The 57,671-nt window shown below is 65.9% G+C and carries 46 protein-coding genes (1 of these 46 running past the window's edge); 12 read left to right on the forward strand and 34 right to left on the reverse strand.

The genetic code is table 11. The annotated features are described in order from the left end of the window. The 7 genes from H3H39_RS16350 to H3H39_RS16380 form a co-directional block, all read right to left on the reverse strand. Positions 1-517, reverse strand: a 517-nt coding sequence (locus tag H3H39_RS16350; RefSeq protein WP_182154470.1) for an efflux RND transporter permease subunit, incomplete at its 3' end; no start/stop codon positions are given. Beyond that, positions 507-1,673, reverse strand: coding sequence for an efflux RND transporter periplasmic adaptor subunit (locus H3H39_RS16355; RefSeq protein WP_182154471.1), 1,167 nt, complete (start codon positions 1,671-1,673; stop codon positions 507-509). The genes H3H39_RS16355 and H3H39_RS16350, both read right to left, overlap by 11 nt. Position 1,674: 1 nt before the next feature. Continuing rightward, a complete protein-coding gene (locus H3H39_RS16360; protein WP_182154472.1) occupies positions 1,675-3,009 on the reverse strand; it encodes a TolC family protein in 1,335 nt (444 codons plus the stop codon). A gap of 68 nt (positions 3,010-3,077) precedes the next feature. Next, positions 3,078-3,452, reverse strand: a complete 375-nt coding sequence (locus H3H39_RS16365) for a hypothetical protein (RefSeq protein WP_182154473.1) — start codon at positions 3,450-3,452, stop codon at positions 3,078-3,080. A gap of 230 nt (positions 3,453-3,682) precedes the next feature. Further along, entirely contained in the window at positions 3,683-5,035 is a 1,353-nt protein-coding gene (locus tag H3H39_RS16370; protein WP_182154474.1) for a sensor histidine kinase, read from the reverse strand. Continuing rightward, positions 5,028-5,726: a response regulator transcription factor gene (locus tag H3H39_RS16375; RefSeq protein WP_220461574.1), complete on the reverse strand. Its 699-nt coding sequence runs from the start codon at positions 5,724-5,726 to the stop codon at positions 5,028-5,030. Before H3H39_RS16375 ends, H3H39_RS16370 begins: the two co-directional genes overlap by 8 nt. Positions 5,727-5,861: 135 nt before the next feature. Beyond that, a complete protein-coding gene (locus H3H39_RS16380; protein WP_182154476.1) occupies positions 5,862-6,662 on the reverse strand; it encodes a ferritin-like domain-containing protein in 801 nt (266 codons plus the stop codon). A gap of 192 nt (positions 6,663-6,854) precedes the next feature. Here H3H39_RS16380 and H3H39_RS16385 point away from each other — a divergent pair, with 192 nt between their 5' ends. Together H3H39_RS16385 and H3H39_RS16390 are read left to right on the forward strand one after the other, a co-directional pair. Then, on the forward strand, positions 6,855-7,310 hold the full coding sequence (locus H3H39_RS16385; protein ID WP_182154477.1) for a hypothetical protein: 456 nt from the start codon (positions 6,855-6,857) through the stop codon (positions 7,308-7,310). Further along, a complete protein-coding gene (locus H3H39_RS16390) occupies positions 7,307-8,257 on the forward strand; it encodes a DUF2145 domain-containing protein (RefSeq protein WP_182155015.1) in 951 nt (316 codons plus the stop codon). Before H3H39_RS16385 ends, H3H39_RS16390 begins: the two co-directional genes overlap by 4 nt. Positions 8,258-8,351: 94 nt before the next feature. On the opposite strand, the gene H3H39_RS16395 is transcribed toward H3H39_RS16390, so the two are convergent. After that, positions 8,352-9,272 carry a LysR substrate-binding domain-containing protein gene (locus tag H3H39_RS16395; RefSeq protein WP_182154478.1) on the reverse strand — a complete coding sequence of 307 codons (921 nt, stop codon included), beginning with the start codon at positions 9,270-9,272 and terminating at the stop codon, positions 8,352-8,354. 181 nt (positions 9,273-9,453) lie between these two features. Here H3H39_RS16395 and H3H39_RS16400 point away from each other — a divergent pair, with 181 nt between their 5' ends. Both H3H39_RS16400 and H3H39_RS16405 read left to right on the forward strand, forming a co-directional pair. Then, a complete protein-coding gene (locus H3H39_RS16400) occupies positions 9,454-10,632 on the forward strand; it encodes an acyl-CoA dehydrogenase (RefSeq protein ID WP_182154479.1) in 1,179 nt (392 codons plus the stop codon). Positions 10,633-10,636: 4 nt separating this feature from the next. Continuing rightward, positions 10,637-11,878 (forward strand): CaiB/BaiF CoA transferase family protein, encoded by a 1,242-nt coding sequence (locus tag H3H39_RS16405; RefSeq protein WP_182154480.1) that lies wholly within the window; start codon positions 10,637-10,639, stop codon positions 11,876-11,878. Between the two features lie 92 nt (positions 11,879-11,970). Here the strand turns inward: H3H39_RS16405 and H3H39_RS16410 are convergent, their stop codons facing one another. The 8 genes from H3H39_RS16410 to H3H39_RS16445 form a co-directional block, all read right to left on the reverse strand. After that, a complete protein-coding gene (locus H3H39_RS16410) occupies positions 11,971-12,546 on the reverse strand; it encodes an LNS2 domain-containing protein (protein ID WP_182154481.1) in 576 nt (191 codons plus the stop codon). 753 nt (positions 12,547-13,299) lie between these two features. Beyond that, complete coding sequence (locus tag H3H39_RS16415; protein ID WP_311196934.1) at positions 13,300-13,554, reverse strand: YajD family HNH nuclease; 255 nt, start codon at positions 13,552-13,554, stop codon at positions 13,300-13,302. A 73-nt stretch (positions 13,555-13,627) separates the two neighbouring features. Continuing rightward, on the reverse strand, positions 13,628-16,351 hold the full coding sequence (locus H3H39_RS16420; RefSeq protein WP_182154482.1) for a TolB-like translocation protein: 2,724 nt from the start codon (positions 16,349-16,351) through the stop codon (positions 13,628-13,630). 24 nt (positions 16,352-16,375) lie between these two features. Then, entirely contained in the window at positions 16,376-16,582 is a 207-nt protein-coding gene (locus H3H39_RS16425) for a hypothetical protein (protein WP_182154483.1), read from the reverse strand. Continuing rightward, positions 16,582-19,305, reverse strand: a complete 2,724-nt coding sequence (locus tag H3H39_RS27960) for an ATP-binding protein (protein ID WP_229218099.1) — start codon at positions 19,303-19,305, stop codon at positions 16,582-16,584. The genes H3H39_RS16425 and H3H39_RS27960 overlap by 1 nt, the downstream gene beginning before the upstream one ends. A gap of 1 nt (position 19,306) precedes the next feature. Next, the gene (locus H3H39_RS16435; protein WP_182154485.1) at positions 19,307-19,699 is read right to left on the reverse strand and encodes a response regulator transcription factor; all 393 of its coding nucleotides are present in this window, start codon (positions 19,697-19,699) and stop codon (positions 19,307-19,309) included. Positions 19,700-19,789: 90 nt separating this feature from the next. Then, on the reverse strand, positions 19,790-20,407 hold the full coding sequence (locus H3H39_RS16440; RefSeq protein WP_182154487.1) for a response regulator transcription factor: 618 nt from the start codon (positions 20,405-20,407) through the stop codon (positions 19,790-19,792). Continuing rightward, positions 20,404-21,684 (reverse strand): hybrid sensor histidine kinase/response regulator, encoded by a 1,281-nt coding sequence (locus H3H39_RS16445; RefSeq protein WP_182154489.1) that lies wholly within the window; start codon positions 21,682-21,684, stop codon positions 20,404-20,406. Before H3H39_RS16445 ends, H3H39_RS16440 begins: the two co-directional genes overlap by 4 nt. Positions 21,685-21,953: 269 nt before the next feature. On the opposite strand from H3H39_RS16445, the gene H3H39_RS16450 reads away from it, so the two are divergent. Continuing rightward, positions 21,954-22,478: a chemotaxis protein CheD gene (locus H3H39_RS16450; RefSeq protein WP_182154491.1), complete on the forward strand. Its 525-nt coding sequence runs from the start codon at positions 21,954-21,956 to the stop codon at positions 22,476-22,478. A gap of 40 nt (positions 22,479-22,518) precedes the next feature. Here H3H39_RS16450 and H3H39_RS16455 read toward each other — a convergent pair whose 3' ends face one another. Further along, a complete protein-coding gene (locus H3H39_RS16455; RefSeq protein WP_182154493.1) occupies positions 22,519-25,074 on the reverse strand; it encodes an EAL domain-containing protein in 2,556 nt (851 codons plus the stop codon). A gap of 244 nt (positions 25,075-25,318) precedes the next feature. On the opposite strand from H3H39_RS16455, the gene H3H39_RS16460 reads away from it, so the two are divergent. Beyond that, positions 25,319-27,496, forward strand: coding sequence for an O-linked N-acetylglucosamine transferase, SPINDLY family protein (locus tag H3H39_RS16460; RefSeq protein WP_182154495.1), 2,178 nt, complete (start codon positions 25,319-25,321; stop codon positions 27,494-27,496). 40 nt (positions 27,497-27,536) lie between these two features. Next, a complete protein-coding gene (locus tag H3H39_RS16465; RefSeq protein WP_182154497.1) occupies positions 27,537-28,790 on the forward strand; it encodes a DUF2252 domain-containing protein in 1,254 nt (417 codons plus the stop codon). A 43-nt stretch (positions 28,791-28,833) separates the two neighbouring features. Here the strand turns inward: H3H39_RS16465 and H3H39_RS16470 are convergent, their stop codons facing one another. The 5 genes from H3H39_RS16470 to H3H39_RS16490 all read right to left on the reverse strand — a co-directional run bounded on the left by H3H39_RS16470 (position 28,834) and on the right by H3H39_RS16490 (position 36,319). Further along, positions 28,834-29,310, reverse strand: a complete 477-nt coding sequence (locus H3H39_RS16470; protein WP_182154499.1) for a cache domain-containing protein — start codon at positions 29,308-29,310, stop codon at positions 28,834-28,836. Positions 29,311-29,351: 41 nt separating this feature from the next. Continuing rightward, complete coding sequence (locus tag H3H39_RS16475; protein ID WP_182154501.1) at positions 29,352-30,419, reverse strand: porin; 1,068 nt, start codon at positions 30,417-30,419, stop codon at positions 29,352-29,354. A gap of 103 nt (positions 30,420-30,522) precedes the next feature. Beyond that, positions 30,523-34,158: a hydantoinase B/oxoprolinase family protein gene (locus H3H39_RS16480; protein WP_182154503.1), complete on the reverse strand. Its 3,636-nt coding sequence runs from the start codon at positions 34,156-34,158 to the stop codon at positions 30,523-30,525. A 72-nt stretch (positions 34,159-34,230) separates the two neighbouring features. After that, entirely contained in the window at positions 34,231-35,505 is a 1,275-nt protein-coding gene (locus tag H3H39_RS16485) for an MFS transporter (protein ID WP_182154505.1), read from the reverse strand. 40 nt (positions 35,506-35,545) lie between these two features. After that, positions 35,546-36,319: a putative hydro-lyase gene (locus H3H39_RS16490; protein WP_182154507.1), complete on the reverse strand. Its 774-nt coding sequence runs from the start codon at positions 36,317-36,319 to the stop codon at positions 35,546-35,548. Positions 36,320-36,490: 171 nt separating this feature from the next. Between H3H39_RS16490 and H3H39_RS16495 the strand changes: the two genes are divergently transcribed. Next, positions 36,491-37,426 carry a LysR family transcriptional regulator gene (locus H3H39_RS16495; RefSeq protein WP_182154509.1) on the forward strand — a complete coding sequence of 312 codons (936 nt, stop codon included), beginning with the start codon at positions 36,491-36,493 and terminating at the stop codon, positions 37,424-37,426. A 75-nt stretch (positions 37,427-37,501) separates the two neighbouring features. On the opposite strand, the gene H3H39_RS16500 is transcribed toward H3H39_RS16495, so the two are convergent. The 4 genes from H3H39_RS16500 to H3H39_RS16515 form a co-directional block, all read right to left on the reverse strand. Continuing rightward, positions 37,502-39,121, reverse strand: a complete 1,620-nt coding sequence (locus H3H39_RS16500; RefSeq protein WP_182154511.1) for a methyl-accepting chemotaxis protein — start codon at positions 39,119-39,121, stop codon at positions 37,502-37,504. 376 nt (positions 39,122-39,497) lie between these two features. Then, positions 39,498-42,089 (reverse strand): bifunctional aconitate hydratase 2/2-methylisocitrate dehydratase, encoded by a 2,592-nt coding sequence (gene acnB, locus H3H39_RS16505; protein ID WP_182154513.1) that lies wholly within the window; start codon positions 42,087-42,089, stop codon positions 39,498-39,500. A 221-nt stretch (positions 42,090-42,310) separates the two neighbouring features. Beyond that, positions 42,311-43,645: an MFS transporter gene (locus tag H3H39_RS16510; RefSeq protein ID WP_182154515.1), complete on the reverse strand. Its 1,335-nt coding sequence runs from the start codon at positions 43,643-43,645 to the stop codon at positions 42,311-42,313. Between the two features lie 54 nt (positions 43,646-43,699). After that, complete coding sequence (locus tag H3H39_RS16515) at positions 43,700-44,494, reverse strand: substrate-binding domain-containing protein (RefSeq protein ID WP_182155019.1); 795 nt, start codon at positions 44,492-44,494, stop codon at positions 43,700-43,702. A gap of 149 nt (positions 44,495-44,643) precedes the next feature. Here H3H39_RS16515 and H3H39_RS16520 point away from each other — a divergent pair, with 149 nt between their 5' ends. Both H3H39_RS16520 and H3H39_RS16525 read left to right on the forward strand, forming a co-directional pair. Next, a complete protein-coding gene (locus H3H39_RS16520) occupies positions 44,644-45,558 on the forward strand; it encodes a LysR family transcriptional regulator (protein ID WP_182154517.1) in 915 nt (304 codons plus the stop codon). Positions 45,559-45,620: 62 nt separating this feature from the next. After that, positions 45,621-45,983 (forward strand): cupin domain-containing protein, encoded by a 363-nt coding sequence (locus H3H39_RS16525; protein ID WP_182154519.1) that lies wholly within the window; start codon positions 45,621-45,623, stop codon positions 45,981-45,983. A gap of 61 nt (positions 45,984-46,044) precedes the next feature. On the opposite strand, the gene H3H39_RS16530 is transcribed toward H3H39_RS16525, so the two are convergent. From H3H39_RS16530 to H3H39_RS16560, 7 genes are all read right to left on the reverse strand, one after another. Next, the gene (locus tag H3H39_RS16530; protein ID WP_229218100.1) at positions 46,045-46,998 is read right to left on the reverse strand and encodes a LysR substrate-binding domain-containing protein; all 954 of its coding nucleotides are present in this window, start codon (positions 46,996-46,998) and stop codon (positions 46,045-46,047) included. 45 nt (positions 46,999-47,043) lie between these two features. Then, positions 47,044-48,192, reverse strand: coding sequence for a galactonate dehydratase (dgoD, locus tag H3H39_RS16535; protein WP_182154521.1), 1,149 nt, complete (start codon positions 48,190-48,192; stop codon positions 47,044-47,046). Positions 48,193-48,314: 122 nt separating this feature from the next. After that, a complete protein-coding gene (locus H3H39_RS16540) occupies positions 48,315-48,794 on the reverse strand; it encodes a DinB family protein (RefSeq protein ID WP_229218101.1) in 480 nt (159 codons plus the stop codon). A 53-nt stretch (positions 48,795-48,847) separates the two neighbouring features. After that, positions 48,848-50,245, reverse strand: a complete 1,398-nt coding sequence (gene lpdA, locus H3H39_RS16545) for a dihydrolipoyl dehydrogenase (RefSeq protein WP_182154523.1) — start codon at positions 50,243-50,245, stop codon at positions 48,848-48,850. Positions 50,246-50,247: 2 nt separating this feature from the next. Then, entirely contained in the window at positions 50,248-51,603 is a 1,356-nt protein-coding gene (locus H3H39_RS16550) for a dihydrolipoamide acetyltransferase family protein (RefSeq protein ID WP_182154524.1), read from the reverse strand. 2 nt (positions 51,604-51,605) lie between these two features. Next, positions 51,606-52,610, reverse strand: coding sequence for an alpha-ketoacid dehydrogenase subunit beta (locus tag H3H39_RS16555; RefSeq protein ID WP_220461575.1), 1,005 nt, complete (start codon positions 52,608-52,610; stop codon positions 51,606-51,608). A 28-nt stretch (positions 52,611-52,638) separates the two neighbouring features. Continuing rightward, a complete protein-coding gene (locus H3H39_RS16560) occupies positions 52,639-53,871 on the reverse strand; it encodes a 3-methyl-2-oxobutanoate dehydrogenase (2-methylpropanoyl-transferring) subunit alpha (protein WP_182154528.1) in 1,233 nt (410 codons plus the stop codon). Positions 53,872-54,158: 287 nt separating this feature from the next. Between H3H39_RS16560 and H3H39_RS16565 the strand changes: the two genes are divergently transcribed. Beyond that, complete coding sequence (locus tag H3H39_RS16565; RefSeq protein WP_182154530.1) at positions 54,159-55,478, forward strand: protoporphyrinogen/coproporphyrinogen oxidase; 1,320 nt, start codon at positions 54,159-54,161, stop codon at positions 55,476-55,478. A 171-nt stretch (positions 55,479-55,649) separates the two neighbouring features. After that, the gene (locus tag H3H39_RS16570; RefSeq protein ID WP_182154532.1) at positions 55,650-56,795 is read left to right on the forward strand and encodes an SLC13 family permease; all 1,146 of its coding nucleotides are present in this window, start codon (positions 55,650-55,652) and stop codon (positions 56,793-56,795) included. Positions 56,796-56,933: 138 nt separating this feature from the next. Here the strand turns inward: H3H39_RS16570 and H3H39_RS16575 are convergent, their stop codons facing one another. Continuing rightward, a protein-coding gene (locus H3H39_RS16575; protein WP_220461576.1) for a tannase/feruloyl esterase family alpha/beta hydrolase crosses the window boundary here: on the reverse strand, positions 56,934-57,671 show its 3' portion. 1,047 nt of this gene lie beyond the right edge of the window; the window shows 738 of its 1,785 coding nt (coding positions 1,048-1,785); its start codon lies off the right edge, out of view; it ends in the stop codon at positions 56,934-56,936.

Raw genomic sequence — 57,671 nt, forward strand, 5'->3', positions numbered from 1 at the left:
CGGCCACGCCGGAGACGATGCGCAGCTGCGGGCGCACCACCCAGTCCTGCAGCGCGCGCACCTCGTTGGGGTCCATGCCGGGCGGCGCCTCGACGATGTAGCGGAACACTTCGCCCACGGCCGTCGTTAGCGGTGCCAGGCCCGGTTGCAGGCCAGTCGGCAGGGTCACGTTCTGCAGCTTTTCCAGCACTTGCTGGCGGGCGAAATAGTCGTCCGTACCGTCGGCGAAGGTCAGCGTCACCACGGACAGGCCGCTGATGGTGACGGAACGGAGCTGCGTCTGGTGCGGCACGCCGCTCATTTCCCGTTCGATCGGCAAGGTGACGGCCCGCTCCACCTCCTCCGGCGCCTGGCCCGGATATTGGGTCACAATCTGCACCTGCACGTCCTGCACGTCGGGGAAGGCTTCGATAGGCAGGTTGTTGAACGCGCGGATGCCGAAGGCGGCCAGCGCCGCCGTCAGGATCAGCACGAACACGCGCTGGGCCAGCACGAAGTCGATCAGCTTATTGAGCATGCGCCGCCACCTCGGCGTTCAGCAGGAACGCGCCTTCCGTCACCACCCGCTCGCCGCCCGTCAGGCCGGCGTCGGCGTAGCTGGTGTCGTGGCCGCGCAAGGCGATGCCGACGCGGCGCTTCTGGAACGTGCCCGGGTGAACCTCCACGTACACATATTCATAGCGCCCTTCCACGAACAGGCTGCTGTTGGGCAGTTGCACGGCCTTGTGGGCGCCATCGCGCGCCAGGAACGACACGCGGGCGAACATTTCCGGCTTCAGGCGCAGGTCGGCGTTATCCACCGCGCAGCGCACCTGGATGCGGTGGGTGATCGGGTCCAGCGTCTGCCCTACCCGCTCCACCCTGGCTGGAAATTGCACGCCCGGGTAGGCGTCCGTCTCCAGCGCCACGTCCTGACCGGCGGCGATCGCGCCGGCGCCCCGTTCGGGTACATCCACCACCAGCCACAGGTGGCGCAAGTCCGTCACCACGAACAGGGGGTTGGGCAGGTCGGGCCGCACTTCCTGACCCGGATTCAGTTGGCGCTCGGCCACCACGCCATCGATCGGCGCGCGCAGGCCGAAGTCGCCGTCGTCGCGGGGGCCGGCATTCAGGTTAGACAGGCGCTGGGCCGCGCGGCGCGTCTCGGCGCTGGCCTGGGCCAGGTCGGCCTGGGCCGACTCGTAATCCTTGCGCGCCAAGACTTCGCCGCCAAACAGGGCTTGGGCGCGCTCATAGGCCATGCGCTTGCGGCCCTCGTCGGCCTGGGCCTTGCGCCAGTCCGCCTGCGCCGTGGCCAGGTCGGGCGCGTCCAGCGATGCCAGCACGGCGCCACGGCGCACGCTGTCACCCGGTTCGGCCCGCAGCGCCGTCACGCGGCCGGCGATGGGCGAGCTGACGCGGGCCGTGCGGTTTTCATCGTAGGTGAGGCGGCCGTTGACCGGCTCGGCCACCGGCAAGGCGCCGGCCGCCAGCGCGCTGACCTTGAGCGAGGACCACTGGGGCGCATTGGCGTCGAAGCTGATGCTGTCGGGGACGGGCTTAGGGGCGGCCGACGGGGCGGATGTAACGGCGTGCGGCGCCTGCGAGGCATGCACAAAATGAATGCTGGCGCCCAGCGCGGCCAACACGGCCAGCGCGGCGGCGGCCCGCTTGAAAGATACTTGAGTACTCATGTTATTTTCCCTCCGAGACGGCCGCCTGCAAGGCCGCCACTGATTTTGCGTAGTCTGCGCGAGCGGCCAGCGCGTCCAGCTGGGCGCTGCGATAGGTGCGCCGCACATCCAGTAAATCCATGATGCCCAGCGCGCCACGCTGGAATGCGAATTCGGCCGCGTCAGCCGACTTGCCGGCCGCAGGCAGCAACTGCTCGTCGTCGAGGCGCAGCTTCTGGCCGGCCGTGCGTACCTGTTCCAGGCTCAGTTCCAGTTCGGCCCGGGCACGCTGGCGCACTTGCTGCAAGCGTTGTTGGGCGCTCTCGAGCGCGACGTCGGCGGCCCGCCACTCGCCCTGGTAGGCGTAGCGCACTTGCAGCGGGATTTGCAGGGCGATGCCGAAGCTGTTGCCGCTGCCCTGGGGATTGGCGGCGCTGGTCGGGTAATGTTCGGCCTGCACCCCGACTGTCACGTCGGCGTTGCGCGCGGCCAGCGCCAGCTTGCGGCCAACTTCGGCCGCCGCCACCCGCGCCTGCGCCGCCACCACGTCGGGCCGGCGGGCCAGTGCCGCTTGCAGCGCGTCCTCTTCGGCCGCCAGCAATTCGGACTCGGAGCGCACGGCCGGCCACGCGTCCGCCACTTGCAGGCGCGCCGCCTGTTCCGGCTGGCCGATCACCATGGCCAACGCTTGGCGCGCCGCGTAGCGCTCGGCCCCGGCCTGGGCCGCGTCATTGTGGGCGCGCAGCGCGTCCACCCGCACCCGCGCCACGTCGGCCGGCGCCAGGTCGCCGGCCTTGAGGCGCTTGCGGGCCGCTTCCACCGTCAGATCGAACAGGCGCGCGCTGTCGTCCATGATGACAAGCCGGTCTTCAGCCGCCAGCAAGTCGTAATAAGCCTGGCTCACTTGCAGCAGCACCTGGCGCCGCATGTCGCGCGCGTCCTGCACGCTGGCCGTGGCCAGGCTGGCCGCGTTGGCCACACGCAGCTGGCGCTTGCCGCCACGCTCGATCAACTGGTCGACCCGGATCGCGCTGTCGACGGTCTTGTCGCGCAGCGCGCCGGCGCCCACGCCCGCATGGGGGTTGATATTGAAGCTTTGCAGGGTAAGCGTGGGGTTGGGCGCGGCGCCGGCTACCGTGACGGCGGCGTCGGCGCTGGCCGCGTCCAGCGTGGCCAGGCGCAGGTCGATGTTATGGGCCAGCGCCAGCGCGGCGGCCTGGCGCAAGTCCAGCGCCTGGGCGCGCACGCCTTGCGGCGCCCCTGCCAGCGAGAGGGCCAGCAGCGGCGCCCACAGCGCGGCCGGCAGCCGGGCCAGCGGCGCGCGCGCGGCGGGCTTGGAATGAGCTTGGTGAGTCATGGTTGCGGCAATCGGTAGCGGGCGTCCGCCACACGGGCGGCGCCCCGGTGGTTCGGTGGCGAACGGGGTCAGGCCGCCGGCGGCGGCATCACGCGCGAGATGCGCGACAGCTTGCCCTGGTCGCAATCCTGCGGCCACAGTTCGACCCTGTCGCCCAGCTTGACGGGCATATCGCCGGGCAGCTCGCCCACTTCCACCATCATGCGGCGCGAATGGCGGTAGTCGATGCGTACAAAACGGTGCCGAGCCAGTTCCTCGGCCGGCACGCCGGCCAGGCAGCGCGGCAGCTCGCTGCGCGGAGTGCTGGCGTCGTAGAAGCCGGAAATCCAGCCGTGGCGGGCGCCGTTCTGCCAGTCCACGTCATGCGCGGCTGGCAGCGGTGCGCACGCGGCGCACGCGACAGTCGCGGCCAAGGCCAGTAAGGTGAAGGGGGTGGTGTTCATGTCTGCTCCGCGTAAAGCGCCGGCTGCGGCCGGCGCACACTCGCCACCCGGTACGGCGGCGCGGACAGATGGTACGGGGCCGCACATTACCGCAACCTTGCGCGGACATTACAAATTGGTAAGGTGGCGCACGGCACCGACGCACCTTAGGTGGCGGACTTCAGGCCGATGGATGCTGACGACAGGATGCCGGACGCTTGCATCGGGCGGTGGGGATAGAGCAACACCGGTCAGGCGGCGGCCGGCAGCACGATGCGCGCCAGCAGGCCCGGTTGATGGTCGGCCAATTCCAGCGCACCGCCATGCAAGGCGGCCGTGGCCTGCACGATGGACAGACCCAAGCCATTGCCGGGCAGATTGCGGCTCTGGTCGAGCCGGTAAAAGCGCTCAGTCACCCGGCCCCTTTCCCCGGCCGGTATGCCGGGGCCATTGTCGCCCACGGCAATGGCCAGCTTGCCCTCACGCGAGCTGGTACTGAGCACAATGGCCGCGCCCTGCCCCGCGTACTTGAGCGCGTTGTCGAGCAGGCTGGCCACGGCGCTGGCCAGCAGGTTACGGTCACCCAGTACCACGGCCCGCGGCGCCAGCGCCAGCGACAAGCGGGCGCCCACATCCTCCGCGCTCGCTTCATACATCTCGGCCAGGTCTTCGGCTACGCGGTTCAGGTCCACGTTCTCGAACAGACGCGCACGCACGCCCGATTCGGCCTCGGCGATCTGCAGCAAGCGCTCGAACAGGCGGATCAGGTCATCGATGTCATCGATCGCATCGCGGGCCGCGCCTTCCAGCGCGCCGGCGTCGCGCGCGTGGCGCAGCGCGTCCTCCAGTTTGCCGCGTATCCGGCCCAGCGGCGTGCGCAGGTCGTGGGCGATGGCGTCGGACACATGGCGCACGCCATCCATCAGCAATTCAATGTGGTCCAGCATGCGGTTGATGTCGCCGTTGAGACGGGCGAATTCATCGTCACCGCGCACGGGAATGCGGCGGCTCAGGTCACCGGCTTCGATCTGCTCAGCCGTGCGACGGATCGCGCCCAACCGGCTCTCGATCTGCCCCCGGAACAGCAACGCGCCGAGCACCGTAAACAGTAGCGACAGCACGGCGCCCGATGCCAGCGCGCGCCATACCAGCGCCCGAATGGCCTCCTGCTCGCTCAAATCGCGCCCCACAATCAGCAGCGAACCATCGGGCAGCAGGCGGCGGTGCAGGCGGGCCGGGGTGATGCGGCCATCGCGCACCACGTCGGCGCTTTGCAGCGCGCCCTCGAAGCGCCCCGGCCACGCGCTCAGGTTGCCGGCCAGGACGCGCCCATCGCCACGCTGCAGCAGGAAGATCTCGCGGTCGCTGTCGATGCCGTCGCTGAGCTGGCGCCGCACTTCGATGGCCAGCGCGGCGCTGCTGCGCTCACCACCCGAGGCCAGCAGCCGGTCCGACAGCGCGATGATGCGGCCGTCGATATTCTGGTCCAGCACGCCGATGGTGCCGACGTAAAACACGGCCGACACGGCCACCATCGACACCATGCCCAGCACACCGTAACCAAGCACCAGCTTGGCGGCGATCGAATCGCGCAGTTTAAGCATGGCCCGCATCCGGTGGGCGGGCCGACAGGCAGTAGCCGACGCCGCGCAGCGTGTGGATCAACGCGCTAGGGAAATCCTTGTCGATCTTGGTGCGCAGGCGGCTGATCTGGACGTCGATCACATTGGTCTGCGGGTCGAAATGGTAATCCCACACGGCTTCCAGCAGCATGGTGCGGGTCACCACCTGGCCCTCGTGGCGCATCAGGTATTCCAGCAGCCGGTATTCGCGCGGCTGCAGCGCGATGGCATGACCGCCGCGGCTGGCGCGCATGGCGCGCATGTCCAGCGTCAGGTCGGCCACCTGCAACTGGGCGCTGTCCTGGCCCGGCACGGCACGCCGCAGCAGCGCCTCGATGCGGGCCAGCAGCTCGGAAAAGGCGAACGGCTTGGACAGGTAATCGTCCGCCCCGCCCCGCAGGCCTGACACGCGCTGCTCGATGTTGGTGAGCGCGCTGACGATGATGACGGGCGTCTGCTTGCCCAGCGCGCGCAAGCGCTCGACGATGGCCAGGCCGTCTATCCCGCCCGGCAGCATGCGGTCCATGACGATGATGTCCCATTCGGCGCCGATCGCGTAATCCAGCCCTTCCTGCCCGGTGGCGCAGGCCGTGACCGTATAGCCGGCCTCGCGCAAGCCCTTGCAGATGTAGCGCGCGGTGTCGGTTTCGTCTTCAATGACCAGGCAATGCAACGGCGCCTCCATAATGCGTCAAGTGTAATTCACTGGGATCCCGGGCCGGTTTGACCCCGATGCGGGAAATCATACAACATCGGGCACGCCAGCAGAACCGGCGCGGCCAGTGCCGCCGACGTCCGGCCGCGTGGTTCAGGACCAGGCGTCCAACTCCCCATCCGTGAAGCCGGCCTGGCGGCGCGCGTCCCGGTTGAACGGGCCGCGCATGGGCGGCGCCTTGTAGCGCACCAGCAGTTCCCCATACGTGGTGACCGGGTCCACGCCCCGTTGCCGGCACAGGTGGCCATACCAGCGGTTGCCGATGTCCACGTGGCCGATCTCGTCGCGCAGGATGATGTCCAGGATGCCCGCCGCCGCCAGATCGCCGGCCTGGGCCAGCTTGGCCCGCAGCGGCGGAATCGCGTCCAGCCCCCGCGCCTCCAGCGTGCGCGGCACCAGCGCCATGCGGGCCAGCGGGTCGCCGCAAGTCTTTTCGACCATTTCCCACAGGCTCGCGTGGGCGGTGAAATCCCCGTAGACGTGGCCCAGGGTGCCCAGGTGGCCCGCCAGCAGCGCGTAATGGATCGCCTCCTCGCGCGCCACGCGCAGCCAGTCCGTGTAGTACTGTTCCGGCAGACCGGGAAAGCGCCACAGCGCGTCCAGCGCCAGGTTGACGGCGTTGAATTCGATGTGGGCCAGCGCGTGGATCAGCATGGCGCGTCCTTCCAGCGTCGCCATCGAACGGCGGCCCACGAGGCGCGGCGGCACCAGCTCGGGACGCGCCGGGCGGCCGGGGACGCCGGCTGGCGCCTCCAGGGCCGCATGCGTATCGAGCGTGCAGGCGCCATCGACGTAGGCTGTCGCCATCGCGGCCACGGCGGCCACCTTGGCCTGCGGATCGCACTCCAGCAGGCAGCGCAACGCCCACACGCGTAGTTCATTTGGCAAGGCCATGCTTCATCCCGATCGCAGAAAAGGGCGCAGTGTATCAAACCACCTCGGGGTCGGTGTCGACATGCGTACACGAACCGCGCTGAATACCGGCGGCACTGGTGTATGAATGTTGGCGCTGACCCCGGCGGCAGTTATCATGTCAGGTTGCAGTTGAAACCGGTATCGCGTTGTTCATACATTAAGGATATTGTTGTGCAAATTTCTACCTCTATTCGTCTCGCGGCGCTGGCCGGTGCGCTGGCGCTGGGCTTGAATGCCCATGCGGAAAGCTTCGCTTCGTCGGCCTCCAGCGCCGGTTCCGCTTCCAGCGGCAGCATCTCCACTTCGCTGGGCGACTCCAGCAACAGTTCGTCCGGCGGCCATAAGGTGGCCGATGGCGCCTATCGCATCATCGATATCGCCAACACCCCACAGCGCGAAGGCATGGCCCGCGTGACCATGCAGGGCGAGCTGCCAACGCAGCGCGTGGTGCTCGACCTGCCACGCAAGACCTTCGAGCAGCAGCGCCTGGACAAGGGTGATTTCATCTACGCGCAAAACCGCAGCTACGGCATCGCCTTCGCCCGCAACGATACGCGCGAAGCGTTTTACCTGGTGCTGGCCGACGACTGGTACGGCGAACTGGCGGCCCGTCCCGTCGGCATCTGAGCTTGCGCCGCGCACTCACACGGCTGGCCGCTTGCGCGGCGCTGGCCTGCGCGTGCGCTGGTGCCGCGCAGGCCGCCGGCCTGTCGGGCGCCTCGCGCTTTTGCGACAGCCCGCATGAATTGAACGCGACGGAGCAGGACCACCTGCTGCGTTTCGCCGCCGTGGTACGGGAAGAACTCGATGCCAGCGCCGGCAGCGTGGCCCTGGTCAGCCGATCGGGCCTGGACTTGTCGCGCTTTGGCATCCGCTATTCCCATGCGGCGCTGGCGTGGCGCGCGCAGCCGGCCGACAGTGTTGAGGAACTGAATGCCGGCGCCTGGTCCGCCCGCCAACTGTATTACGCCTGCGACGAAAGCCGTCCCCGCATCTATGATCAGGGGCTGGCCGGCTTCGCCATGGGCACGGACGATCCGGCCCTGGGCTACATTTCGCTGCTGCGCTTACCGGCCGCCGCCAGCCCTCCCCTGCAGGCGGCCCTGCTGGATAACCCGCGCGCCCTGCACTTGCTGGCGCAACGCTACAGCGCCAACGCCTATGCCTACGGGCTGGCCTACCAAAACTGCAACCAATGGCTGGTGGAGATGCTGGCCGTGGCCTGGGCCGGCATGGCGGACGGGGACGACTTGCGCGCGCGCGCCCAGGACTGGCTGCGCGCCCAAGGCTACGCGCCCGAGCCGGTGGACGTGGGCTCGCGCCTGCTGATGCTGGCGCCATACTTTATCCCGCTGCTCAACCTCGACGACCACCCCGCGCCGGACCGCGATGCCATGCGGCTGCAAGTGAGCCTGCCGGCCGGTATCGAAACCTTCATGCGCCGGCGCCTGCCCGGCAGCGAGCGGGTGGAAATCTGCCACGACGACAAGCAGGTAGTGGTGCACCGCGGCTGGAGCCCGGTGGCCGACGGCTGCGTGCCAGGCCCGGACGACCGCGTCGTACCCTTCGACTAAGGCGCTTCGCCGTTCGATCAAGGTGGCGCCCTACACGACTGAGGTGGCGCCATTCGATCGAAGCGGCAGGCCGCGCGACAGACGCTGCGCGCCATCACTGTCCGGCCGGTGAGGCGCCCTGCCCCGCCTGTGCCAGCAGCCAGCGCCGGAACTGTTCGACCGGCGGCTTCTCATGCGCGCTGGCCGGCGTGATCAGGTAATAGGCGCGCGCGCCGCCCAGCGGCCGGTCGCACACCAGTTGCAGTTCGCCCCGCGCCAGTTCCGATTCCACCAGCATGGCCGGCAGCAACGCCACCCCCAACCCATGCGTGGCCGCCGTGGCCAGCATGGAGAACAATTCATAGCGCGGCCCCTGCATGGCCTGCTCCGCGCTCACATCCATCGCCTCGAACCACTGCCGCCAAGCCTCGGGGCGGGTGCTTTGCTGCAGCAGCGGCAAACCGGCGATATCGCGCGGGGTCCAGCGCTTGCTCCCCGCCAGCAGGCGCGGGCTGGCCACTGGCACCACCGTCTCGTGCATCAGCAGCACGGCGCGCGTGCCGGGCCAGTTGGCGATCTGCTCGGCGCTGCCGGCAAACAGCGCCGCGTCATATTCGGCCTCGCTGAACATGAAGGGCCGGGTCTGGGCGTCGATGTGGACCGTGATATCTGGATGCACGCGCTGCATATCCTGCAATCGAGGCAGCAGCCAGCGGGTGGCGAAGGTGGGCACCGAGGCGAGGCGTACCACGCCGCCGCTGCCCTGGCGCGCCATGGTATCGAGCGTATCGCGTTCCAGCCCGGCCAGCCGCAGCGCCACCTGCTGCGCATAGGCCGCGCCGGCCGGCGTGAGCGCCACCCCGTGGCGGGTGCGCTGGAACAGCCGCACCCCGAGAAAACTCTCCAGGCTGGCCACCTGGCGCGACACGGCGCCCTGGGTCAGCGCCAGTTCGCGCGCCGCGTGGGTGTAGCTTTCGTGCCGCGCGGCGGCCTCGAAACAGGTCAGCGATTGCAGCATGGGGATTTTTCTAGTCATGTCTGGGCAGCGTGGTTACAGGGTTCAAGGGGCGACAACGGCATCAGTATGCCTCAAGATATGAGCGTCATGCATATCTGAGTGCGAATAAATCGTTTGCGCCCGTGCCCGGCCACTACTAAGATAGTGCCATCCGATTCGACGCCGGACCTGCACCGGCCTACCCCACCTGGAGACAAACATGAGCAAAGCCGCATTTCACTGGGATTCCCCCTTCCTCCTGGACGAACAACTGACCGCCGACGAACGCGCCGTGCGCGACGCCGCCCGCGAATACAGCCAGGGCAAGCTGGCGCCGCGCGTACTGGAAGCGTTCCGCCACGAGAAGACCGATCCCGCCATCTTCCGTGAAATGGGCGAACTGGGCCTGCTGGGCGTGACCATCCCCGAAGCCTACGGCGGCGCCGGCATGAACTACGTGTGCTACGGCCTGGCGGCGCGTGAAGTGGAGCGCGTGGACTCCGGCTACCGCTCCATGATGAGCGTGCAGTCGTCGCTGGTGATGGTGCCCATCAACGAATTCGGCTCGGAAGCGACCAAACAGAAATACCTGCCCAAGCTGGCCACCGGTGAATTGATCGGCTGCTTCGGCCTGACCGAACCGAACCACGGCTCCGACCCAGGCAGCATGATCACCCGCGCCCGCAAGGTGGCCGGCGGCTACGAGCTGACCGGCGCCAAGATGTGGATCACCAACAGCCCGATCGCCGACGTGTTCGTCGTGTGGGCCAAGGACGATGAAGGCGCGATCCGCGGCTTCGTGCTGGAAAAAGGCTGGAAGGGCCTGAGCGCGCCCGCCATCCACGGCAAGATGGGCCTGCGCGCCAGCATCACGGGCGAGATCGTGATGGACGCCGTGTTCTGCCCCGAAGAGAATGCCTTCCCCGACGTGCGCGGCCTGAAAGGTCCGTTCACCTGCCTGAACAGCGCCCGCTACGGCATCGCCTGGGGCGCGCTGGGCGCGGCCGAGGACTGCTTCGAACGGGCCCGCCAATATACGATGGACCGCACCCAGTTCGGCCGTCCGCTGGCCGCCAACCAGCTGATCCAGAAAAAGCTGGCCGACATGCTGACGGAAATCGCGCTGGGCCTGCAATCGTGCCTGCGCCTGGGCCGCATGAAGGATGAAGGCACGGCCGCCGTGGAACTGACCTCGATCATGAAGCGCAACAGCTGCGGCAAGTCGCTCGACATCGCCCGTATGGCGCGCGACATGATGGGTGGGAATGGCATCAGCGACGAATTCGGCGTGGTGCGCCACCTGGTCAACCTGGAAGTGGTCAACACCTACGAAGGCACGCACGATGTGCACGCGCTGATCATCGGCCGCGCCATCACCGGCCTGGCCGCCTTCTCCTAAGTCCATGGAGGCGACCGCACAACGGGCCGCGCCGCTGCGCGGCATCAAGGTACTGGACTTGTCGCGCGTACTGGCCGGCCCGCTGGCCGGACAGGTGCTGGGCGACTTGGGGGCGGACGTGGTCAAGGTGGAACGCCCCGGCCAAGGCGACGACACCCGCTCGTGGGGCCCGCCCTACCTGAACAACGCCAGCGGCGAGCATCGCGACGCCGCCGCCTACTTCCTGTGCGCCAACCGCAACAAGCGCTCCGTCACCATCGACATGGCGCGGCCGGAAGGCCAGGCCTTGATCCGCCGGTTGGCCATGGAGGCGGACGTGGTGCTGGAAAACTTCAAGCTGGGCGGGCTGGCCCGCTACGGCCTGGACGCCCCCACCCTGCTGGCCCTCAATCCGCGCCTGGTGTATTGCTCGATCACGGGCTTTGGCCAGGATGGTCCTTACGCGGCACGCGCCGGCTATGACTTCCTGATCCAGGGCATGGGCGGTTTGATGAGCGTCACCGGCGCGGCCGAGGGTGAGCCGGGCGCCGGTCCGCAAAAAGTGGGCGTGGCCCTGACGGACGTGATGACGGGACTGTACGCGGCCATCGCCATCCAGGCCGCGCTGGCCGAACGGACCCGCTCCGGGCTGGGCCAGCACGTCGATCTGGCGCTGCTGGACGTGCAGATCGCGGGGCTGGCCAACCAGGCGTCGAACTACCTGGCCGGCGGCGTGCTGCCGGGCCGGATGGGCAACAGCCACCCCAACATCGTGCCCTACCAGGACTTCCCCACGGCCGACGGCGACATGATCCTCGCCATCGGCAACGATGGCCAGTTCGCCAAGTTCTGCGCCGTGGCCGGGCATCCGGAATGGTCGAAAGACGAGCGCTTCGCCACCAACCCGCAGCGGGTGGCCAATCGCGTGGTGCTGATACGGCAGCTGCGGCAAGTGACGATCACGCGCGACACGGCCGACTGGATCGCTGCGCTGGAAGCGGCCGGCGTGCCGTGCGGGCCGATCAACCGCATCGACCAGGTGTTCGCCGACCCGCACGTGCAGGCGCGCGGCTTGCGCATCAACGTCGAGCATCCCACGCTGGGTGAAGTACCACTGGTGGCCAACCCCATGCGCCTGGCCGCCTCGCCCGTCGCCTACCGGCTGGCGCCGCCCACGCTGGGCCAGCACACGGATGAAGTGCTGCGCGAGTGGTTGCAACTGGACGATGCCCAACTAGGCGCGTTACGTCAGCAAGCGATACTCTAGGCGCGTGTAAACCTGCACAATACGCCGCCGGCCACCGCGCCGGCGGTGACGGAGATCGTGGGCCTCATTTAGTAGGCATCATTTAGTGGGTATCATTTCGCGGCCGGAGGAACCGACATGACGTAGCCCATGTGCTCCTCCCAACCATTGAGACAAGTCTGATAGTCGCCGGGCAGGCATTTCTCTTCGCTGCGCCGCTTGAGCGCAAAAATGTGGCCTCGGGGAACGCCTGCCTTGTTATAGGCGAGAAAATCCGTGCTCGAATCGCCATACGCATAGGCGATATTCCAGCCTTGATTTTGATAGGCTAGCAAGATCGTTTCCTTGTAGCCGGCAGGATCGTCACGCTCCTGGCTCGTCTGAGCTGGATGCAACAAGCCAGCGGGAAAATGGTTATCGACCAGCCACGCGGGGAGTCCGCCCTGGGCGATGGGCCAGCGGGTGGTGACATACGCGACCGAGTAACCTTTGTCCACGTAAGCCTGCAGCGCTTGTGCCGCACCGGGTCGCACCTCGTTGGTCGCCATGACGTCGGGCGTCAGCGTCCCGTCTATGTCAACCACGACCAGCTTGTCCTGTCCAGGTGGGGGGGCCGGAATCGGCGCTTGGGGAAGCTGCGCACACGAAGCCAATAGCGCCGATACCAGTAGCGGTAACAGGATACGCATCTTGTTCTCCTGGATGAGATGACGCACGAGATGAGGTCCAACGCGTTACAGATCGCAAATCCCGAATATGGCGAGGTGATACACCATCTTGCATTAACATCAATGATGACACAAAACCCGTCTGCCGCCCAGCTCAAACCGCAAGGTCAGCCCCACCTCAAGTTGAACGGCGCGTCAAACGGTGTTCTGTGTACGGAGATACTTAGATATCGATATGCACGAATACACGCCGGATGTCCAAATGACCGGAATCTCAAGTAGGGAGTAAATCCAGCCGGTGTCACCTCTTTCGGTATAGGTTAACGTAACCAGCGGAATCATAATGCAGAAGAATAGAACAAACGGGATAGGGTTCACTCTTGGAAGGCAAGCTCTGGCTGCAAAAACGACCATGGGCAAGAGATAAATGCCCAATTGCTGTGCTGCCGAGCTGAGGACACTGTATGCGTTCCTGTTATACCAGAAGGAAGCCCAGACAATTGGCGCGGACAAGATTACCAACGCTGACAGGTAGAAAATTCTCGTTGTTTGAGCTTGGTTCATAAAAATTCCTGATGTGTATAGTAAACGGATGCCAGGGCACATAGGGTAGCCTGGCGGTCAGTGTCCGAACTATTCCGAACCACGCTGGGTATTTTTGTAAGTACTCGGTCCAGGCCGATTGTGCGCCGCCACAGCCGTGCCGTCCTTGGCCAACTGATGGACCGTTACTGGCCGATTGTACGTATCCACGCCGTCGGCACCACCCTGATTTTATTCTTTCTTTTTCATCAGACCGGCCAATGAGGCAAACGGATTATGCGTTGCCGGCGCGACCTCGGCCAATTTCAGACTAAGTCCCCGGTCGGCCTCAAGATAACGCGAGTGTTCGTTATCGTGGCAATAAAGGCACAGCAATTCCCAGTTGCTGCCATCAGGCGGATTGTTGTCGTGATTGTGGTCACGATGGTGCACTGTAAGTTGCGACACATTGGTATGCGTGAATTCGCGCTCACGCGTGGCTGACACATGACGTCGCTGCCTGGCTCACTTAATTGGCCAACCCATCGGGCGCCGTGCACGAAAGGTGGCCTTGGTTCGCTTATCGCGGTTGCAGTTTCAGTGGCGTCATCATTTTCGGCACGGCGCCGGCGCCCTGCTGGGCACGCTGCATCGGCGCCCGCGCCGCCACGGGACTGAGTGCCCTGGGAACGGGTACGACGAGTAGATTGGCTTCACCGACAAAGAACAAGGTCTGGCCGTCCGGGCTGATGTCTCCCAGTGGCCAGGCGGAGCAGTAATTGTCGTTGCAGGTTGGCGCGTCCGCCACGTCGATATAGCCCAGGATCGGCAGGTCGGTGCTGGTCACAAGCTTGACGCTCGTGTCCAGCACATAAATGCGCTGCCGGCCGCCGGCGTAGGCCAGCGCGTACAGCCGCGTGCCGTCTGGAGAAAATACCGAGGTACGTGCGTAGAAACTCTCGGGAAGTACGATGTTGCCGATCAGGCTGAAGCGGTTATCCCAGACCGAATAGTGATTGGTCAGGCGTTCGCCATGCAAACTCTGGGCACTGCTGTACCAATAGCCGATGCCTGCCCCATTCGGTTTGACCACCTGCCCTGCGGTATCCAGGTATTGCATGGCATTGCTGGTGTCATTGCTTTGATAGCCGAACACGAGCCTGCTGCCGTCACCCGATATACCCAAGCCCGGGCCAGAAGCGGCATAGAAATTACCGGTCGTGTAAGGAACGCCGCCATATTTGCGGTCGACCAGGTCGAAGTAGGCCAGGCCACCTTCGGGATTGCCACCAGAGCCGGTAAAGAAGGCTTTACCGTTATTGGCCATGACCAAAGTCGGGCTGGAGTTGAGGTTGTAGCCATCAATGCGGCCGCCAGGATAGTAAGCGTTATCGCGCAGTACGCCTTCAGGTACTGGGTAGCTGCCCTGTTCGGCGAGCGTCGCTGGATCGAACAGGACGATCTTGCCGCTGGTAGCGGTGGCCACCAGCGAAGCGCCATCCGGCGCCATCGCCACGGACTCAATCGTCGGCAGCGAGGCGGCGGTAACGTTCCACGATCCGCCGGCATAGGCGAAGCGCATCACGGTTCCCAGCGTCTTGTTGGCGGTATAAACCGATCTGCGCTCCTCGTCATACACGATGCCGCCCTTGATACCGGCCGTGGCGACCGCCTTATAAGTGTAGGCGGACGGTGCGGCAACCTTCATGGTTGCGCTACCGGTATTAACGCCCATCGCATTGCCGATGCTGAAGCTGGTGTTGCCCGAGGCCGCGCCGGTCACCTGGACTTGCAACTGGCTGTCGTTGATGCGCGTGATGCCGGCCACTTGCGCCGAGCCGCTGACCATCAGTGCTTTTTGCAGATCGGTGACACTATCAAAGCCGCGGCCGCGCAGGATCAAGGTGCCTGGTGTATTCGGCAGCTGCAAGTGGGGGGCGACGAAACTGACCTCCGGCAAATTCTTTTTCAACGCGAAGGTGACCTTGGTGGCGGCCACCTTGCCGCTTGCCGAACTGATCGTGACATCGGCCTGGTAGGTGCTGGCGTTCGGCAATTGCAGCATGGCAGCGTTGTCGAGCTTGACCTGCAACTTGGTGCTGCCGGTGGTGCCGCTGCTGTTGATCAGCTTGAGCCAGCTGGCGCTGCTGCTGGCCGTCCAACCCTGCGCTGGCAGGTTCGGCAGGTCGATTTGGAGGGCGCTGCTCTGGATCGCGCTGTCGGTGGTGGCGCTAACGTTAAAGCTGGTGTTGCCGGTGACCGACCAGGTGGCGGCGCCCACCGTCATCGTCACAGGCAGCGTCAATGGCGATGTCAGATAGCCGGAGCGCAGGACCAACTGCGCCGCGTAAGTACCAGCGCCCAGTTCAGCCGCATTGGCGCTGACGGTGTAGCTGCGCTCCCCGGTCTTGGACAAGGTCAGCCAGCCCTTGCTGCTGGTGTAGTAGCCAATTTCGGCGTTCAGTTCCGTGGTCCACGACGGCAGTGTCACATTCACCGTGCGGCTGCCGGCGTTACCGCCAGCGGTGGCGGTAAAACTGAGATTGTCGACGTCACTGGTGAAGTTGGTTTGGGTGCTGCCATCGGACTGGACCGTGTAGCTGACCGGCACCTCGATCGTGCGCCCTGGAATACTGATCGACACCGTGCCGGCATAGCTGCCGGGCGGCATCGGCTTGGTGGTGATCAGCACCGTGCCGGCACTGGTGTAGCTTGCCGTGAACCAGTTGGCGGCCGTGCTGACGGCTGGCGCTGCCACACCGGCAGGCAACTGCACAACCAGCTCGCGCGAGGTGGTCGCGCCGCTGATGGCGCCCAGTGCCATGGAGGTCGGGCTGACGCTCATGCCCTTGCGGATCGTGATGGTGTAAGCGACGTTGACCGGCGAGCCAGCGAAATGTCTGGCGCACTTATCGTCAGCGCAGGCGAACAGCTGGACATTGCCGCGATACTCGCCGGCCAGCAAGTTGGTTTTGGGATAAACCGTAAATTTGAGTTGGGTACCGACGACTTGTTGCGTTACCCGGTCGAGCGCGGTGCCCAGGTCAAGCGCGCCAGTGTAGACGGTGGCGGTGGTTGTGCCTTGGGCCGACCCGAGTACGGCCTGGCCATCGATGTATCCACCTTCTTCACCGCTGAAACGAAGTTCAGCATGATCGATCGAAACGCTGAAACCTGGCGATGGATCGGGATTGCCACTGTTGCTGGAACCGCCACCGCTGCCACCACCACCACAGCCGAGTAGCGCGAGGCTGGCAATGGCGGCAGCGATCAGCGCTCGCACGCGAATGTAATGATTTGCCATAGTTGCCTGTAAATTATTGATAAATTAATAATTGTACATGATGGTTTTCATACAGGCAATAATTACTACAGGAAAGTATGGGTACTGAATTGCACCAACTCCGCCGGTCGTATGCCAGCCGTGATCGGCAGCGGCGCCGCACAGCAGGGCGCTGAGCAGCCTGAGCGAGGCCCGCGTGCGCTCCTCCGCCAGCATCTCGCCGCGCCCGGGATGGGGAACGTCATCCACCATCACTGTGCGGCTTCCGCCTCGTCGATCAGCCCGCACAGCTGCCGATACTGGTATTGTTGCAGCATCCGTTCCACGGCCTCCACCAGCGGACCGTGCCCGGCCCGGTACGGCGCCAGCAAGTACAGCACCATGGGCTGGTTCAGCTCGCGCAGCGCACCACGCAGGGCGGCCCGCACCGTCGCCGGCAGATGCGCCAGCTGGGCCGCCGTGGCCAGCGGCGGCGGCGGCGCCGGTTCCGACTCCGATGTTCGCGGGCGGCGCTCGAACACCACGCCCAGTTGCCGCTCCAGCATCTGGAACAAGGCTTCATTTTCGACGGGCTTGCGCAGGAAACCGTCGGCGCCCGCCGCCAGCGCTTCCCGCCGTTCCTCCTCGAACGCGGAAGCCGTCAGCACCACCACCGGCGGCTGCGCGTGGGCGCCGCCGGCGCCGGCACGCAAGCGGCGCGTCACTTCCAGGCCGTCGACGCCGGGCATGCGCCAGTCCACCAGCATCAGGTCCACGGCCTCGCGCGCCAGCACGCGCAGTGCCGCCGCGCCACCATCGGCCTCCAGCACCACGAAACCGAGCGGCGCCAGCACCCCGACCAGCAACTGGCGGCCGTCCGCATTATCGTCCACCACCAGGATGCGCTTGCCCCGCTGCGCCGGCGCCAGCCCGCTCACGTCCATGGCCGGCGGCGGCTCCAGCCGGCTGGCCTCCTCCGCCCCGGCCGGGATGGTGAAGCTGAACACGGAACCGTGGCCGGGCGCCGACTCGACCATCAGCGTGCCACCCATCAAATGCACGAACTCCCGTGAGATGGCCAATCCCAGCCCCGTGCCCTCCTTGGCTGCGCCATCGTCGGTCTGGTAGAACGGCTCGAAGATGCGGGCCTGGTCGGCGCTGGCGATGCCGATGCCGCTATCGCGCACGGCGAACGCCAGCAGGTGGCCATCCTCGCTGCCCACGCCAGGCGGCAGGCCGCGCAGTTCCAGCACCACTTCGCCCCGTTCGGTGAATTTGACGGCGTTCGACATCAGGTTGAGCAGCACCTGGCGCAGCTTGGCGCCATCGAGCCGCACGGCCGCCGGCACGTCGTGGCAGCGCAGCGTAAGCGCCACCCCGGCCTGTCCGGCGCGAGCCCGCACCATGTCGAGCACCTCGCGCGCCAGCTCGCCCAGGTCGACCGCCTCGCTCTGCAGCATGGCGCGCCCGGCTTCGATCTTGGACAGTTCCAGGATGTCGTTGATCAGGCGCAGCAACTGCTGGCCGGCGCGGTGGATGATGGCCAGGTTGCGCTTCTCGTCGGGCGCCATGGCGGCCGATTCGCCCATCATGCGCGAAAAGCCGATCACGGCGTTGAGCGGGGTGCGCAGCTCGTGGCTCATATTGGCCAGGAACACGTTCTTGGCCCGGTTGGCCGCCTCCGCGTCGCCCAGCGCCACCGACAGCGCGGCCGTACGCTGACGCACCTGCTCTTCCAGCTGGCCACGGTGGCGCAACAGCTCCCGTTCGGCGCGCAGCAGGCGGCCGCGCTGGCGCCACAAGGCGGCCAGCAGCAGCGACAGCAGGGCGATCACGGCGACGGCGGCCAGCACGGCGTCGCGGTGCTGGCGCCACAGGCCCGGTGGTTGGTGCAGGAACACGGTGTTGGGCGGCAAAAGCGCCGGATCCGCCCGCCAGCGCCGCAACTGCTCCCAATCGTAGACGCTGACGCTGGCCGCCGGCCGCGCCATCTGGGCCTCGGCCTGCGGCAGTTCGCGGCGCAGCAGCATCAGGGCCGTCGCCGCCAGACGATGCGCCTCGTGTTCCACTTGCAGCACCACGCCGCCCACCGTGCCGGGCACCAGCGCCGTGTCGTACAGGCTGAACGCGGGGGCGTTGGCACGCCGCGCCACCTCGCGCGCCACCCGCAACGGCGTGGCCGGCGCGCCATTCACATCCATGTTGTAGGAACCGTTGATGACGATGGTGTGGGGTGGCAACCGTGCCACGCGCTGGTACACCTGCTCCAGCGTCAGCGCGTCCGTGTACTCCACCGCCACCGCGCCGGCCCAGCGTGGCAGGGAAGCTTCAATCAGGCGCTTGAAGGCCTGGTCGGCGGCCGAGGTGCCGACGGTGAACAGCACATGTTCGGTTCCGGGAAACAGCGCCAGCGCTTGCGCCAGCGTGCCGCCGATGTCGGCCATGGCGCCTTGGTGGTAGATACGCCGGCCCGCGCCATGCGACGCCGGCGGCGGCTCCGTGTCGATCGCCAGCACGGGCGCGCCAGGCACGATGCCGGCCAGTTCGGCCAGCGTGAAATCGAGGGCCGGCTGCTGCACCGCCACTACCAGGTCGACCGGCTCGGCCGCCAATTGGTCGCGCCACAGGGCTTGCTGACGGCGCCGCAAGTCCGGCGCCTGACGCCGGTTCAGGTTGAGGAATTCGATCCGTACATGTTCGCCATCAAGGCCGCCGGCGACGATGGCGTCAGCGAAGGCGCGGGTGAACTGATCCACGCCGGAACGGCCAAAACTGTAGGGCGCCAGATACAGCACCCGCTTGCCGGCCAGGCTGGCGGCGGGCGCGGCGACAGTGGCGCCTGTGGCAGTGGCAGTGGCAGTGACAGTGGCGGTGGCGCTTGCGGTGGCGTTTGCGCTGGCACTGACTATGACAGGCGCCACGGCCAGGCTGGCGGTGGCCAGCACCGCCAGCGCGGCCCTCAGCCACGCGCGCCATCGCACTTCCCGCACGGTCATGTCATGGCCCCGGCGGCCGCTGGTACAGGCGATCCACCGTCTGTAAGGCCCCCAGCAGGTCGCTGGAAGTGAACGGTTTGCGCAGGTAGGCCAGGCAGCCGAGGGCCTGCGCCCGCTCCTGGCTGGCCGCGTCGATCTGGCTGGTGATGAAGATGATGGGCGGCGCCACACCTTGCGCCACCAGGCGTTGCTGCAGTTCGATGCCGGAGATGCCGCCAAGGTCGATATCGAGGATCAGGCAAGCGACGGCATCGACCTGGTTCCGGTCCAGGTACTGCTCGGCCGAGGCGTACAGGCGCGAGCCATAACCGCTGGCCCGCAGCAAGCGCTCCAGCGCCTTCAGCAGCGCCGCGTCGTTTTCAACGATCGCCACCACCGTCTGTGCGCCCGTCATGTCCGCCTTCCCTGTACACCCCTCATACTCCACACTGTAGAGGAAAGCGCGGGCGCCGTATCTTGTCCTTTGGTGCCATAGGCCATGGCTTCAGCCCTTGAGCGCACCCAGCTTGATACCCATGGTGACCAGGTCGGCCACGGAATCGGCACCCAGTTTTTCCATCACAGCCTGGCGCTGGGCCTTGACCGTGCGTTCGCTGTTGCCCAGCGCGTAGGCGATCTGCTTGTTCATCAAGCCCTGAATCACCAGCGCGAACACTTCCTGCTCGCGCGCCGTCAGGCTGGCGTGGCGCTGGCGCAGGCCGGACAGCTCGGCTTGCGCGGCGGCGGCCACCGCCCAGCGCCGCAAGGACCGTTCGATCACATCCAGCAAGGCCTCGCGGGCGATGGGCTTGAGCAGGTAATCCTCAGCCCCGGCCTTGATGACGCGCACGCTGGTGGCCACGTCGGCCCTGCCGGTCAGGAACACGATGGGCAGGATGCAGCCGCGGACGGCCAGGTGCTCCTGCAGTTGCACCCCCGTCAAACCGGGCATGTGGACGTCAAGCAGGATGCAGCCCGCCCCGTCGCCAGGGTCGGCCTCCAGGAAGGCGCTGGCCGACTCATAGCCGCACACCCGGTAGCCCGACGCGGCCAGCAGCCGCCCCAGCGCCGTCCGCAACGAGACGTCGTCGTCGATCACATGGATCACCGGCGAAGGCGTCATGGCGCGCCCTCCGCCGCCAACACTTCCAGCGGCAGCTGAAAGCCCACCACGGCGCCGCCGTCGGCACAGTTGTCGGCCCAGATCCGGCCACCATGCTCGCGCACGATGGCCGCCGCGATCGACAGGCCCAGGCCCATGCCGGCGGGCTTGGTGGTGAAGAACGATTCGAACACCCGCCCAAGCTCGCACTGGAAGCCGCTGCCATGGTCGCGCACCAGCACCTGCGCCGCGCCGTCCACCGCCCCGGCTGAGATCACCATGCGGCGCGCGCCGGCCGGCCTTTCAGCCATGGCGTCCATGCCGTTCAGGATCAGGTTGATCATCACCTGCTGCAACTGGATGCGGTCGGCCGCCACCGTCAGCGTGGGCACGTCCAGCGCCAGCGTCAGCGCGCACTGGCGCACCCTGGCCTCGCTGGCCAGCAGCAAGGCCGCCACCCGCACCACCTCGTTCAGATCGAGGCTGGCGGTGACGGCTTCCGACTTCTTGAGCAAGGCACGCATGCTTTGTATCAGTTCGCTGGCGCGCAAGTCATCGCGCCGGATATCGGCCAGGATCTCGGCCACCTCGGGCAGCGCGGGCCGCTCCATCTTCAAAAACAGTTCCGCCGCCTCGGCGTTGCTCATGATGGCCGCCAGCGGCTGATTGAGTTCGTGCACCAGCGCCGCGCAATAGACGGTGGCGCTGGCGTTGCGGTTCATGTGGGCGATCTCCGACAGGCGCAGGCGCGACTCGCGTTCGGCCAGGTCGCGCAACTGGCGCTCGCTGAGCAGTGACAGCCGGGCCTGGGCCAGTTCGGCCGCCTTGGCCTCGACCAGTTGTTCCAGGTGCTCGTTCTGGTAGGCCAGGCGCTGGCGCAGGCGGGCGATCTCCAGGTGGGCCTGCACGCGCGCGTGCACTTCCTCGAACTGGTAAGGCTTGGAGATGAAATCGACGCCACCCACGGCGAAGCCGCGCAGCTTGTCGTCCGTGTCGGTGAAAGCCGACAGGAAGATCACGGGCACGTCGCGCAGGCGCGCGTCGTCCTTGAGCAGGCGGCACACTTCATAACCGTCCATGCCCGGCATGCGGATGTCGAGCAGGATCAGCTCCGGCGCCTGGCCCCGGGCCGACCACAGGGCCAGTTCGCCGTCCGGCGCCGGGCGCACGCGGTAGCCCGCTTCGCTCAGCAGGCCGGTCAGCAGCTGCAGCGAGGCCGGGGTGTCCTCCACCACCAGGATATCGCCCTTGGAGGACCGTTCCTGCGGAAGATACGCTGGTGTCACTGAATTCGCCATACCATGCCGGCCGCCTCGTCTGTCCCAATGGCTCCATGATAGCGTCAATAGTTTGTCGCGGCGAAAAAAAAGCGCGGGCACCATCACGTTCCCGTCAGCGGCGGCGCGGGCCCGGCGCCAACTTGCGTTTCCGTCACCATTGCGTTCGTCCCCAACCTGCACCTAAGTACAAGAGACAGCCTGCGTCCGGCCACCTATAGTGTGCGCATCCGCGCGGCTCTGGCCGCCGGCGGCAGTGCCCCCCCATATTCAACGCGGAGTTCCATCGCATGCAGCGTGCGCAGCAAGTCACCGACATTTTCCTCCTGCCCGGCCAATATTTCGTCGGCGGCGAGGGACATCGGGTCCGTACCGTGCTCGGTTCCTGCGTCTCGATCACGCTGTGGCACGCGCCACGGCGCATCGGCGCCATGTCGCATTTCGTGCTGCCGGCGTCCGAACGCGCGGCCGGTGGCCAGCCCAATCCCCATTACGGCGCCGACGCGCTGGAACTGATGCTGCGCGACCTGGCCGCATTGGGCGTGGCGCCGTCGGAATGCCAGGCCAAGGTGTTCGGCGGCGCCAGCATGTTTGCCCATCGCCTGCGGGGAAACAGCCAGGACATCGGCCGCCGTAACGGCGCGCAAGCGCTACGGCTGCTGCGCGAGCGGGGCATCGTGATCGCCTCCGAAAGCCTGTACGGCAGCGGCCACCGGCGCATCGTGTTCAGCATGGCCAGCGGCGACGTCTGGAGCCACCAGGTGGCGCCGGGCGACGCTTGCGCCACAGCCTGGCAGCGCCGCCCGCCCCGCTGACCGCCATCACCGCCTTGCTGGCGGCGACCGACAGCGCGCTTTACCTGGCCAGGGAGGGCGGCCGCGACCGGGTGGCTTGCGACGTGTAGTGGACCGTGGGGCAGTGCGCCAGCCGCTGCTCGACCTCGTGCGCCGGTTGCGCGCGCCCGAACAGCCAGCCCTGCACTTGCGGACAGCCGATGGTGCGCAGCATGGCCGCCTCGTCCTCCGTTTCCACCCCCTCCATCACCACCTTCATGTCGAGTGCGTCGGCCATGGCCAGGATGGCGCGCAGCACGGCCACGTCGCGCCGGCTGTGGCCCGCGCCGGCCAGCAGCGAACGGTCCACCTTGAGCGTGTCGAACGGCAGCGACTTGAGGTAGACGAAGGACGAATAGCCGACCCCGAAATCGTCGATCGCCAGCGAGATGCCGCGCCCGGCCAGCGCCTGCAGCACGCCTTCGCACTGTTCGCAACCGTCGATGGCCTGGCTCTCGATCAGTTCCAGTTGCAGGTATTCGGCCGGGAAGCCGGTCTCGGCCAGGATGGTGTCCACATCGTGCAGGAAGCCCTCCCAGCGCAACTGGCGCAGCGACAGGTTGACGGCCATGGAGCCGAACACATAGCCCGCGTCCAGCCAGGCCCGCCCTTGCCGGCATGCCTCGCGCAGCACGGCCTGGCCCAGCGGGACGATGAGCGCCGTCTCCTCGGCGATGGGAATGAAGCGCCCCGGCGCCAGCAGGCCCAGTGACGGATGCTGCCAGCGCACCAGCGCCTCCAGCCCCACCACGGCGCCGTCGGCCAGGTCCACCTTGGGCTGGTAGTGCAGCACCAGCTCATCGCGTTCCAGCGCCTGGCGCAGATCGCTCTCGATCTGCAGCTGCTCGTTGGTGTCGGTGTTCATCTGGCCGATGTAGAACTGGAAGTTGTTCTTGCCGGCGCCCTTGGCCTCGTACATGGCGCGGTCGGCATGCAGCACCAGCGTTTGCGCATCGCCGCCGTCGTCCGGATACATGCTCACGCCGATGCTGGGCGTGACATAGATTTCCTCGCCGCTGATGTGGAACGGTGCGCCGATCGCGTCCAGCAGCTTTTGCGCGATGTGGGCCACCTGGCGCGCGTCGCCCACGTCCTCCAGCAGCAGCGTGAATTCGTCGCCGCCCAGGCGCGCCACCGTGTCGGCCTCGCGCACGCAGGCCCGCAGGCGCTCGCCCACCATCTTGAGCAGCTCGTCACCCACGCCATGCCCCAGGCTGTCGTTGACCAGCTTGAAGCGGTCCAGGTCGAGGAACAGCACGCCGAGGCTGTGCTGGGCGCGCTGGGCGCAGCGCAGCGCGTGTTCCAGCCGCTCGCCGAACAGGGAACGGTTGGGCAAGCCCGTCAGCGCATCGTGGGTGGCCAGGTAATTCAGCCGTTCCTCGGCCATGCGGCGCTGGGTGATGTCGGCGAAGATGGCCGCGTAGTGCGTGCACACGCCGGCGTCGTCGCAGATGCTGGAGATGGTCAAGTGCTCCAGGTACAGTTCGCCGTCGCGCCGGCGGTTCCAGATCTCGCCCTGCCAGCAACCGGTGGCGGCGAGCTGGCCCCACATCTGCTGGTAGAACTCGGGCGTCTGGCGCTTGGAACTGAGCATGTTAGCGTTGCGGCCGATGGCTTCCTCGGCGCTGTAGCCGGTGAGCGTTTCGAAGGCCGGGTTGACGCGTTCGATGGTGCCGTCGGCGCGCGTCACCATCACCCCTTCCAGGGTCGATTCGAACACGCGGTCGGCCAGCCGCAGGTGGTAGCGCGACTCCCACAGCGCCTGGTCGCGCTCGCGCAGGGCGGCGCCCAGTTCGGACACGTATTCGTCCTCGATGCTGCTGAGGATATCGTCAAAGCTGAGCAGGCCCACCAGCCGCTCGTCGTCGTCCAGCACGCCCAGGTGGCGGATCTTGTTCTGGGCCAGCATCTTGCGGGCCAGGTACAGGCTTTGCCCGGCCTGCACGCTGCGCAAGGGGCGGCTGGCATGGCCCCCCACCGTGCCCAGCGGGCCGCCGTGGTTGGCGATCAGGCGCACGATGTCGCGCTGGGTGAAGATGCCGTGGCCGCCGTCCGCGAAGGAAATGATGGCGGCATCGCGGCCGCAGCGGCGCATCTCGGCCACGGCTTCGTCGAGCGCCATCTCCTCGGCCAGCACCAGCGGCGTCTGGCAGGGAATCGAACTGACGGCGCGCATGCGCAGGAAGAATTCCGCGCCCTGGTTGAGCACCACGTCGCTTTGGGACAGCATGCCCAGGCGCTGGCCGCGCTCATCGACCACCAGCAGGTGGCGGATGCCGTTGCGCTTGAACTGCACGGCCGCCTCGCCCACCAGCAGATCGCCGTGGATAGTCTGCACCGGCCCGCTCATGGCCGACGACACGGGCTGCATGGCCAACGCCGGGTTGGACAGGTCGAACGCCAGCACGTCGCTTTCGGTGAAGATGCCGACGGCGGACTCGCCGTCGAGCACCAGGATGGAGCTGCAACGGCGTGCCGCCATGAGTTTGGCCACGTCGAGCAGTGGGGTATCGGGCGCGCACGCCAGCAGGTCGCGGGTGACGAGCCGCTTGATGGGGAATTCACAACTAAGAAGCATGGCCTTGCACCTTGTGGGCGCCCAGAGAGTTTCCCGCGAGTATGATTTATGCCGGAAGAAAAATCCATGCGCTAGATCAAGTCTGTAGCTCCACGGAAACAGTCACTCGCGCAAGGCGCACCAGGACACTAGAGCGTGGCCTCTAAGCGGCCGGGCGGGCGCGCGCCCGGTGCGTGGATGCCTTACAATCGCCTTCCAAGCGCATGCATTATTGGCAAGGTTTACAACCAGGGAGCGTACGACGATGTTGGGCAACACAGCGAATCAGGCGGCCGGCTTCCACCCCGGCGTTCCCTTGCACTTGCAAGTACAGCGGGCGCTGGGCCTGCACCAGCAAGGCCAGCTCGACGCGGCCGAAAGCCTGTACACGGCCATCCTGGCCCGCCACGCCAAACAAACCGAGTGCCTGCACTACCTGGGCGTGATCAAGTACCAGCAGGGACGCCACCAGGAGGCGGTCGACCTGATCAAAAAAGCCATCAACCTCGACAAGAACAATCCGGAAGCCCATTCCAACCTGGGCCTGGCCCTGCACGGCAACGGCCGCCATCAGCTGGCGCTCGACAGCTATGCGCGGGCGCTGGCCCTCAACCCGCGCCATCCGGACGCGCTCAACAACCGGGGCAATGTGCACCGCGACCTGAACCGGCTGGAGCAAGCGTTGTCCGATTACGACAGCGCGCTGGCCTTGCGGCCCCGCTTCGCGCTGGCGCTGGCGGCCCGTGCCGACGTGCTCAATCGCCTGGGCCGCACGCAGGACGCGCTGGCCGCCATCGACCGCGCGCTGGCGCTGCAGGAGACGCCGGAACTGCACAACGCGCGCGGCACCGTGCTGCAAACCTTGCAACGGCGCGATGACGCCCTGCTGTGCTTCGAGGCGGCGCTGCGCTGCGATCCCACCCACCTCGCCGCCTGGAACCACAAGGCCGGTGCCCTGTACCTGATGGGCCGGCGCGACGAGGCGCTGGCGGCGCTGGAACAAGCGGCCAGCCTGGCGCCGCAGGCGGCCGATATCCGCCTCAAGCAAGCCGTCGTCAAGCTGCACATCATCCGCCCGGCCGACCACGACCTGGCGGCCGAGCGCGCCACCTTTGCACAGGACCTGGCCGCGTTCGACGCCTGGCTGCCGCAGCAGGCCGTGGCCAATCCGCTGGCCGTGGTGGGCGGCTGCCATCCGTTCTACCTGAGCTACCACGAACAGAACAACCGCGCGCCGCTGGCGCAATATGGCGCCATGTGCGCCCGGCTGATGGGCCAGTGGGCCACCCAGCGCGGCCTGCCCGCCCTGGCCTCCTCCGCTTCCACCGCCGCCCCCGCCCGCAAGGCTGGCGCGGCGCCGATCCGGGTCGGCGTGGTGTCGGCCCACGTGGTCGAGCATCCCGTGTGGCGCGCCATCGTGCGCGGCTGGTTCAGCGAACTGGATCAGCAACGCTTCGAACTGCACCTGTACTATCTGGGCGGCAAGGAGGATGGCGAAACGGCCTACGCGCGCAGCCGCGCCGCCGTCATGCACCAGGGCACGCGCTCCGAACTGGAGTGGGCCAAGCTGATCGCCGGCGCCAACCTCGACGCGCTGATCTACCCGGAACTGGGCATGGACGCCATGGCGCCCCGGCTTGCCGCGCTGCGCCTGGCGCCGCGCCAGTTGGCCACCTGGGGCCACCCCGAGACGACCGGCCTGCCCACCATCGACGCCTACCTGTCGGCCACCGGCCTGGAAAGCGAAGACGCGCAAGACCATTACTTGGAACAGCTGGTGCGGCTGCCCAACCTGGGCTGCCATTACGAACCGCCGCAGGTTGAAACGGTGAACCTGGACCTGGCGGCGCTGGGCGTGCGGCCCGGCGTGCCGCTGTTCGTCTGTCCCGGCTCGCCGTTCAAGTACGCGCCGGAGTACGACCACGTACTGGTGGACATCGCCAAGCGCTGCGGCCCCTGCCAGTTCCTGTTCTTCTCCAACGTCCAGGCCAGCCATCTGACGGACCTGCTGCAGGCCCGCGTGGCGCAAGCGTTCGCGCAAGCGGGCCTGGCGCCGGAACAGTACCTGGTGAGCATCCCCTGGCAATCGCCGGCCTGCTTCTACAGCATCCTGCGCCAGGCCGACGTGTTCCTCGATACGCTGGGCTTCTCGGGCTTCAACACGGCCATGCAGGCCGTCGATTGCGCGCTGCCCATCGTGACGGTGGAAGGCCGCTTCATGCGCGGGCGCTTCGGCAGCGCCATCCTGCGGCGCATGGGGCTGGCGCATCTGGTGCAAGCGGACAGCGCCGGCTATGTCGACCTGGCGTGCCGTCTGGCCGCCGACGCGGCCTTGCGCGACACCGTGCGCGCCGCCCTCGCCGCGCAGCGCGACGTCCTGTACCGCGACGCGGCGCCGATCCGGGAACTGGAGCGCTATCTGGAACAAGCCGTCGTCGCATGATACGGGCGGCATCGCGGTAGCTGAACCAACGCGCAGGTGCATGCAGGGGACCGAATTGAACGAGTGTACAACATCCGGGAAACACCACGTCGTCGATGAGATCGTGGCGTTCAACGCGGGCCGCGACCCGGAACGGCTCACACGCAAATACCGTCTGCTGGCCAGCAACCCGTTCGCCTTCCTGCGTGGCACCTGCCACCTGTTCTACCAGGATTACACGCCGCCCTGCCAGGCGCCGCTGGCCTGGATTTGCGGCGACCTGCACCTGGAGAATTTCGGCACCTACAAGGGCGACAACCGCCTGAGCTACTTCGACCTGAACGATTTTGACGAAGCGGCGCTGGCCCCCGCCAGCTGGGAGCTGTCCCGTTTCCTCGTCAGCCTGCTGCTGGCCGCCGACGTGCTGCGCGTGCGCCGGCGCGACGCGCTGTTCCTGTGCCGGCGCTTCCTCGATACCTACGGCGCGGAACTGGCGACCGGCAAGGCACGCTGGCTGGAACGGGCCACAGCGCGCGGCATGATCAAGGCCTTGATGCGCGACATACGTACCCGCTCCCGGCCCGCCTTTCTCGATCGCCGCACCGATATCCGCAACGGCAAACGCCGCCTGCGGCTGGATGGCGTCAAGGCGCTGCCAGTGGCCGAAGCCGAGCGCGCGCGCGTCACCGCGCTGATGGCGCACTACGCCGCCACCCAGACCGACCAGAAATTCTTCAAGGTGCTCGATGTGGCCCGCAGGATCGCCGGCACCGGCAGCCTGGGGCTGGAACGCTACGTGGTACTGCTGCGGGGCCGTGGTGGCATGGATGGGAATTTTCTGCTCGACATAAAGAACGCGCCCGCGTCCGCGCTGGCGCCCTGGCTGCCCTGCCCCCAGCCGGCATGGGACAGCGAGGCGCAACGCATCGTCGCCGTGCAGCGCCGGGTGCAGGCCATCACGCCCGCCTTCCTGACCGACATGACGTTCGACGGCCAGTCCTACGTGCTGAAGGAGCTGTTGCCAGACCAGGACCGGCTGACGCTGGACCAATGGGACGGCAAGCTGGCCCGGCTCGAAGCGGTGGTGTGCGACATGGGCGCCCTGCTGGCGTGGGCGCACCTGCGTTCCGGCGGGCGCCAGGGTTCGGCCAACGCCGACGCCTGGATCGCATTCGGCGCCGATGTGGCAAGTTGGCGCACGCCCCTGCTGGAACATGCCCAAGCCAGCCAGCAGCGCGTGCTGGCCGACTGGAAAAGCTACGCGGGGGCCTACCGCGAGGCGGAACGGCAACGCGGCGCCAAACCGCGCGACTAGCCGGCTGCGATATCGCCAGGAGCGGATGGCCCGAGCGTATCGGCTATTTGTAGATCCCGCAGCCGATGATCACGTCATCAACCCGCTCCACATAAGTGCGTTTGCCATCCAGCTTGCCGGTGCTGGGATTGGGCCACTTGTAGTCGACCCAGCCCTTGCCGGCCTTGCTCATGCCGGTCGCGAGAATATCCTTGATCATGTAGCGGCCGTCGGCGTCCCGCATTTCCGACACGTTCTTGCCCACCAGTTTGGGATTGGCGCCATTGGCCGTCTCGATGCCGTCGCCATTGGCCGAGAAGCTGAAGATGTACAGGTCGCGGTCGATGAACTGGCCCTTGGGATTGTTGAATTCCGCGTAGGCCTTGTCCTTGCCGTTCTTCTTCAGGAACTCGGCCGCCTTCTTGACCATGGCGACCGCCTCGTCGGCCGTGCCCTTGTCGGCCGCGGCGGCCGTCAAGGACAGCAACACCATGGCCGCTCCGGCCAGCGCGACGACGATACTCTTGAACACCTTACCCATAATGTCTCTCCCCTGTGATGTTTTCAGCGTGGCGTGCCGGCTCAGAACACATGCCGCAGCCCCAGGTTGACGGCGCGGTCGCCCGTGCCGCCCTCGATCGCGCTGCCGGCCGTGTAGCCGGCGCCGTTCTTGTTGCGGATGCGCGCATAGGCAGTATAGACATCGGTACGTTTGGAAAGATAGTAGCGATAGCCGAGCGCGAACTGTTGGGCGTCCTGGTTGTATGCCGTTTTGTCATTCTTGCGGATGTAGGAAGCCATCCAGGTCTGCACGCCCACCGGCACCGTCACACCCAGCAGCAGGTCGGCGCTGTCGGTCGATGGCGTGGGCGCCACCGCGCAGCCGAACGGGTTGGTGGCGTTGCGCAGCGGCGCGCTGTTGGTCCCCTTGTCGGTACCGTAAGCCAGGTGCGCCTTGGCCGCGCCGAAATCGTAGGTGGCCGTCAGCACCGTGTTGCGGGCGCTGCTGACGTTCTTCACGGCCGCCGTATCGTTGTTGCGATTATGGTACGCCAGCTTGACGGCCAAGGGACCGGCCGCGTAACCGAGTGCGCCCCCGAACTGGCGGCCGGCCGCATTGTCACCCGCCACTTCGCCCGTGCCGTATACCAGTTCCGCGCTCACGCCGTGCAGCAGCGGACTCACATATTTGATGGCGTTGTCCATGCGGCTGGCGCTGTTGCCGGTGGCGGCCATCAGGTTCTTGGTGTCGCCCGCCAGGCCTGAACCGAAGGGATCGACGGCGGCCACGGCCAGGTACTGTGGCGTGTACTGGCGCCCCAGCGTGACGGTGCCGGCCCGGCTTTGCAGGCCCACGTAAGCCTGTCGGCCGAACAGCAGACCGCCCTGTCCCATGGCCCCGGTGTCGGCCTGGAAGCCGTTCTCCAGCAGGAAGATGGCGGCCATGCCGTCGCCCAGGTCCTCGCTGCCCTTGAAGCCCAGCCGCGAGCCGGAGGCGACGCCGCTGGTCAGTTTTGTGCTGGCGCCGGCGGCGGCGCCGCTTTCACGCACCAGCCCCATATCCACGATGCCGTACACGGTCACGGCCGATTGGGCCGCAGCCATCCCTGCCGATGCGCCCAGTGCGAGCGCAAGCATAGTTTTCTTCATTTTTTTGGTGTCTCCAGCATGTTTCGAGCTCGGTGGTATAACCGGCGGCGCCGCGAGCCCTGGCCGCGCCGCCGGTGAGATGTCGGCTAAATACCGGTGGAAATCAGGCGCCGTAGCCGCCGCCACCCGGCGTTTCGATGGCGAACACGTCGCCGGCCCGCATGTCGGCCGTGTGGGTGGCGCCGAATTGCTCGACGCTGCCGTCGCTGCGTTCGACCCAGTTGCGCCCCAACGCGCCGGCCGCCGCGCCATCGAGGCCGAACGGCGCCACGCGGCGGTGGCCGGCCAGGATGTTGGCCGTCATCCCTTCCAGGAAGCGGATGCGGCGCAGCGCCCCGTCGCCGCCCTGGTGCCGGCCCGCGCCGCCGCTGCCGCGCCGGATGGCGTGGGTTTCCACCAGCACGGGGAAGCGCCATTCCAGCACTTCCGGATCGGTCATGCGCGAATTGGTCATGTGGGTCTGCACGGCCGCCGTGCCGTTGAAACCGGGGCCGGCGCCGGAGCCGCCGGCGATGGTTTCGTAGTACTGGTGCTCGGCGTTCCCGAAGGTGAAGTTGTTCATCGTGCCCTGCGAGGCCGACAGCACGCCCAGCGCGCCGTACAGCGCATCCGTCACGTACTGCGACACTTCCACGTTACCCGCCACCACGGCCGCCGGGTACACGGGATTGAGCATCGAGCCTTGCGGGATGATCAGGTTGAGCGGTTTCAGCACGCCCTCGTTCATCGGGATATCGCTGTCGAGCAGGGTGCGGAACACGTACAGCACGGCCGCCTTGCATACCGACAGCGGCGCGTTGAAATTGGTGGGACGCTGGGCGCTGGTGCCCGTGAAATCCACCGTCGCGCTGCGGCTGGCATGGTCGATGGTGAGGCTGACCTTGAGCAGCGCGCCGTCGTCCATCTCGTACTCGAAGCTGGCGTCGCGCAGGCCGCTGATGGCCTGGCGCACGGCCGCCTCCGCGTTGTCCTGCACGTGCTGCATGTAGGCCAGCACCACGTCTTCGCCATACGTCGCCACCGCCTTGAGCAATTCGTTGGCGCCCGTTTCGCAGGCGCCCAGCTGGGCGATCAGGTCGGCGATGTTCTGGTCGATATTCCGGCTCGGCCACGGGCCGGCGCCGAACAGCTCGCGCACCAGCGGTTCCAGGAACACGCCCTGGTCCACGATCTTGATGTTATCGAGCAGTACGCCCTCCTCCAGGATGGTGGTGCTGTTGGGCGGCATGGAGCCGGGTGTGATGCCGCCCACGTCGCCATGGTGGCCGCGCGCGGCCACGTAGAACAGCGGCTCCGGCCGCACCGTGAACGGCGGCGCATTGTGCTCCGCGCTGAACACGGGGCTCACCACCGTGATGTCGGGCAGGTGGGTGCCGCCGTTGTAGGGCACGTTGAGCACATAGGCGTCGCCGGGCGCCATGCTGGCGCCGTGTTCGCGGATCACGCACTGCACGCTGTCGCTCATCGAACCCAGGTGCACGGGAATGTGGGGCGCGTTGGCGATCAGGTTGCCGTGGCGGTCGAAGATGGCGCACGAGAAGTCCAGCCGCTCCTTCATATTGACGGAATAGGCCGTGTTTTCCAGCGTGGTGCCCATCTGCTTGGCGATGGCCATGAACAGATTATTGAAAATCTCCAGGTGGATCGGATGCACGGCCGTCGTCATCTTGTGCATGCTGCCGGCGGCCACGGTGCGCTCCAGCAGCAGCGTGTGGTCCGGCAGTACCTTGGCGCTCCAGCCGGCATCGACCACGGTGGTGGCGATCTCCTCGCGGATGATGGCCGGGCCGGCGATGCGGCTACCCACCGGCAGCGCGGCGCGCACATGCAGCGCGATCGGCACGGTCTGGCCGTCCACATAGCTCAATACTTCGCCTGGGGCGGCGGCCTGTTCGCCGGCCGGCACCTCGATCACGAAATCGGCACCCTTGCCTTCGCCGATGGCTTCGGCCGACACGGATTCGATCACCAGCGGCTGGCCTTCCATCACGAAGCCGAAACGGCCACGGTACAGGATGGCGAACGCTTCGGCCATCTCCACCAGGCCGCCGACGGGCACCACGAAGGCCGAATCGCTGTCCTGGTATTTGATGCGGGCGCACAGTTCGACCTTGATGTCGGCCGGCGCCACCTGCTGCGCCAGCAGTTCAGCACCCGCGTCGCGGGCCAGCGCGCCCAGGCGCGGTTGCAGCGCGGCCAGCGTGGCCTCGGACAGCACCTGCTCGACGGCCGCCTCGCGCATGGCGCGGATGTCGGCCAGCCCCATGCCGAAGGCCGACAGCACGCCGGCGAACGGATGGATCACGATCTGGGTCATGCCCAGCACATCGGCCACGCGGCAGGCATGCTGGCCGCCGGCGCCGCCGAAGCAGCACATGGCGTAGCGGCTCACGTCGTAGCCCCGCTCCACGGAAATCGACTTGATGGCCTGCGCCATATTATCGACCGCCACGGCCAGGAAGCCATCGGCTACGGCCGACGGGGACAGGCTGGTGCCCGTCTCGCGTTCGATCTGCGCGGCCAGCGCGGTGAAGCGGCGCACCACTTCGTCGCGGTCCAGTGGCAGGTCGCCATTGGGGCCGAACACGTGCGGGAAATGCTCGGGCTGGATACGGCCCAGCATCACGTTGCAGTCGGTGACGGTCAGCGGGCCGCCCTTGCGGTAGCTGGCCGGACCGGGATTGGCGCCGGCCGATTCCGGCCCTACCTTGAAGCGGCCATGCTCGAAGCTGCAGATGGAACCGCCGCCCGCCGCCACGGTATGGATGTGCATCATGGGCGCGCGCACCCGCACCCCGGCCACCACCGTCTCGAACACGCGCTCGTAGCTGCTGTCGTAATGGGCCACGTCGGTCGAGGTGCCGCCCATGTCGAAGCCGATCACCTGTTTCAGGCCGATCGCCTCGCAGCTTTTCACGGCGCCCACGATGCCGCCGGCCGGGCCGGACAGGATGGCGTCCTTGCCCTGGAAGCGGCTGGCGTCCGTCAGGCCGCCGTTCGATTGCATGAACATCAGGCGCACCGAGCCCGTGTCGGCCGACACCCGCGACACGTAATCGCGCAGCACCGGCGACAGGTAGGCATCCACCACGGTGGTATCGCCCCGGCCCACGATCTTCATCAAGGGGCTGACCTGGTGGCTGACGGAGATCTGGCCGAAGCCCGCCTCCTCGGCCAGCGCCCGCAGGCGCAGCTCATGCTGCGGATAGCGGTAGGCGTGCATCAGCACGATGGCGATGGCGTCGATGCCCTTGGCGCGCAGACCGGCGAACTGGCCACGCAACACTTCCTCGTCCGGCGCTGCCAGCACGGCGCCATGGGCGCCGATGCGCTCATCGACTTCGATCACTTCCTCGTAGATCAGGTCCGGCAGCTCGATGTGCATGGCGAAGATGTCGGGCCGGTCCTGGTAGCCGATGCGCAGCTGGTCGGCGAAGCCACGGGTGATGGCCAGCGCCGTGCGCGCGCCCTTCCGTTCCAGCAGCGCGTTGGTGGCGACGGTGGTACCCATCTTGATCACTTCGATCTGCTCCACCGGCAGTGGCTCGCCCGTCTTCAGGCCCAGCATGTCGCGCATGCCCTGGGTGACGGCGTCGTCATAGCGTTCGGGGTATTCGGACAGCAGCTTGTGCGTCACCAGCTTGCCGTCCGGACGGCGCGCCACGATGTCGGTGAAAGTGCCGCCGCGGTCGACCCAGAATTGCCAGCGCAGTTGATGGGTAGGGATATCGTTTTTCATGATGGTGTCTCTCGATGTAATTCGGTGGGTTCTATTGGTGCGGTGCGGTCGGGACAGGCGATACTTGAGTACTCAAGCTTCCAGCTTCTTGCCGGCCGTTTCGGGCAGGGTCAAGGCGGCCAGGATCATCACGCCGTAAGCGGCGCCGGCGAACAGGCCGATGGCCTCGCCCAGCGCCATGGTGTGGCTGGTCAGGCCTATCATCAGCGGGAACAGCGAGCCCACGGCGCGGCCCATGTTGTAGCTGAAGCCCTGGCCGGAACCGCGCACCCGGGTCGGGAACAGCTCGGTGAGGAAGGCGCCCATGCCGCTGAACACGCCGGATACGAAGAAGCCCAGCGGGAAGCCCAGGAACAGCATCACGTTGTCGGTCACGGGCAGACGGGTGTAGGCGAAGGCGATGCACAGCGAGCCCAGTGCGAACAGGATGAAGTTCTTCTTGCGGCCCAACAGGTCGGTGAGGAAGGCGCTCACGATGTAGCCCACGTAGGAACCCACGATCACCATCGCCAGGTAGCCGCCCGTGCCCAGCACGGTCAGGTGGCGTTCCGTCTTCAGGAAGGTGGGCAGCCAGGTGGTGATGGCGTAGTAGCCGCCCTGGGCGCCGGTGGTCAGCAGGACGGCGCGCAGCGTGATGCTCAACATCTTGGGCGAGAAGATCTCCGCGAACGAAGCGCGCTGCTCGCCGCGTTCGACTTGCTTTTGCTGGGCCACGAACAGTTCCGGCTCATCGACGAAGCGGCGGATGAAGATCACGAACATGGCCGGCAATATCCCCAGCAGGAACAGCGAACGCCACGCCCATTCCGGCGGCAGCAGCGAGAACATGAGCGCGTACAGCAGCGCCGACACGCCCCAGCCGATGGCCCACCCGGCCTGCACCATGCCGACCGCCTTGCCACGGTCCTTGGCGCGGATCACCTCCCCGATCAGGATGGCGCCGGCCGTCCACTCGCCGCCCATGCCAAAGCCCATCAGGCCGCGCGCCAGCAGCAGCTGGTTGAAGTTCTGCGCCAGGCCGCACAGCACGGTGAAGAAGGCGAACCACAGGATGGTCAGTTGCAGCGTCTTGACGCGGCCGATACGGTCCGACAGGATGCCGGCCAGCCAGCCGCCCATGGCCGACGTCAGCAAGGTGACGGTGCCGATCAGGCCCGCGTCGCCCTTGGACAGGCCCCAGCTGGTGATCAGGGTGGGAATCACGAAGCTGAGGAATTGGGTATCCATGGCGTCGAGCGCGTAGCCGATCTTGCAGCTCCAGAAGGTGCGGCGCTCCTTGCCCGTCAGGGCGTGGAACCAGGCGAAATAGCCTTCCTGTTCGATGCTGGGTATGACTCTGGTGTTCATGCTGTGTCTCCGTCTTTGTTATAACTGCTTTGGTTTGAATTCAGAACGCGGCCAGGCTGGCGTTGGGGATATCCGTCACCAGCATGTAGCCCGGCTGGTGGGTGATGACGAGCGGCAGCCGCGCGCCGCGTATCGCTTCCTGCGGCGTGACGCCACAGGCCCAGAACACGGGCAGCTCGTCGGCGGCAATCGCCACCGCGTCGCCGTAATCAGGTTGGGCCAGGTCGGCGATGCCGATCAGGGCCGGGTCGCCCAAGTGCACCGGCGCCCCGTGGATGGCCGGATAGCGGCTGGTGATCTGGATCGCGCGGATCGCGTCGCGCGCCTTCATGGGCCGCATCGACACCACCAGGTTGCCGCCGAACGGGCCGGCCGCCTGGTTGGCGATATTGGTGCGGTACATGGCCACGTTCCTGCCCTGCTCCACATGGCGCAGCAGGATGCCGGCGTCCATCAGCATCTGCTCGAACGAGAACGAACAGCCGATGGCGAACACCACCAGGTCGTCGCGCCATACGTCATGCAGGGCGTTGACTTGCGCCGCCAGTTGGCCGTCGCGGTAGATGTTGTAGCCGGGGACGTCGCTGCGCATGTCCATGTCGGCGCCCAGTGCGGCCACGTTCCACTGGCCCGGCTCGCCCACGGCCAGCAAGGGGCAAGCCTTGGGGTTACGCTGGCAAAACAGCAAAAACGCATCGGCGTGGGACTGGGGCAGGATCACCAGGTTGGCCTGGGCGTAGGCGCCGCACTGGCCCGCCGTGGGGAGGCGGAATTGGCCGCTGCGGACCGCGTGTCGGAAAGCTAGAGGTGTCATGGAAAACTCGCTGCTGGTCGGGAAGTGAAAGGAGTGTTGTAAGAATATGCCGCCAGCGCCCAGTGAGCTATCTAGTAATTTTTGCTGTTGTTGTATAGTTTTTCTTACCGTTCAACGCTAGGCGCGGGACTATGGTTAAGGTATTCTTGTTCCAACCTCTCCCGGCTGGTCATGAATACACGCTTCCTCGAAACCTTCGTCACGCTGGCGCAATTGCGCAGCTTTCGCGCCACCGCGCGCGCCTTGCACGCCACCCCGGCCGCCATTTCCCTGCGCATCAAGGCGCTGGAGGAGGAATTGCAGACGGAGCTGGTGGACCGCGATGCCAAGGATTTCCGTCTCACCGCCCAGGCGGAGTACCTGCTGAGCCACGCCAAGGCCGTGGTGGACGCCACCCGCCGCCTGCAAGCGGCGGCCCGCAAGGACAGCGCGATCTGGGGCCGGCTGCGACTGGGAGTGATCGAATCGGTGGTGCACAGCTGGCTGGCGCAGTACATCCGCGAGATGAACGCCAATTATCCTGAACTGGAAATCGACCTGGCGGTCGATGTCAGCAACGTACTGGAACGGCGCCTGCGGGCGCGTGAGCTGGACCTGGTGATCCAGGTGGAGGGTGTCGATAGCAGCGACATCGTGTCCGAAGCGCTGGCGGTGTATCCCTTGCACTGGATCGCCCGCAAGGGTTTGGTCGATGGGCGCAAGGAAGGATTGAATCAACGCCTGCTGGCGCTGCCCATCCTCACGTTTGGACGGGGCACGGCGCCGCAACGGGCGCTGGAGGAAATCGTCAGCAAGATGGCCAACCTGGCCGCCATCCCGATCGAGCAGACGCGCATCACCTGTTCCCCCTCGGTGGCAGCCATCGTGCAACTGGTCAAGGATGGCTATGGGGTGGCCGCCATCCCCAGCCTGTTCGTCAGCAGCTACCTGGAGAGCGGCGAGTTCGTGCAGTTACCGGTGCAACCGGAACCGCCCTCGATCATCGTCTCCATGTGCCTGCACACGAATGCCGAGATGGTGGTGCACGCGGCGGCCAACGCGGCCCGCCTGGCCTGCGCCAGTTACTGCGCGCAGGTGGACGGACGTTATATCAAGTCCTTGGGCTGAATCGGAGCGTGCAGCGGGGTCAGTTCCGGCAATCTGCCAAATTGGTGGCGCGATGCCTGAACTGCCCCGCCTTTGTCAGGCCGCGAGGCGCCGCGCGCCGGCGTTGGCGGCTTTGGTGGCATTGCCGCCGCCCAGCTTGAACTGGGTGACGGCCGCCGTCAGCTGGCCGGCCTGGTCGCGCATGGCGCCCGCCGCCGCTGCGGCTTGCTCCACCAGCGCCGCATTCTGCTGGGTCACGCCGTCCATTTCGACCATGGCGCGGCTGACCTGCTCCAGCCCCTGCGACTGTTCATGACTGGCGGCGCTGATCTCGCCCATGATATTCGTCACCTGCCCGATGCTGTCCACCAGGTCGCGCATGGTGGCGCCGGCATGGTCGGCCAATTCGGTGCCGGCGCGCACCTGGCGCACCGAATTGTCGATCAGGTCCTTGATCTCGTGCGCGGCGGCGGCCGAGCGCTGTGCCAGGTTGCGCACTTCCGTCGCCACCACGGCGAAGCCACGCCCCGTCTCGCCTGCGCGTGCCGCTTCCACCGCCGCGTTCAAGGCCAGGATGTTGGTCTGGAACGCGATGCCGTCGATCACGCTGGTGATCTCGGCGATACCGCGCGCCGCCTGGTCGATGGCGCTCATCGTGGTCACCACCTGGGCCACCGCCTCGCCGCCGCGCGCGGCCACGTCCGACGCGGCCAGCGCCAGTTGGTTGGCGCGCTGCGCGTGGTCGGCCGTCTGGCGTACCGTGCCCGTCAACTGCACCATGGAAGCAGCCGTCTGCTGCAAGGCGCTCGCTTGTGACTCGGTACGGGCCGACAGGTCCATATTGCCCTGGGCGATCTCGCCAGCGGCCAGCTCGATACCGATGCTGCCGGCGCGCACTTGCGCCACCACGCGCGCCAGGCTGCCGTTCATGGTGCCCAGCGCCTGCATCAACTGGGCCGACTCGTCGGCGCCAGCCGCCGCGATCTGGCTGGTCAAGTCGCCATTGGCCACCGTCTCAGCCACGCCGATGGCGCGCTGCAGCGGCAGCACGATGCCGCGCACCAGCCACGCCGTCATGGCCAGCCCCACCACGATCGCCAGCCCCATGATGGCCAGCAGCTCCCGCCGGCCGGCCGTGCCGCGCGCCGCGAACTCGGCACGGGCAGCCGCCATCGAACCATGGGCCTGTTCCTGCACGTAGGCGACGATGCCGTCGATCTGCTGGTTGACCGGCCGGTCCATGCCCTTGACCAGGCCATCGACCACGTGGGCGCTGTCGGGATGGGCGCCATCGTATTGTTTGATCGCCTGCTGGTATTGCGCATACAGGGTCTGGTGCGCTTGCATGGCCTGGTCGGCACGTTGCGTCTCCAGTCCCAGCAAGCCCAGTTCCGTCTTCAATGTCGCCAGGCGGGCCTGGGTGAGCGTTTGCTGTTGCGCGAACGCCTTGCTGTGCTTGTCGAAAGCGGCTGGATCGGCGCCGCGCAGCAGCGTGTCCTTCCACTCCTGCACCTGCTTCTTGAATTCGACCTGGGCGCCGCGCGCCGCGTCCACCGCCAGCACCAGCCGCTCTTCCCGCTCCACTTCCTGCTCACCGCGCGTGCCCATGGCGGAAAACGTCAGCCAACCTGCTGCGCCAACGGCCAGCATGGCCGCAATCAGGAACAGGGCCAGCATGCCAAGGCGGTGGCCAATCTTTAAGTTTTCCAATTTCATCGTCAAATTCCGCTGTAAAAACAAAAGAGCAAGCCGTAGCTTGCTCCGCAGGTAAGCACCACGAGACTGATACGCTGCGCGTGGCGGCCGCATTATACTTTTCGCAAATAGATGTTGCCAAGTAGTTATATATGCCGATGGGGTGAAATTCAGGCGGAACTCGACGACGACGCAGCGCGGGCCACGCTGCCGCGACTGGAACCGGGGAATGGGGATGGCTTTATGTTCACGCAGGAGAAAAATATACACAATAGCAACTATATGGCGCCCATGAAGATGCATCGAAGCCCATCCGTCGCCAAATGGAAAAACCCCGATAAGTCGTCGCCGACTTATCGGGGTTCAGCTCAGCCTACAGCGCTGGCTTGTGTCTTACTTAGGCGCCTACTTCCACCTTGTCGGCCACGCTGCGGAACTCTTCGATCTGGTCGAAGTTCATGTAGCGGTAGATCTGGTCGGCGCTCTTGTCGAGCACGCCGATCTGCGACATGTACTCTTCCTTGGTCGGAATCCGCCCCAGTGCCGAGCACACAGCGGCCAGTTCGGCCGAACCCAGGTACACGTTCGTTTCCAGACCCAGACGGTTCGGGAAGTTACGGGTCGAGGTCGACATCACGGTGGCGCCCTTGCGGATCTGCGCCTGGTTACCCATGCACAGCGAGCAGCCTGGCATTTCCATGCGGGCGCCGGTGCGGCCCAGGGTGCCGTAGTGGCCTTCGGCCGTCAGCACTTGCGCATCCATCTTGGTTGGCGGCGCGATCCACAGGCGGACTGGAATGTCCGACTTGCCTTCCAGCACTTTGGAAGCGGCGCGGAAGTGGCCGATGTTGGTCATGCAGGAGCCGACGAACACGTCGTCGATCTTGGCGCCGGCCACTTCGGCCAGGGTCTTCACGTCGTCCGGGTCATTCGGGCAAGCAACGATAGGCTCGTGGATGTCGGCCAGGTCGATCTCGATCACGGCGGCGTATTCAGCATCCGCGTCCGGAGCCAGCAGCTCAGGCTTGGCCAGCCAGGCTTCCATGGCCTTGATGCGGCGTTCCAGCGTGCGCTTGTCCTGGTAACCGGTGGCGATCATCCACTTCATCAGGGTGATGTTCGAGGTCATGTACTCGATGATCGGTGCCTTGTCCAGGTGCACGGTGCAACCGGCGGCGGAGCGCTCGGCCGACGCGTCGGACAGTTCGAACGCCTGTTCCACTTTCAGGTCAGGCAGGCCTTCGATTTCCAGGATACGGCCGGAGAAGATGTTCTTCTTGCCTTTCTTGTCGACGGTCAGCATGCCTTGGCGGATCGCGTACAGCGGGATCGCGTTGACCAGGTCGCGCAGGGTCACGCCAGGCTGCATCTTGCCCTTGAAGCGCACCAGCACGGATTCTGGCATGTCCAGCGGCATCACGCCGGTGGCGGCGGCGAAAGCCACCAGGCCGGAACCGGCAGGGAACGAGATACCGATCGGGAAACGGGTGTGCGAGTCGCCACCGGTGCCGACGGTGTCAGGCAGCAGCAGGCGGTTCAGCCACGAGTGGATCACGCCGTCGCCTGGACGCAGGGCCACGCCGCCGCGGTTCTCGATGAACGCTGGCAGTTCGCGGTGGGTCTTGACGTCCACGATCTTCGGATACGCTGCCGTGTGGCAGAACGATTGCATCACCATGTCGGCCGAGAAGCCCAGGCAAGCCAGGTCTTTCAGCTCGTCGCGGGTCATTGGACCGGTGGTGTCTTGCGAACCCACGGTGGTCATCTTCGGCTCGCAGTAGGTACCCGGACGGATGCCCTGGCCTTCTGGCATGCCGCAAGCGCGGCCGACCATCTTCTGGGCCAGCGAGTAGCCACGGCCGCTGTCGGCTGGGTTCTGCGGCAGGCGGAACAGAGTCGATGGCGCCAGGCCCAGCGCTTCGCGGGCCTTGGAGGTCAGGCCACGGCCGATGATCAGTGGAATACGGCCACCGGCGCGCACTTCATCGAACAGCACGTCGGACTTGACTTTGAATTCAGCGATCACGGCGCCGTTTTTCAGGGCCTTGCCTTCGTATGGACGCAGCTCGACCACGTCGCCCATTTCCATCTGCGACACGTCCAGCTCGATCGGCAGCGCGCCGGCGTCTTCCATGGTGTTGTAGAAGATCGGGGCGATCTTGGCGCCCAGGCACACACCGCCGAAACGCTTGTTCGGGATGAATGGAATGTCTTCGCCCGTGAACCACAGCACCGAGTTGGTGGCCGATTTACGGGAAGAGCCGGTGCCGACCACGTCGCCCACGTAGGCGACCAGGTTGCCCTTGGCTTTCAGTGCTTCGATCTGCTTGATCGGACCGACCGAGCCTGGCACGTCCGGATTGATGCCGGGACGGGCGTTTTTCAGCATGGCCAGCGCGTGCAGCGGGATGTCGGGACGGGTGGTGGCGTCCGGTGCGGGCGACAGATCGTCGGTGTTGGTTTCGCCGGAAACCTTGAACACGGTCAGGGTCAGGCTGGCAGGCACTTCAGGACGCGAGGTGAACCACTCGGCGTCGGCCCACGATTGCAGTACTTCCTTGGCGCGCGCGCTGCCCTTGTCGGCCAGGTCTTTCACGTCGTGGAAGTAATCGAACATCAGCAGGGTCTTTTTCAGACCTTCGGCGGCCACGGGGCCGACCACGGCGTCGTCCAGCACGTCGATCATGGGCTTGATGTTGAAACCGCCCAGCATGGTGCCCAGCAGACGGGTCGCCAGTTCGCGCGAGATCAGCGGCGAGCTTTCCGTGCCCTTGGAGACGGCGGCCAGGAAGGCGCATTTGACTTTGGCGGCATCGTCCACGCCGGCCGGCACGCGGTTGGTGATCAGCTCGACCAGGAACTGTTCCTCGCCTGCTGGTGGATTCTTCAGGAGTTCGACCAGGTCCGTGGTCTGGGCCGCGGTCAGCGGCAGCGGAGGGATGCCAAGGGATGCGCGCTCGGCGACTTGGTTGCGGTAGGCAGCTAGCATGAAAAAATCTCTCAGTCAGGATAGATTGCGGGGAAAAGCGGGTACGACCGCTGGTACTGAGCGCTATTGTACCTCAGGAAGTCTTATATAAGACATATAACACGAGACAGGCCGATATTTTTGCCACATTCCGGCCCGCCGCATGGCGCCACACAGGGAAAATTTTGCATGGACAACAACATTACCGTTCGATGACGGACGCTGTATCTATCTCGGCACCGTCAGCCGTGGGTGACGCCGCGTTCCTTGACGATGCCGCGGTACACCAGGAAGGTGGCGCACAGGCTGATCGCGCCGGCGCCTGCCAGCCAGTAGCCGGGGGCGGCCTTGTCGCCGCTGACTTCGATCAGCCAGGTCGACAGCAGTGGCGTCAGGCCGCCGAACAGCGCCGTCGCCAGGCTGTAGGCCAGCGAGAATCCGGCCGTGCGCACCTGCTGGGGAATGATTTCCGTCAGCGCGACGATGGTGGCGCCGTTGTAGCTGCCGTACAGGAACGACAGCCACAGTTCCACCAGCACCATATTGCCAAAGCTGGGGTGGGCGATCAGCCACGACAGCGCCGGATAGGCGGTCAGCGCCGTCAGGGCCGAGCAGGCGGCCATCACGGGCCAGCGGCCGATGCGGTCCGACAGCGCGCCCATGACAGGCAGCCAGATGAAATTCGACAGCCCGACGCACAGCGTCACCAGCAGGCTCTCCTCGGTGCTCAGCTTGAGCACGCTCTTGCCGAACGTGGGCGTGTAGACGGTGATCATGTAGAACGCGACCGTGGTCAGCACGATCAGCATGGCGCCGGCCGTGACCAGCGGCCAGTTCACGGCGATGGTGCGCAGCATCTGGCGGAAGGTGGGATGCGATTTGCGGGTCAGATACGCCTCCGTCTCCTGCAACGAGCGGCGGATGTAGAACACGACGGGAATGATGGAGCAGCCGATGAAGAACGGGATGCGCCAGCCCCAGTCGGCGATCACTTCCTTGGGCATGGCATGGTTAAGCCCATAGCCCAGGGCGGCCGAGAAGATCACGGCCACTTGCTGGCTGGCCGACTGCCAGCTCACGTAATAACCCTTGTTGCCCGGGGTCGCCATCTCGGACAGGTAGACCGACACGCCGCCCAGTTCCACGCCCGCCGAAAAGCCCTGCAGCAAGCGGCCGATCAACACCAGCAGCGGCGCCAGCAGACCAATGCTGGCGTAGCCGGGAACGAAGGCGATCAGCGCCGTGCCGGACGCCATGATCCCCAGCGTCAACACCAGCCCCTTGCGACGGCCGATGCGGTCGATATAGCTGCCCAGCACGATGGCGCCCAGCGGCCGCATGAAGAAGCCCGCGCCAAACGTGGCGAACGTCATCATCAGCGCGGCGTATTCGCTGGAGGCCGGAAAGAAAGCGTTGGCGATCTGCTGCGCGTAGAAACCGAACAGGAAGAAATCATACATTTCGATGAAGTTCCCGCTCGTGACACGGATGACGCTGCCGAGCTTGGACGGGGCGCGTGCGGGGGCCGACGCGGCCGGCGCCGCATGGAGCGCCGTGGCGGTGGAGTATTGGGTCATGATGCGCTTTCGGAAAATTCCACCGGCGCGAGGCGCCGGCGTGGGGGGAATGGTTCAGTGCCGGGCGGCGACCGGTGCCAGCCCGGTCTGCTCGATCGTGTTGGCGTTATCGGGCGCGGCCAGGAAATTGAGCAGTTGGCGCGCCGCTTGCGGCTGGCTGGAACCACGCACCACGGCGCCGGAGAACTGGGTCGTGAGCTGCACTTCCTGCGGAATCAGGCCGACGATATCGATGCCCGCCACCGGCTTCAGTTCGCTGCGCTGCTGGCAGCCAAAGTCGGCCTGGCCATGGGCGATGATCTCCCCCACCGGGGTGGCGGGAATCTGCGCCGCCTTGCCTTCCATCTGCTGCTTGATGCCCAGCTTGTCGAGCAGTTCACGCTTGATGTACTCGCCGCTCGCGCTGTCCGAATAGGCCACGCGGGAGGCATGCAGGAAAGCCTGGCGCAGGCCGTCGACGGTGCCGATATCCGGCTGCGCCGCGCCATGCTTGACGGCGCAGGCGATGGGCGAATTGGCCAGCACGACCTTGCTGCCCGGCTCCAGCTGCCCTTCCGCCATCAGCTTGTCGAGCGCGTCCCCCACCATGATGACGACGTCGATGGACTCGCCCCGCGCAAGGCGGACCGGAATCGCATTCCTGGTCGTCCCCATCGACGGTCCCCATTCCGATACCAAATGGTTGCCGCTGCTGCGCTCGTAGGCGCCGGACAAGTCTTTGTACGCTTGCGCAAAGCCGCCCGAGGTGACGACCCGCAGGTCGGCCGCGTGGGCCGCATGGGCCGCAGCAGCCAGCGCGAGCGCGGCGAACGCCGTCAGCGCCTTGCGTGGCAAGCGGCGTGATCGCATGGAGTTGTCCATGTTGAATTGGCTGGAATGGTGCATATTGTCTCCTGGTTCCATGGTCGCCTTCTTGTCGAGGCTTGTTGTTCAGTGCACGAATGATGCGCCCAATGGCATAATTTGATAATTGCATTTTTTACGAGTATTAATGCACCATGCGCATCAATTACGACCTGCACGACTTGCAAGCCTTCGTCGCCGTGGCGGAACACGCCAGTTTCCGCAAGGCGGCGGCGGCCCTGTACCTGTCCCAGCCGGCGCTCAGCCGCCGCATCGAGAAGCTGGAAGAAGGCTTGGGTGTCAAATTATTCGAGCGCACCACGCGCCGGGTGCAGCTGACCAATGTGGGCCAGGTCTTCCTGGTGAACGTGCGCACCGCGCTCGACAGCCTGGAGGATGCCGTGCTGGGCGTGGCCGACCTCGCGGCGCACCGCACCGGGACAGTGACGCTGGCTTGCGTGCCATCGGCGGTGCGGCATTTCCTGCCGGCCGTGTTGCGGCGGTTCAGCGAGCGCTTCCCGCGCATCCGCGTGCGCGTGCACGACGAAAGCGCGCAGGACGTGCTGAACCTGGTGCGCGACGGCCAGGCGGATTTCGGCATCAATTTCACGGGCGCGGAAGATCCGGAAATCGAGTTCCAGGCGATTTATGTGGAAAGCTACGTGCTGGCGATGCGGCGCGACCACCGGCTGGCGCGGCGCAAGTCGCTGAGCTGGAAGGAGACGGTGGACGAACGGTATATCTCGGTGGCCAAGTCGAGCGGCAACCGCAGCGTGATCGACGCCGCCCTGGCCGGGGTCGAGAAGCACCCGCTCATCTTCTGCGAGGTCAACCACGTATCCGGCGTGCTGGCCCTGGTGGAAGCGGGCATGGGCGTGGCCGCCGTGCCGGGCCTGTCCGTGCTGCCCGGCGGGACCGACACCATCATCGGCGTACCGCTCATCAATCCGGCGATCCAACGCACCCTGGGCCTGATCAGCAAGCGCAACCACACCATGGCGCCGGCCGCCCGCATGTTGTTCGAGATGCTCACCGAGGCCTTGCTACAGCACCAGGACGGCGCGGGATAAGGCAAAGGCCATGTCCGCATGGCAGATATAATCTCACGTCTCAGCCTCAATCATCCGCCAGCATGCCAGCCATCACTGAATTTCGCCACCAATCGCCCACGCCCGAATACGACTATCCGCGCGAAGACCGCAGGTTGGACGGAGCGCCCAAGCGCACCACCTGGAACCACTACACCAACGCCAGCGGTGAAGTGAACGCCGGTGTCTGGGCTTGCGAGCGAGGCAGTTGGCGTATCGCCTTCGCGCCCAACAAGGAAGAATATTTCTACGTGCTGGAAGGCCGTTGCCGCGTCATCGATGAACAAGGATACGCGGCCGAAGCCGGCCCCGGCGACGCGCTGGTGATCCCGGCCGGCTTCAAAGGCGTGTTCGAAGTCGTGGAGCCGGTCAGGAAACACTACGTCATCGTCGAACGTACCAGCTGACAGCCGGATCGCGCGGACCGGGCGGCGCCGGCCGAAGCGAATGAGGATGGCGGCGCGGCACTCAGCGCGGAATGCGGGCCGCGTCGCGCAAGGCGTCCAGCATGGCCGCGGCGGCCGGCGACAACTGGTGCTGGCGGCGCGTGATGATGCCGTAAACGTCGCCGCGCAAGTCCAGCGCCAGCGGCAGCACGGCCAGCCGGCCCGTATCCAGGTAGGGACGCACCAGCACCGGCGGCAAGGCCACCACCCGATCGCTGCTTTCGAGCAGCGCCGGGATCATGGGCAGCGCCATGGTTTCCAGCACATCCTGCGGCAGCTCCAGGCCATGATTCAGGAACAGGGCCGTGAGCCGTTCGCGCAGCATGCCGGCCGGCGGGAAAATCCAGCTGCCGGCAGCCAGTTCGGCCAGCCCCAGGCCGGCATGGACCAGCCACGGATGGCCGGCGCGCACGATCAGGCTGTGCGGCTCGTCGGAGATCGGTTCGAAGCGCAGCTCCGGCGCCACGGCCGGATCGAGGATGCGCGCCACTGCCAGATCCAGTTCGCCGGCCCGCAACTGCTCGACCAGCACCTTGCTGGTGTCGACCGTGGCCGCCACCTGCACCCGCGGATGGCTCACGGACAGGCGTTGCACGGCGTCGGGCACCAACTGGGCCGCCGGGGTCAGCACCGCCCCCAGGCGCACGCGCCCGGCCACGCCGGCCAGGCCCTGCTGCACTTCCTGGTGCGCCGCGTCCATTTCGGCCAGCGCGGCGCCGGCGCGGCGCATCATGATGCGACCGTATTCCGTCGGCTCCACGCCGCGCGGCAGGCGCTGGAACAGGGGCACGCCGAGCGCGTATTCCAGTTCCCCCAGTAGCTTGGAGGCGGCGGGCTGGGTCAGTCCGGCCGCCTCCGCCGCCTGCGCGATGGAGTCATGGCGGCCCAACTCGACCAGCAAGGTCAGGTGGCGTACCTTGAGGTGGGTGCGGATGAAACGGTTGGCGTTGGGGTCGGACATGAGCGTGACAGGCATGGTGACTCCCCATCATAAGCGCCGTGCCGACGCCCCGTCAACGTGTCACCACTCAGCCACGCTGCCGTCGGCATGGCGCCACAAGGGGTTATGCCAGTCCGGCGCATGGGCGCTGGCGGCGATCACGGCCTCCTCGTCCACATCCACGCCCAGCCCCGGCAGGCGCGGCGGCGACATATAACCATCGACGATGCGGAAATCGTCGCGGTTGCGCACATAGTCCAGCAGTTCAGCGCCCTGGTTGTAGTGGATGCCCATGCTCTGCTCCTGCAGCACGGCGTTGTGCGACACGAAATCGACCTGCAGGCAGGATGCCAGCGCCACCGGGCCAAGCGGGCAATGGGGCGCCAGCCCGACGTCATAGGCCTCGGCCATGGCGGCGATCTTGACGCATTCCGTGATACCGCCCGCGTGCGACAGGTCCGGCTGGACGATGGCCAGGCCGCCTTGTTCGAACACGTGCTTGAATTCGAAACGCGAGTACATGCGCTCGCCCGCCGCCAGCGGGATCGAGGTCATATCGGCCAGGCGCCGGTACACCTCGTACTGCTCGGCCAGCACCGGTTCCTCGACGAACAGCGGGCGATACGGTTCCAGTTCGCGCAGCAGCGGCTTGGCCATGGGCGCGGCCACCCGGCCGTGGAAGTCGATACCGAACTCGATCTCGTAGCCGAACGCGGTGCGGATCTCGGCGATCCGTTCAATCGCGGCATCGACCTTGCGCGCGCTATCGATCAGGCCCAGCTCCTCGGTGCCGTTCATCTTGAAGGTGTCGATGCCGATCTCGCGCAGCTTGCGCATGCCGGCCACGATCTCGCCGGGACGGTCGCCGCCGACCCAGCTGTACATCTTCATGCGGTCGCGTACCAGGCCACCCAGCAGTTCGTACACCGGCACGCCTAGCGCCTTGCCCTTGATATCCCACAGCGCCTGGTCAATGCCAGCGATGGCGCTCATCAGGATCGCCCCGCCCCGGTAGAAGCCACCGCGGTACATGGTTTGCCACAAGTCGTTGATGCGGCGCGGGTCCTGGCCCACCAGCAGGTGCGAAAACTCATGCACGGCCGCTTCCACCGTGCGCGCGCGGCCTTCGATGACGGGTTCGCCCCAGCCGCAAATACCGGCGTCGGTTTCGATTTTCAGGAACATCCAGCGGGGGGCGACGCGGTAAGTGCTTAGTTTAGTGATCTTCATGGCTAGGGCCTGGTGTTGGGTACAGCGGCAGTCTAGCCAAGCACCACGCTCCCCAGCTATATCGATTTCAGTGGCCGCTATATGAAATCGGAACAGCGTTCACATCACCGGCACCTTCTGACTCAACCCCGCCGCGCCGGCTCAGCGATATGCAGGAACTTCGTCAGCAGGTCGCGCGGCGGCGCGATGGCGGCGTTTTTCAATATCTGCCCCACGTTACCCCGATGGTAAGCACCATGGGTGATCACATGCATCAGCATTTCCTCGCGCGACATGGTGCCGGTGTCGCCATCGGTGAAGTTGAAACCCAGCGGCTCGGCCAACGCCGCCTCGTTCAAGGTGGCGACATATTCCTGATACCACGCATCCGCCTCCGCCACCGCGCCCCGCAGCTCCGCCAAAGTCGGCGTCGCCTTGGTGTTGGTGGCGTCATAGCCATGCGGCTGGCCCAGCAGATGGGCCTGGAAGATGCGATCCACGACGTAAATGTGGTTCATGAGGCGGATCGCGGTGTGCGCATCCGGACCTGGCGTGAGCGTTTCAAGCACGTCGAACAACTCGGTATTGGCCCAGGCCTTGTGGCCGAACAGGGATTTCATCATCGAACACGACATCGTCACTTCCCTTCTTCCAAACCCAGAACTGGGCCAATGGCTCAAATATGCAGCGCATGCCCCAAGGCGCGCAGCGCCGCCTCCTGGATCGCCTCGCCCAAGGTAGGATGCGCGTGGATAGTCCCGGCCACATCTTCCAGCGTGGCCCCCATCTCGATCGACTGGGCAAACGCGGCGGACAACTCCGACACCGCCTTCCCGACCGCCTGCCAGCCTATGATCAAGTGATTGTCGCTGCGCGCCACCACCCGCACGAAGCCGTCCTTCGATTCGAGCGACATGGCGCGCCCATTGGCGGCGAACGGGAACATGGCGTCGATACAGGCGATGCCCTGCGCCCGCGCCTGCTGTGGCGTGGCGCCGACCACCACCACTTCCGGATCGGTAAAGCACACCGCCGCGATGGCCGCCGGGCTGAAATGGCGCCGCTTGCCGCTGATGATCTCGGCCACCATCTCGCCTTGCGCCATGGCGCGGTGCGCCAGCATCGGCTCGCCCGTCACGTCGCCGATGGCCCACACGTCGCGCATCGAGGTGCGGCACTGGTCGTCGACCTTGATGAAGTGGCCATCCATATCGATACGCAGCTTTTCCAGGCCGAAGCCGCGCGTGCTGGGACGCCGTCCGACAGCGACCAGCACCTGGTCCGCCGCCAAGGCAGACTCCTCGCCGGCGGCATTGCGGATGCGTACCGCGGCGCCCTCCTGGTCCAGGCCGAGCACCGAGCAGCCGAGATGGGTGGCCACGCCCAAGCCCTTGAGCGCATTGGCCACGGGACGGCTCAAGTCCGTGTCGTAAGCGGGCAGGATGCGCTCCTGCGCCTCCACCACGTGCACCTGCGCCCCCAGCTTGGCATAGGCGATACCCAGTTCAAGGCCGATATACCCCGCCCCCACCACCACCAGCTGGCCCGGCACGGTCTTGGGCGACAGCGCCTCCGTGGCGCTGATCACGGGACCGCCAAATGGCATGAAGGGCAATTCGGTGGCGTGGGAGCCGGTGGCCAGCAACAGGTGCTGGCAGCCGATACGTTGTGGGCTTTCGCCGTCGCGGATCACTTCGACAGTCTTGCCATCGACAATATTGGCCCAGCCCTTGACAACACGCACGCCGCTTTTCTTCAGCAGCGCCGCCACGCCGCTGGTCAGGCGCCCGACGATGCCATCTTTCCAGAGCACGGTCTGGCCGATGTCGATGCGCGGCGACTGCACTGAAATACCGAGCGCCGAGCCACTGGCGAAATGACTGGCTTTTTCGAATTCATCGGCCGCATGGATCAGCGCCTTGGAGGGAATGCAGCCGACATTGAGGCAGGTGCCGCCCAGTTCACCGGCTTCGACCAGCGTGGTGGGGATGCCAAGCTGGCCGGCGCGAATGGCCGCGATATAGCCGCCAGGACCGCCGCCGATCACCAGCAGCGTAGTGGTATGTTGATTCATTGTTACTCCACAAAGAGCATCGCTGGACATTCCAGCAAGGCGCGGATGGCTTGTACGAACTGGGCCGCATGCATGCCGTCAACCACGCGGTGGTCGAACGAGGACGACAGGTTCATCATCTTGCGCACGACCAGCCCACCCTGGCGCACCATCGGCCGTTCCACGATCTTGTTGACGCCGATGATGGCCACTTCAGGATGGTTGATCACCGGCGTGGTGACGATGCCGCCCAACGCGCCCAGGCTGGAAATGGTGATGGTCGAACCGGACAATTCCTCGCGTGTGGCCTTGCCAGTGCGCGCGGCATCGGCAAGGCGGCCGATCTCCGCGGCGCAAGACCACAGGTCGCGTGCCTCGGCGTGGCGCATCACCGACACCAGCAGGCCGGCGTCGGTCTGGGTGGCGACGCCGAGATGGACGGCGCCGTATTGCGTGACAAAACCGGCATCGTCATCGAAGCGCGCGTTCATCTGCGGGAACTGTCGCAGCGCGAGCACCAGGGCGCGCGCCAGCAATGGCAGCACGGTCAGCTTGCCGCGCTCCTTGCCCCACTGTTCGTTCATGCGCGCGCGCAGGCTCTCCAGCTCCGTGACGTCGATCTCCTCAACGTACGAGAAGTGCGGGATGCGGCGCTTGGACTCCTGCATCTTCTGCGCGATCTTGCGGCGCAGGCCGATCAGCGGAATGGTCTGTTCCGTGTGGATCTCGCGGTAGCCGCCCGGGGCGGTGGAAGTCGCCCCTTGCACGCCACGCGCTACGTAGGCGTCAAGGTCCGCGTCCAGTATGCGGCCGGCCGGGCCGCTGCCATGCACGAACTGCAGTTCGATACCCATGTCCCATGCGCGCTTGCGCACGGCGGGCGAAGCGAGTGGACGTTCGCCCGCTTCGCGCGCCACGCGGGCGGGTGTGGACGCTGGTGCGTGCCCGGGCGCCGCTTGCATGGCGGCGGCAGGTGCTGTTGCAGGTCTGGCGGCAGCCGGTGCCGCCGCGGGGGGCGCCAGCGAAGCCGGTGCAGCGGCCGCTGCGGAAGCCGGGGCCTGGGCCGATGCCGGGGCCGATGCCGCAGCTTGGGCCGGGGCCGCAGCCGAACCAGCTTGCGGCTTCAAGTTACCCGCGCCCTCCACTTCAATATGAATCAGATCCGCTCCCACGGCCATCACCTGGCCAGCCGCGCCGCCCAGCATGGCCACGGTGCCGTGGACCGGCGATGGAATCTCAATGGTGGCCTTGTCGGTCATGACATCGGCCAGCACCATGTCTTCGGTGACGGCATCGCCCACCTTGACATGCCACATGACCAGTTCAACTTCCGCAATGCCCTCGCCGATGTCCGGCATCTTGATGACGTGAATACCCATCTTTATGCCTCCACCGCACGTTTGAACGCGGCGCCAACGCGCGCCGGCCCCGGGAAATACGCCCATTCCTGCGCGTGCGGGTAAGGCGTATCCCAACCCGTCACACGTTCGATCGGCGCTTCCAGATGGTAGAAACAATGCTCCTGCACCAGCGACACCAGCTCGGCGCCAAAACCACAGGTGCGGGTGGCTTCATGCACCACCACGCAACGGCCGGTCTTCTTGACGGATGCGACGATGGTCTCCAGGTCCAGCGGCCACAGGCTGCGCAAGTCGATGATCTCGGCGTCGATGCCGGTCTCGCGCGCCGCCGCCTCGGATACCCACACCATGGTGCCGTAAGCGAGCACGGTGAGCTGCGTGCCCGGCCGGAACACGGCCGCCTTGTCGAGCGGGACGGTGTAGTAGTCCTCGGGCACCTCGCCCAGCGGGTTCTGCGACCACGGCACCACCGGTTTGTCGTGGTGACCGTCGAACGGGCCGTTGTAGAGGCGCTTCGGTTCCAGGAAGATCACCGGATCGTCATTCTCGATCGAGGAAATCAGCAAGCCCTTGGCGTCGTAAGGATTGGACGGCATCACCGTGCGCAAGCCGCAAACGTGGGCGAAAACGGCCTCCGGACTCTGGCTGTGGGTCTGGCCGCCGTAGATGCCGCCGCCGCATGGTGTGCGGATCGTGATGGGCGCCGTGAAGTCGCCCGCCGAGCGGAAGCGCAGGCGCGCCGCCTCGGACACGATCTGGTCGTAAGCCGGATAGATATAGTCGGCGAACTGGATCTCGATGCACGGCCGCAGGCCATACGCGCCCATGCCGATGGCCACGCCGACGATACCGCCTTCGGAAATCGGCGTATCGAACACGCGCGATGTGCCGTATTTCTTTTGCAGGCCTTCGGTGCAGCGGAACACGCCGCCAAAGTAACCCACGTCCTGGCCGAAGACCACGACGTTTTCATCCTTCTCCATCATCACGTCCATCGCTGAACGCAGCGCCTGGATCATGGTCATGGGTTTTTTAGTTATGTTTTCCGACATCTCAAATCCCCAGTTGCTGACGTTGCACGCGTAAGTGTTCGGGCAGTTCCTTATAGATGCCGTCGAACATTTCAGCGGGACTGAAGGTATGGCCGCTGGCCATGGTGCCGTACTGTTCGGCCTCCTTCTGCGCGGTCAACACTTCCGCCTCCAGCTGCTTCTGCGTTTCCTCGTGTTCCTGTTCCGACCAGGCGCCGGCCTTGATCAGATACTGTTTCAGGCGCGCGATCGGATCGCCCAGCGGGAAATGCGACCAGTCGTCGGCGGGGCGGTACTTCGAGGGATCGTCCGAAGTCGAGTGCGGGCCGGCGCGGTAGGTCACCCATTCGATCAAACAGGGTCCGAGGTTGCGGCGGGCCCGCTCGGCGGCCCAGCACGAGGCCGCGTAGACGGCCAGAAAGTCATTGCCATCGACGCGCAGCGAGGCGATGCCGCAGCCGACGCCACGTGCGGCGAAGGTGGTGTCCTCGCCGCCGGCGATGGCCTGGAAGGTCGAGATGGCCCACTGGTTGTTGACCACGTTCAGGATTACCGGCGCCCGATACACGTGGGCGAATGTGAGGGCGGTGTCGAAATCCGCTTCGGCCGTGGCGCCATCGCCTATCCATGCCGAGGCGATCTTGGTGTCGCCCTTGATGGCCGATGCCATGCCCCAACCCACTGCCTGGATGTATTGCGTCGCCAGGTTGCCGGAGATGGAGAAGAAACCGGCCTTCTTCACCGAATACATGACGGGTAATTGCCGGCCCTTGAGCGGGTCGCGTTCGTTCGACATCAGCTGGCAGATCATGTCGACCAACGGATAGTCGCGCACGACGAGGATGCTTTGCTGGCGGTAGGTGGGGAAACACATGTCGTCCACATTGAGCGCCAGCGCCTGGGCGGTGCCGATCGCCTCCTCGCCCAGGCTCTGCATGTAGAACGACATCTTCTTCTGGCGCTGCGCCATCAGCATGCGGCTGTCGAAGATGCGGGTCTTCATCATCGCGCGCATGCCCTTGCGGACAATCTCGATATCGATTTGCGGTGCCCAGGGGCCGACGGCGTTGCCCTCGGCATCGAGCACGCTGATCAGCGAGTACGCCAGATCGCGCGTATCCATGGGGGTGACATCGACCTCGGGCCGGCGCACGGCCCCGGCGGGCGACAGGCGCAGATAAGAAAAATCAGTGACACAACCTGGACGTCCCGTCGGTTCGGGCACGTGCAGGCGTAAGGGTTCGCCCTTGCTCATTCTCATTCCTTCATGTGCGATCGTGTCGCACTTATGGTGGTCAATCCTGGCGGGCGTATGGCGGGTAGCGGCGGCCGGCCTGGACTGTGGAACCGCCCGCTGCGGCTGGCACGGCGGGCACGAAAATATTTTCTGGAAAGCAAGCGGAGAGTAACATGCTTTCCCTGATCTCCGCTACTCGCCGGGGCGCTCAGCGCGACCGGTTAGCAAGCGCATGATTTCAAAGGCTTGTAGGGCGTCGTGCGGCTTGCTACTGTGTGGCTCAATTTATACAGCCATGTATGTTCATGAACAAGGAAAAAATCATCGTCATCGGAGCCGGTATCGCCGGTTTGAGCGCCGCCTGGCGACTCCAGGAAGCGGGCTGTCACGTCACCGTGCTGGAAGCCGGACAACGGCCTGGCGGGCGCATCAAAAGCATCGATTTTCACGGCCACCAGATCGAGTGCGGCGCGCAGTTTCCATCCTCGGGCTATCGCTACATCCCGCCCCTGCTGAAAGAGATGGGGCTCTGGTCCCGCGTTCGCGCCTTGTCGGCCCTGGCGGCGTTTCAGCGCGGCAATCACCTCTACCGCGTTCACGCGCGGCGGCCCTGGACCTTGTTCACCAGCGGGATGCTGGGCGGCGCCGAGGCTTGGCGCCTTGCACGCGGCGCCGCAGGCCTTTCGTGGCGCGCGCGCGGCATCGATCCAAGCTGCTATGCCGCATTCTCCGCCTTCGATGACGCTGACGCCGAACACTGGTGCCGGGATAACATGGGCCAGACCGCCGCCTCGCACGTCATCGAATCGACCGTACATGGACTGTACTTTCATCGGTTGGCCGGCACATCGAAGGCCCTGATCGCGGCCATCATGGCCTTCGGCGGCGCGGACACCCTGGCCATCGCCGGTGGCTGGCAGGCCCTGCCCGAGGCGTTGGCGGCAATGCTCGACGTGTCCTATGGCGCCACGGTGGAACGTGTCGAGGAACTCCCCGGCGGTATCCGCGTGCTCGTCAACGGCGAATATCTGCACGGCAGCGCCGCCGTGCTGGCCACGCCCGCCCATCGCGCCCAAGCGATCCTGGCGGCGCCAACCGCCGTTGAAGCGAGGCTGCTGTCAGTGAAATATGCGGCCACCATCCACATTGCGCTCGGACTGGCACCCACGTGGCGCTTGCCCGCAAACCTGCGGGGCGTGTACGGTTGCCTGCTAGCGCCCTCGGAAGGTGGGCGCATTGCCGCCCTGACCTTCGAAAGCGGGCGCGGCTTGGCCGGCGGGGCGGGCGAAGTGATTTCGGTCATGCTCGGGCATCAAGCCTCAATCAATGCGGCCGATCAGCCGGACGACACGACCGTTCGGGAGGTGGTGACCGAGTTGGCGGCCTGGCTGCCGGACCTGAGCGGCGCCATCGTCGCCACCCACGTGCAGCGCTGGCCGGCCGCGGAACCGCTCTCACCGACTGGACGGGCAAAGGCTGTCGCCGGCTACCGCGCCACATTGTCGGACGCGCGCCGCATCGTGCTGGCGGGTGACTATCTGGGTTCGCCGTGGACTGACGGCGCGGCTGAAACAGGCCATTGGGCGGCGCGGCATTTGCTCGCGGGTAGGACGTCGAGCTCCTGAGTTCCAGGCAGCGCTCTGCAAGGACGGCAGCAGCTCGCGCATGACCGGTCGCATGGCGCCGAGCATGGACTTGAGCCCTGTCTCGCGATGTTCGGTCTGCTATCATTTCGGTCTGCCACCATGCATCAAGTGCGTGCCGAAAGCGCGCCTGCCACACGCCAGAAAGTCCCCATGCCTGAGATTACCGCACCAGTTACCACCCCGTCTTTCATCAGCCAGATCAGCAAACCTTTTCTTCGCGACCGCATGATGCACCTGCTGCTGGCCGTCGCGGTCGTCCTTTCCACCCTGTCGCCACATCCCTTCCCGGAATACCTCGCCTGGGTCGACTGGCACACCATCGCGACACTCGCCGGGATGTTATTGCTGACCACGGGTATCGAGGCGAGCGGCTACCTGGAACACCTGGGGCGGGTCATCATCAACCGGCTGCGCCAGGAGCGCGCGTTGGCGATATTTCTGGTATCGGCATCGACCTTGTTATCTACCGTGCTCACCAACGACATCGCGCTGTTTGTCGTCGTTCCACTGACCGTCGGCCTGACCGGCATCAGCAACTTACCGATTGGCCGGCTGGTTATCTTTGAAGCGTTGGCGGTCAATGCCGGCTCATTGCTCACTCCGATAGGCAACCCGCAGAACATCCTGTTATGGCAGCGCTCGCATTTATCCTTCGCCGACTTCACCTGGCAAATGGCGCCGCTCGCGCTGGCGATCTTCGCGCTGTTGCTGCTGGCGACCTGGGTATGCTTCCCGAAACAAGTGATCCACGCGGACCTGAAGGACGACGCCACCTCCTACAGCGTGGCGCTGCTCAGGACCTGCGGCTTGCTTTATGTCGCGTTCCTGGCCATGGTCGAACTGGGTCACCCCGGGTTGGGCCTGGTGGGCGTGGGCATCGCGGTCTTGCTGTTCTGCCGAGAGATCATTGCGAAAGTGGACTGGTGCCTGATCCTGGTGTTCATTCTCATGTTTGTCGACATCCACTTGCTGTCCCAGCTGGCATTCATCCAGACTTGGGTCGCAGGCATTCCGCAATTGACGCCACGGAAGTTGTATGCCGCAGCCCTGCTCGGCTCCCAAGTGATCAGCAACGTTCCGGCGACTATCCTGCTGGTGCAGTATTCAACGGCTTACAAGGTGATCGCATACGGCGTCAATGCGGGCGGGTTCGGACTGGCCATTGGTTCCCTGGCCAACATCATCGCGCTGCGCATGGCGCCTGAGCGCCATTTGTGGCTGCGTTTTCACCTCTACTCCTTCCCCTTCCTTGTTCTGTCGGGGCTGATCGGCTGGTTGCTGCTGTCCTCTCTCTGACCGCTATCTCAGGCAAGCGCCGCGGCAACGCCCACCACCATGAAAAATGCCATTGATGACCCGGCAAGGGCCATCAATGGCACGCATTTAACTCATGGAATCAAAGAGTTAGAAATCCGACTCTTTCCCATTCGGATATCAGTCAGGTGCGCGGCAGCTGAAGCTCTCGGCCACTTCCGGGTTGCCCGTCCCCTCGTAGCGCGCTACCTGCGGATAGGGGCACAGTGGCCGGGTGCGACCGGGCCATGGCGTGTCGTCGCCGGCACGGGCCTCGATCCGGTCCGGCGCCTTGCCATGCTCGACCCATGCAACCATCGCGGCCAGCGCATCGAACTGGCCTGTCGCCGGACCGCCGGAACAATGGCACATGCCCGGCACCGGGAACACCCGCACGAACGAGCTGGCCGCGCCATGTTCGCGCACATTCACCTCGTCAAACCAGTTCAACGTATCCGCCAGCGAGAACACCGGGTCCGATTCGCCGTGCGGCACCAGCAGGCGGCCACCACGTGCCTTGAACCGCGTCAGGTCGGCGGAGCGCGCCGCGATGTCTTGCCACGCCGAGTGCTGATATGGCGCGGCCACCGACTGGATATTTTCGGCCTGCCGGTCAAAGTCCAGTTGGAACTGGTAATCGGCCGCCGCCTGCAAGCCTGGCGGCAATACGGACGGCGGCGTGCTGAAGAGAGCGGCCAACGCCTGGCCGCCCAGCATGACATTCAGCGCGGGCACCTTGCCATCTTCCGATCCCAGCTTCCAGATGCGCCACGCCGGGCTGTCGATACCGGAGGGCCAGACCCAACGGCTGTACAGTGCGTTGCCGGCCCGGCCTTGCGGCCCCCGCACCGACTCGGCCAGCGCATCGATCTGTCCCTG

It is taken from the genome of Rugamonas apoptosis (assembly GCF_014042355.1).
In the GTDB taxonomy this organism is placed as follows: domain Bacteria; phylum Pseudomonadota; class Gammaproteobacteria; order Burkholderiales; family Burkholderiaceae_D; genus Rugamonas; species Rugamonas apoptosis.

What these genes read in the sequence shown, in the direction of transcription:
- H3H39_RS16355 (WP_182154471.1), bottom strand. Translation starts at nt 1,673, where the DNA reads ATGAGTACTCAAGTATCTTTCAAGCGGGCCGCCGCCGCGCTGGCCGTG.
- H3H39_RS16360 (WP_182154472.1), bottom strand. Translation starts at nt 3,009, where the DNA reads ATGACTCACCAAGCTCATTCCAAGCCCGCCGCGCGCGCGCCGCTGGCC.
- H3H39_RS16365 (WP_182154473.1), bottom strand. Translation starts at nt 3,452, where the DNA reads ATGAACACCACCCCCTTCACCTTACTGGCCTTGGCCGCGACTGTCGCG.
- H3H39_RS16370 (WP_182154474.1), bottom strand. Translation starts at nt 5,035, where the DNA reads ATGCTTAAACTGCGCGATTCGATCGCCGCCAAGCTGGTGCTTGGTTAC.
- H3H39_RS16380 (WP_182154476.1), bottom strand. Translation starts at nt 6,662, where the DNA reads ATGGCCTTGCCAAATGAACTACGCGTGTGGGCGTTGCGCTGCCTGCTG.
- H3H39_RS16395 (WP_182154478.1), bottom strand. Translation starts at nt 9,272, where the DNA reads ATGACTAGAAAAATCCCCATGCTGCAATCGCTGACCTGTTTCGAGGCC.
- H3H39_RS16400 (WP_182154479.1), top strand. Translation starts at nt 9,454, where the DNA reads ATGAGCAAAGCCGCATTTCACTGGGATTCCCCCTTCCTCCTGGACGAA.
- H3H39_RS16405 (WP_182154480.1), top strand. Translation starts at nt 10,637, where the DNA reads ATGGAGGCGACCGCACAACGGGCCGCGCCGCTGCGCGGCATCAAGGTA.
- H3H39_RS16410 (WP_182154481.1), bottom strand. Translation starts at nt 12,546, where the DNA reads ATGCGTATCCTGTTACCGCTACTGGTATCGGCGCTATTGGCTTCGTGT.
- H3H39_RS16420 (WP_182154482.1), bottom strand. Translation starts at nt 16,351, where the DNA reads ATGGCAAATCATTACATTCGCGTGCGAGCGCTGATCGCTGCCGCCATT.
- H3H39_RS16425 (WP_182154483.1), bottom strand. Translation starts at nt 16,582, where the DNA reads ATGGTGGATGACGTTCCCCATCCCGGGCGCGGCGAGATGCTGGCGGAG.
- H3H39_RS27960 (WP_229218099.1), bottom strand. Translation starts at nt 19,305, where the DNA reads ATGACCGTGCGGGAAGTGCGATGGCGCGCGTGGCTGAGGGCCGCGCTG.
- H3H39_RS16435 (WP_182154485.1), bottom strand. Translation starts at nt 19,699, where the DNA reads ATGACGGGCGCACAGACGGTGGTGGCGATCGTTGAAAACGACGCGGCG.
- H3H39_RS16440 (WP_182154487.1), bottom strand. Translation starts at nt 20,407, where the DNA reads ATGACGCCTTCGCCGGTGATCCATGTGATCGACGACGACGTCTCGTTG.
- H3H39_RS16445 (WP_182154489.1), bottom strand. Translation starts at nt 21,684, where the DNA reads ATGGCGAATTCAGTGACACCAGCGTATCTTCCGCAGGAACGGTCCTCC.
- H3H39_RS16450 (WP_182154491.1), top strand. Translation starts at nt 21,954, where the DNA reads ATGCAGCGTGCGCAGCAAGTCACCGACATTTTCCTCCTGCCCGGCCAA.
- H3H39_RS16455 (WP_182154493.1), bottom strand. Translation starts at nt 25,074, where the DNA reads ATGCTTCTTAGTTGTGAATTCCCCATCAAGCGGCTCGTCACCCGCGAC.
- H3H39_RS16460 (WP_182154495.1), top strand. Translation starts at nt 25,319, where the DNA reads ATGTTGGGCAACACAGCGAATCAGGCGGCCGGCTTCCACCCCGGCGTT.
- H3H39_RS16465 (WP_182154497.1), top strand. Translation starts at nt 27,537, where the DNA reads ATGCAGGGGACCGAATTGAACGAGTGTACAACATCCGGGAAACACCAC.
- H3H39_RS16470 (WP_182154499.1), bottom strand. Translation starts at nt 29,310, where the DNA reads ATGGGTAAGGTGTTCAAGAGTATCGTCGTCGCGCTGGCCGGAGCGGCC.
- H3H39_RS16475 (WP_182154501.1), bottom strand. Translation starts at nt 30,419, where the DNA reads ATGAAGAAAACTATGCTTGCGCTCGCACTGGGCGCATCGGCAGGGATG.
- H3H39_RS16480 (WP_182154503.1), bottom strand. Translation starts at nt 34,158, where the DNA reads ATGAAAAACGATATCCCTACCCATCAACTGCGCTGGCAATTCTGGGTC.
- H3H39_RS16485 (WP_182154505.1), bottom strand. Translation starts at nt 35,505, where the DNA reads ATGAACACCAGAGTCATACCCAGCATCGAACAGGAAGGCTATTTCGCC.
- H3H39_RS16490 (WP_182154507.1), bottom strand. Translation starts at nt 36,319, where the DNA reads ATGACACCTCTAGCTTTCCGACACGCGGTCCGCAGCGGCCAATTCCGC.
- H3H39_RS16495 (WP_182154509.1), top strand. Translation starts at nt 36,491, where the DNA reads ATGAATACACGCTTCCTCGAAACCTTCGTCACGCTGGCGCAATTGCGC.
- H3H39_RS16500 (WP_182154511.1), bottom strand. Translation starts at nt 39,121, where the DNA reads ATGAAATTGGAAAACTTAAAGATTGGCCACCGCCTTGGCATGCTGGCC.
- acnB (WP_182154513.1), bottom strand. Translation starts at nt 42,089, where the DNA reads ATGCTAGCTGCCTACCGCAACCAAGTCGCCGAGCGCGCATCCCTTGGC.
- H3H39_RS16510 (WP_182154515.1), bottom strand. Translation starts at nt 43,645, where the DNA reads ATGACCCAATACTCCACCGCCACGGCGCTCCATGCGGCGCCGGCCGCG.
- H3H39_RS16515 (WP_182155019.1), bottom strand. Translation starts at nt 44,494, where the DNA reads ATGCGATCACGCCGCTTGCCACGCAAGGCGCTGACGGCGTTCGCCGCG.
- H3H39_RS16520 (WP_182154517.1), top strand. Translation starts at nt 44,644, where the DNA reads ATGCGCATCAATTACGACCTGCACGACTTGCAAGCCTTCGTCGCCGTG.
- H3H39_RS16525 (WP_182154519.1), top strand. Translation starts at nt 45,621, where the DNA reads ATGCCAGCCATCACTGAATTTCGCCACCAATCGCCCACGCCCGAATAC.
- H3H39_RS16530 (WP_229218100.1), bottom strand. Translation starts at nt 46,998, where the DNA reads ATGCCTGTCACGCTCATGTCCGACCCCAACGCCAACCGTTTCATCCGC.
- dgoD (WP_182154521.1), bottom strand. Translation starts at nt 48,192, where the DNA reads ATGAAGATCACTAAACTAAGCACTTACCGCGTCGCCCCCCGCTGGATG.
- H3H39_RS16540 (WP_229218101.1), bottom strand. Translation starts at nt 48,794, where the DNA reads ATGATGAAATCCCTGTTCGGCCACAAGGCCTGGGCCAATACCGAGTTG.
- lpdA (WP_182154523.1), bottom strand. Translation starts at nt 50,245, where the DNA reads ATGAATCAACATACCACTACGCTGCTGGTGATCGGCGGCGGTCCTGGC.
- H3H39_RS16550 (WP_182154524.1), bottom strand. Translation starts at nt 51,603, where the DNA reads ATGGGTATTCACGTCATCAAGATGCCGGACATCGGCGAGGGCATTGCG.
- H3H39_RS16555 (WP_220461575.1), bottom strand. Translation starts at nt 52,610, where the DNA reads ATGACCATGATCCAGGCGCTGCGTTCAGCGATGGACGTGATGATGGAG.
- H3H39_RS16560 (WP_182154528.1), bottom strand. Translation starts at nt 53,871, where the DNA reads ATGAGCAAGGGCGAACCCTTACGCCTGCACGTGCCCGAACCGACGGGA.
- H3H39_RS16565 (WP_182154530.1), top strand. Translation starts at nt 54,159, where the DNA reads ATGAACAAGGAAAAAATCATCGTCATCGGAGCCGGTATCGCCGGTTTG.
- H3H39_RS16570 (WP_182154532.1), top strand. Translation starts at nt 55,650, where the DNA reads ATGCCTGAGATTACCGCACCAGTTACCACCCCGTCTTTCATCAGCCAG.